Annotated in this window: 39 protein-coding genes (1 of these 39 running past the window's edge); 19 read left to right on the top strand and 20 right to left on the bottom strand. The window is 71.8% G+C overall.

Annotated features, from left to right (window positions below):
* The 4 genes from ACZ4IF_RS06085 to ACZ4IF_RS06070 form a co-directional block, all read left to right on the top strand.
* Positions 1-1,217 carry the 3' portion of an LpqB family beta-propeller domain-containing protein gene (locus ACZ4IF_RS06085; RefSeq protein WP_467559883.1) on the top strand. 637 nt of this gene lie to the left of the window's left edge, so the window shows 1,217 of its 1,854 coding nt (coding positions 638-1,854); its start codon lies off the left edge, out of view; the stop codon is at positions 1,215-1,217.
* Positions 1,218-1,573: 356 nt separating this feature from the next.
* Positions 1,574-2,452, top strand: coding sequence for a ComF family protein (locus ACZ4IF_RS06080; protein WP_467559881.1), 879 nt, complete (start codon positions 1,574-1,576; stop codon positions 2,450-2,452).
* 315 nt (positions 2,453-2,767) lie between these two features.
* A complete protein-coding gene (gene hpf, locus ACZ4IF_RS06075; RefSeq protein WP_373557551.1) occupies positions 2,768-3,460 on the top strand; it encodes a ribosome hibernation-promoting factor, HPF/YfiA family in 693 nt (230 codons plus the stop codon).
* A gap of 204 nt (positions 3,461-3,664) precedes the next feature.
* Positions 3,665-4,411, top strand: a complete 747-nt coding sequence (locus tag ACZ4IF_RS06070; protein ID WP_359491470.1) for a response regulator transcription factor — start codon at positions 3,665-3,667, stop codon at positions 4,409-4,411.
* A gap of 117 nt (positions 4,412-4,528) precedes the next feature.
* Here ACZ4IF_RS06070 and ACZ4IF_RS06065 read toward each other — a convergent pair whose 3' ends face one another.
* Positions 4,529-5,752, bottom strand: a complete 1,224-nt coding sequence (locus ACZ4IF_RS06065; protein ID WP_467559879.1) for a winged helix-turn-helix domain-containing protein — start codon at positions 5,750-5,752, stop codon at positions 4,529-4,531.
* 100 nt (positions 5,753-5,852) lie between these two features.
* The gene (locus tag ACZ4IF_RS06060) at positions 5,853-6,437 is read right to left on the bottom strand and encodes a GNAT family N-acetyltransferase (RefSeq protein WP_467559877.1); all 585 of its coding nucleotides are present in this window, start codon (positions 6,435-6,437) and stop codon (positions 5,853-5,855) included.
* A 245-nt stretch (positions 6,438-6,682) separates the two neighbouring features.
* Between ACZ4IF_RS06060 and secA the strand changes: the two genes are divergently transcribed.
* The gene (secA, locus tag ACZ4IF_RS06055) at positions 6,683-9,490 is read left to right on the top strand and encodes a preprotein translocase subunit SecA (protein ID WP_467559875.1); all 2,808 of its coding nucleotides are present in this window, start codon (positions 6,683-6,685) and stop codon (positions 9,488-9,490) included.
* A 285-nt stretch (positions 9,491-9,775) separates the two neighbouring features.
* Here the strand turns inward: secA and ACZ4IF_RS06050 are convergent, their stop codons facing one another.
* The gene (locus ACZ4IF_RS06050) at positions 9,776-10,174 is read right to left on the bottom strand and encodes an Rv3235 family protein (RefSeq protein ID WP_467559873.1); all 399 of its coding nucleotides are present in this window, start codon (positions 10,172-10,174) and stop codon (positions 9,776-9,778) included.
* Between the two features lie 688 nt (positions 10,175-10,862).
* Between ACZ4IF_RS06050 and ACZ4IF_RS06045 the strand changes: the two genes are divergently transcribed.
* A complete protein-coding gene (locus ACZ4IF_RS06045; protein WP_467559871.1) occupies positions 10,863-11,378 on the top strand; it encodes a DUF6912 family protein in 516 nt (171 codons plus the stop codon).
* Positions 11,379-11,448: 70 nt separating this feature from the next.
* Entirely contained in the window at positions 11,449-12,114 is a 666-nt protein-coding gene (locus ACZ4IF_RS06040) for an HAD family hydrolase (protein WP_467559869.1), read from the top strand.
* 88 nt (positions 12,115-12,202) lie between these two features.
* Here ACZ4IF_RS06040 and ACZ4IF_RS06035 read toward each other — a convergent pair whose 3' ends face one another.
* On the bottom strand, positions 12,203-12,769 hold the full coding sequence (locus tag ACZ4IF_RS06035; RefSeq protein WP_345640675.1) for a DJ-1/PfpI family protein: 567 nt from the start codon (positions 12,767-12,769) through the stop codon (positions 12,203-12,205).
* A gap of 676 nt (positions 12,770-13,445) precedes the next feature.
* Between ACZ4IF_RS06035 and ACZ4IF_RS06030 the strand changes: the two genes are divergently transcribed.
* From ACZ4IF_RS06030 to ACZ4IF_RS06015, 4 genes are all read left to right on the top strand, one after another.
* Positions 13,446-18,386 (top strand): NAD-glutamate dehydrogenase, encoded by a 4,941-nt coding sequence (locus ACZ4IF_RS06030; protein ID WP_467559867.1) that lies wholly within the window; start codon positions 13,446-13,448, stop codon positions 18,384-18,386.
* A gap of 226 nt (positions 18,387-18,612) precedes the next feature.
* Positions 18,613-19,098, top strand: a complete 486-nt coding sequence (locus ACZ4IF_RS06025; protein ID WP_467559865.1) for a GtrA family protein — start codon at positions 18,613-18,615, stop codon at positions 19,096-19,098.
* Positions 19,099-19,135: 37 nt separating this feature from the next.
* A complete protein-coding gene (locus tag ACZ4IF_RS06020) occupies positions 19,136-22,027 on the top strand; it encodes a bifunctional glycosyltransferase/CDP-glycerol:glycerophosphate glycerophosphotransferase (RefSeq protein WP_467559863.1) in 2,892 nt (963 codons plus the stop codon).
* The gene (locus tag ACZ4IF_RS06015; RefSeq protein WP_467559861.1) at positions 22,024-23,226 is read left to right on the top strand and encodes a glycosyltransferase; all 1,203 of its coding nucleotides are present in this window, start codon (positions 22,024-22,026) and stop codon (positions 23,224-23,226) included. Before ACZ4IF_RS06020 ends, ACZ4IF_RS06015 begins: the two co-directional genes overlap by 4 nt.
* Before the next feature lie 60 nt (positions 23,227-23,286).
* Here the strand turns inward: ACZ4IF_RS06015 and ACZ4IF_RS06010 are convergent, their stop codons facing one another.
* Both ACZ4IF_RS06010 and ACZ4IF_RS06005 read right to left on the bottom strand, forming a co-directional pair.
* Entirely contained in the window at positions 23,287-24,099 is an 813-nt protein-coding gene (locus tag ACZ4IF_RS06010; RefSeq protein WP_467559996.1) for an ABC transporter ATP-binding protein, read from the bottom strand.
* Positions 24,100-24,109: 10 nt separating this feature from the next.
* Positions 24,110-25,030 carry an ABC transporter permease gene (locus ACZ4IF_RS06005; protein ID WP_467559859.1) on the bottom strand — a complete coding sequence of 307 codons (921 nt, stop codon included), beginning with the start codon at positions 25,028-25,030 and terminating at the stop codon, positions 24,110-24,112.
* Positions 25,031-25,191: 161 nt separating this feature from the next.
* Here ACZ4IF_RS06005 and ACZ4IF_RS06000 point away from each other — a divergent pair, with 161 nt between their 5' ends.
* Positions 25,192-25,839, top strand: a complete 648-nt coding sequence (locus tag ACZ4IF_RS06000) for a TetR/AcrR family transcriptional regulator (protein WP_359491493.1) — start codon at positions 25,192-25,194, stop codon at positions 25,837-25,839.
* Positions 25,840-25,900: 61 nt separating this feature from the next.
* On the opposite strand, the gene galE is transcribed toward ACZ4IF_RS06000, so the two are convergent.
* Genes galE through ACZ4IF_RS05985 form a run of 3 tightly spaced genes read right to left on the bottom strand, consistent with a single transcriptional unit; the run spans position 25,901 to position 29,789 of the window.
* Positions 25,901-26,881 (bottom strand): UDP-glucose 4-epimerase GalE, encoded by a 981-nt coding sequence (galE, locus tag ACZ4IF_RS05995; RefSeq protein WP_467559857.1) that lies wholly within the window; start codon positions 26,879-26,881, stop codon positions 25,901-25,903.
* Positions 26,882-26,936: 55 nt separating this feature from the next.
* Positions 26,937-28,532: a glycosyltransferase gene (locus ACZ4IF_RS05990; protein ID WP_467559855.1), complete on the bottom strand. Its 1,596-nt coding sequence runs from the start codon at positions 28,530-28,532 to the stop codon at positions 26,937-26,939.
* Positions 28,533-28,586: 54 nt separating this feature from the next.
* Complete coding sequence (locus tag ACZ4IF_RS05985; RefSeq protein ID WP_467559994.1) at positions 28,587-29,789, bottom strand: glycosyltransferase 87 family protein; 1,203 nt, start codon at positions 29,787-29,789, stop codon at positions 28,587-28,589.
* A gap of 237 nt (positions 29,790-30,026) precedes the next feature.
* Here ACZ4IF_RS05985 and ACZ4IF_RS05980 point away from each other — a divergent pair, with 237 nt between their 5' ends.
* A complete protein-coding gene (locus ACZ4IF_RS05980) occupies positions 30,027-31,649 on the top strand; it encodes a glycosyltransferase family 39 protein (protein WP_467559853.1) in 1,623 nt (540 codons plus the stop codon).
* A 4-nt stretch (positions 31,650-31,653) separates the two neighbouring features.
* On the opposite strand, the gene ACZ4IF_RS05975 is transcribed toward ACZ4IF_RS05980, so the two are convergent.
* Entirely contained in the window at positions 31,654-32,151 is a 498-nt protein-coding gene (locus ACZ4IF_RS05975) for a MarR family winged helix-turn-helix transcriptional regulator (RefSeq protein WP_467559851.1), read from the bottom strand.
* Positions 32,152-32,273: 122 nt separating this feature from the next.
* On the opposite strand from ACZ4IF_RS05975, the gene ACZ4IF_RS05970 reads away from it, so the two are divergent.
* Positions 32,274-32,687 carry an organic hydroperoxide resistance protein gene (locus tag ACZ4IF_RS05970; protein ID WP_467559849.1) on the top strand — a complete coding sequence of 138 codons (414 nt, stop codon included), beginning with the start codon at positions 32,274-32,276 and terminating at the stop codon, positions 32,685-32,687.
* 22 nt (positions 32,688-32,709) lie between these two features.
* Here the strand turns inward: ACZ4IF_RS05970 and ACZ4IF_RS05965 are convergent, their stop codons facing one another.
* The 9 genes from ACZ4IF_RS05965 to ACZ4IF_RS05925 form a co-directional block, all read right to left on the bottom strand.
* Entirely contained in the window at positions 32,710-34,320 is a 1,611-nt protein-coding gene (locus tag ACZ4IF_RS05965; protein WP_467559847.1) for a hypothetical protein, read from the bottom strand.
* 159 nt (positions 34,321-34,479) lie between these two features.
* Positions 34,480-35,763 (bottom strand): hypothetical protein, encoded by a 1,284-nt coding sequence (locus ACZ4IF_RS05960; RefSeq protein ID WP_467559845.1) that lies wholly within the window; start codon positions 35,761-35,763, stop codon positions 34,480-34,482.
* Complete coding sequence (locus ACZ4IF_RS05955; RefSeq protein ID WP_467559843.1) at positions 35,760-37,973, bottom strand: bifunctional glycosyltransferase/CDP-glycerol:glycerophosphate glycerophosphotransferase; 2,214 nt, start codon at positions 37,971-37,973, stop codon at positions 35,760-35,762. Before ACZ4IF_RS05955 ends, ACZ4IF_RS05960 begins: the two co-directional genes overlap by 4 nt.
* Before the next feature lies 1 nt (position 37,974).
* The gene (locus tag ACZ4IF_RS05950; protein ID WP_467559841.1) at positions 37,975-40,143 is read right to left on the bottom strand and encodes a bifunctional glycosyltransferase/CDP-glycerol:glycerophosphate glycerophosphotransferase; all 2,169 of its coding nucleotides are present in this window, start codon (positions 40,141-40,143) and stop codon (positions 37,975-37,977) included.
* A 122-nt stretch (positions 40,144-40,265) separates the two neighbouring features.
* A complete protein-coding gene (locus ACZ4IF_RS05945; RefSeq protein ID WP_467559839.1) occupies positions 40,266-42,533 on the bottom strand; it encodes a bifunctional glycosyltransferase/CDP-glycerol:glycerophosphate glycerophosphotransferase in 2,268 nt (755 codons plus the stop codon).
* Positions 42,534-42,684: 151 nt separating this feature from the next.
* Complete coding sequence (locus tag ACZ4IF_RS05940; protein WP_467559837.1) at positions 42,685-43,593, bottom strand: carbohydrate ABC transporter permease; 909 nt, start codon at positions 43,591-43,593, stop codon at positions 42,685-42,687.
* Entirely contained in the window at positions 43,590-44,870 is a 1,281-nt protein-coding gene (locus ACZ4IF_RS05935) for a carbohydrate ABC transporter permease (RefSeq protein ID WP_467559835.1), read from the bottom strand. Before ACZ4IF_RS05935 ends, ACZ4IF_RS05940 begins: the two co-directional genes overlap by 4 nt.
* A 70-nt stretch (positions 44,871-44,940) precedes the next feature.
* Positions 44,941-46,305, bottom strand: coding sequence for an ABC transporter substrate-binding protein (locus ACZ4IF_RS05930; protein WP_467559833.1), 1,365 nt, complete (start codon positions 46,303-46,305; stop codon positions 44,941-44,943).
* Between the two features lie 264 nt (positions 46,306-46,569).
* A complete protein-coding gene (locus ACZ4IF_RS05925; RefSeq protein WP_467559831.1) occupies positions 46,570-50,352 on the bottom strand; it encodes an FHA domain-containing protein in 3,783 nt (1,260 codons plus the stop codon).
* 465 nt (positions 50,353-50,817) lie between these two features.
* Here ACZ4IF_RS05925 and ACZ4IF_RS05920 point away from each other — a divergent pair, with 465 nt between their 5' ends.
* From ACZ4IF_RS05920 to ACZ4IF_RS05905, 4 genes are all read left to right on the top strand, one after another.
* Entirely contained in the window at positions 50,818-52,491 is a 1,674-nt protein-coding gene (locus ACZ4IF_RS05920) for a serine/threonine-protein kinase (RefSeq protein ID WP_467559829.1), read from the top strand.
* A gap of 179 nt (positions 52,492-52,670) precedes the next feature.
* Positions 52,671-53,912: a serine/threonine-protein kinase gene (locus ACZ4IF_RS05915; protein ID WP_467559827.1), complete on the top strand. Its 1,242-nt coding sequence runs from the start codon at positions 52,671-52,673 to the stop codon at positions 53,910-53,912.
* 324 nt (positions 53,913-54,236) lie between these two features.
* Complete coding sequence (prfB, locus tag ACZ4IF_RS05910) at positions 54,237-55,343, top strand: peptide chain release factor 2 (RefSeq protein ID WP_359491525.1); 1,107 nt, start codon at positions 54,237-54,239, stop codon at positions 55,341-55,343.
* A 316-nt stretch (positions 55,344-55,659) separates the two neighbouring features.
* A complete protein-coding gene (locus ACZ4IF_RS05905; protein ID WP_467559825.1) occupies positions 55,660-56,265 on the top strand; it encodes a hypothetical protein in 606 nt (201 codons plus the stop codon).
* 149 nt (positions 56,266-56,414) lie between these two features.
* On the opposite strand, the gene ACZ4IF_RS05900 is transcribed toward ACZ4IF_RS05905, so the two are convergent.
* Positions 56,415-56,606 carry a hypothetical protein gene (locus ACZ4IF_RS05900; RefSeq protein ID WP_028805018.1) on the bottom strand — a complete coding sequence of 64 codons (192 nt, stop codon included), beginning with the start codon at positions 56,604-56,606 and terminating at the stop codon, positions 56,415-56,417.
* Positions 56,607-56,975: 369 nt separating this feature from the next.
* Here ACZ4IF_RS05900 and ftsE point away from each other — a divergent pair, with 369 nt between their 5' ends.
* On the top strand, positions 56,976-57,665 hold the full coding sequence (gene ftsE, locus ACZ4IF_RS05895) for a cell division ATP-binding protein FtsE (protein ID WP_345640750.1): 690 nt from the start codon (positions 56,976-56,978) through the stop codon (positions 57,663-57,665).
* Positions 57,666-57,671: the final 6 nt, after the last annotated feature.

The following is a 57,671-nucleotide window of genomic DNA, read 5'->3' as shown; positions in this document are numbered from 1 at the left end:
CGCTCGGGACCGTCGCCGACCCGGTCTACGTGCGCGAGCAGGTGGACCCGATGACCCAGATGGTCCGGGCGCTCCTGAAGGGCCCCACGCGCTGGCTGGACCCGGTCGTCAGGTCGAGCTTCCCCTCGGGCACGGAGCTGAAGAAGGGCGTCAAGTCGCTGTCGCCCGACGACCGCAACAGGGTCACCGTGCCGCTGAACCACAAGGCGGATCATGTCGGACGGTCCCAGTGCACCAGGATGGCCGCCCAACTCCTTTTCACCTTCCAGGACCTGACGCCCACCGGTGTGGACGAGGTGGAACTGCAGAAGTCGGACGGATCGCAGCTGTGCGTGCTCACGGAGAACCAGGCCGGGACCGTCGCCTCGCACGGCACGGCTCACCGCCCCGAGTACCAGTACTTCATCGACGACAAGCAGCGGCTCGTGCGGATGCCCAACGGCGACAAGAAGCCCGAACCGGTGCCGGGCGCGCTCGGCGAGGGCGACAAGAAGCTGCGGGCGGCGGCCGTGTCGCGGGACGAGAGCAGCGCGGCAGGGGTGTCGACCGACGGGAGTTCCCTGTACGTCGGGTCGCTCGTGTCGGGCGGTTCGCTCGGTGAGGCGGTGCTGCACAGCGCGGGCCGCACGGAGGACGACCGGCTGACGACGCCCAGCTGGGACGGACGGGGCGACCTGTGGGTGGCCGACCGCGACCCGAAGAAGCCCCGGCTGCTTCTGCTGCGCAAGGGCGAGGGCGAGCCGCTGACGGTCGAGACACCGAGCCTCGACGGGCGCGTCGAGGCGGTGCGCGTGGCAGCCGACGGGGTGCGGATCGCGTTGATCGTCGAGAAGGACGGGAAGAGCTCGCTGCAGATCGGGCGCATCGTCCGGGACACCAGCGGTGACCAGCCGACCGTGTCCATCCTCGAACCCCGCTCGGTGGCGCCTCAGCTGGAGGAGGTCACAGCGATGTCGTGGGCCGGGGACAGCCGGCTCGTGGTGATCGGACGCGAGCAGGACGGCGTCCAGCAGATGCGGTACGTCCAGGTGGACGGGTCCGCCCCGGTGGGCACGGCGCCCTCGACGCTGACGGGCGTCAAGGAGATCGCCGCGTCCGAGGACGAGCGGCTGCCGCTGGTGGCGCACTCGGAGGAGGACGGCATCGTGCGGCTCTCGTCCGGGGAGCAGTGGCAGAAGGTCGTGAAGGACGGGACGGCGCCGGTCTATCCCGGATAGGGGTACCTCTCGCCGGACCGCGCGCCAAGCCGCCGGGCGTCCGCCCGGCGGTGTGCCACGCCGACGGACCTCCCTCCGACCGCGTGCCACGCCGACGGGCCTTTGTCCGACCACGGGCCAAGCCGCCGGGCCTCCGCCCGGCGGCGTGCGTCGGCATGTCTGCGCCAAGACGCGCACCGGCCGGCAGGCCACGCTCCTCAGCCGCACACCGGCAGGCCCGGTGCCGTACGGGTGCTCGGGCTCGTACGGCGTGCACCGAGCTCCCGGGTGGCCGCCGCCGACGCCCGCGTGCGTTGTCCACAGGGAGTTGTCCACAGGGGTGGCCGGTAAGTCCCCGTATTGGCACAGTGGTGGTCATGCGGGGGTGGTGGCAGGACCTCACCGACCTGGTGCTGCCGGCCGAGTGCGGAGGCTGCGGACGGCCTCGTACGGTGCTCTGCCCGGAGTGCCGTGCCGTCCTGACCGGGGCCGCACCGCGCCGGGTGCGACCGGTGCCGGAGCCGTGCGGGCTGCCCGTGGTGCACGCGGCGGCTCCCTACGAGGACGAAGTGCGGGCGGCGTTGCTCGCCCACAAGGAAAGGGGCGCTCTGGCGCTCGCGGCTCCGCTCGGAGCGGCCCTGGCGGGGGCCGTACGGGTAGGGCAGGGCTGCGCGCGACGTGCTGGTCCGGGCGCGCGCCGCACGGCTGCGGAGGGGCGGCTCAGGGGCAGGAAGGGGCAAACGTGCGACGCGGGAGCCGGGCCGCTGCTCCTCGTCCCCGTGCCGTCGTCACGGCGGGCCGTGCGGGCCCGGGGACACGATCCGGTGCGCCGGATCGCGCTCGCGGCGGCGGGCGAACTGCGGCGCACGGGGACACCGGCCAGGGTGGCGGCCGTGCTGCGGCAGCGGCGCGCCGTGGCCGACCAGGCGGGACTCAATTCCCGCCAGCGGCTGGACAATCTCGCGGGCGCCCTGGAGGTGGCCGCCGGAGGCGCGCGGCTGCTGGTGGACGGCGGGCCGGTGGTGCTCGTGGACGACCTGATGACGACGGGCGCCTCGTTGACGGAGGCGGCACGCGCCGTCCGGATGGCTCGATCGGCCGTACGGCAAGTGGGTGAAGAGGAGGACGGGGCGGATCTGACGGAAGTGATTCGGGCAAGGGCGGGTACTGGCGAAGTCATGGACGGGAGGACCGACACGACCTGCGCGGCCGTGATCGCGGCGTCACCGGACGCCTTCGAAATAAACCGGAACTGACAGAGAACTTGCATCGTTGCAGGTAATGAGACGGTCAATTCACCTGAACGGAGGTACGCCGCAGTAGAGGGTGACGACATCCGTCCGGGCGAGATATGTTCGGTTGTGAGGCAATGGCGCAGGCCGGACCTCGCTAATCCGAACGCCGTGCTGCGGGTTTCCGGCAATCACCCGCATCGGTGGGGTGGAGATCTTGCCCATGGGGGAGGAGGAGGTGAAAGTCACCGAGTCCGAGGTTCCGGGAGACACCGGAGCCGGGTGCAAAAGGGAGATGCTCCGCCAGTGGAGCGGAGCTATCCGGGAACGGAGTTCTGCGTGGACATCGTCGTCAAGGGCCGCAAGACCGAGGTGCCCGAGCGGTTCCGCAAGCACGTGGCCGAGAAGCTGAAGCTGGAGAAGATCCAGAAGCTCGACGGCAAGGTGATCAGCCTCGACGTCGAGGTGTCCAAGGAGCCCAACCCCCGACAGGCCGACCGTTGCGACCGAGTGGAGATCACCCTCCGCTCTCGCGGTCCGGTGATCCGGGCGGAGGCAGCGGCGAGCGACCCGTATGCAGCACTCGATCTGGCGGCGGACAAACTCGAGGCACGGTTGCGCAAGCAGCACGACAAGCGCTACACCCGCCGTGGCAACGGCAGGATCTCGGCAGCGGAGGTCGCCGACCACGTCCCCGGTGCCGCGACGCTGAACGGGAACGGGAGCGTCGTCCGCGAGGAGGAACCGGACAGTGTGCCGACCAAGAAGATCGGCTCGCTCGAGGTCATGGGCGAAGGCCCCCTCGTCGTCCGCGAGAAGACCCACGTGGCCGCCCCGATGACGCTCGACCAGGCGCTCTACGAGATGGAGCTGGTCGGGCACGACTTCTACCTCTTCGTCGACTCCGAGACGAAGGAGCCCAGTGTCGTCTACCGACGGCACGCGTACGACTACGGCGTCATCCACCTCAGCACGGACCCCATGGTCACGCAGGCCGGAGCGGACGCGCCGGGCGGTGCGCTCGGCGGCTGACCCTCCCGGTGACAGCTGAGCCGGTGCCCCTGGAGCGTGTGTGCGCCCCCAGGGGCACCGGTGTGCGACCACTTGGAGCACCGCTCCGTCACCGCACTGTCGTCCGGGCATGGAATCATGGCCGCACCGGCCCAACCGGTGGGCCGTTGCCTTGGGTTGGCGATGGCACAGGAACACAGGCCACGGCCTTCAGGGGGAGGAACGATGGCGGACAGCTTCGGACCGATGCGTGACGACGACGCCGACGACGGCGTGGTCGGCATGGGCCCGGACACGGGCTCTTCGCGCAAGGAGCCCATCCGGGTCCTCGTCGTGGACGATCACGCCCTCTTCCGCCGCGGTCTGGAGATCGTGCTCGCGGCCGAGGAGGACATCCAGGTCGTCGGCGAGGCGGGCGACGGGGCGGAGGCGGTCGACAAGGCGGCCGACCTGCTGCCCGACATCGTGCTCATGGACGTGCGGATGCCGAAGCGCGGCGGCATCGAGGCGTGCACCTCCATCAAGGAGGTCGCCCCCAGCGCGAAAATCATCATGCTGACGATCAGTGACGAAGAGGCCGACCTCTACGACGCCATCAAGGCGGGCGCCACGGGCTATCTCCTCAAGGAGATCTCCACGGACGAAGTGGCCACGGCCATTCGTGCGGTGGCCGACGGCCAGTCGCAGATCAGTCCCTCGATGGCGTCGAAACTCCTCACCGAGTTCAAGTCGATGATCCAGCGCACCGACGAGCGCCGCCTGGTGCCCGCACCACGGCTCACCGACCGTGAGCTGGAGGTGCTCAAGCTCGTCGCCACGGGAATGAACAACCGGGACATCGCCAAGGAGTTGTTCATCTCCGAGAACACGGTCAAGAACCACGTGCGCAACATCCTGGAGAAGCTCCAGCTGCACTCCCGGATGGAGGCCGTGGTGTACGCGATGCGGGAGAAGATCCTCGAAATCCGCTGACCGCGTGACCGATGAGGGCGTGACCGCGTGACCGCGTGACCGCCTGACCGGCCCCGGTCCCGGCGGAGCCACCGGGACCCGCCACGGCCCGCCGTGATCACACGGGGCGGCTCCCTGTCATCCCAGGGCGCGCGCCAGCTCCCGGGTGAGCGGCTCGCGCAGCTCCGGAGAGTCCACCCGCTCCACCCGTACGTCCGTGCAGTCGACCCAGCTTGCCGCCTCCACCAGGGCCTGCGCCACCGCGGGGACGGCCTTGGGGCCGTCGAGGCCGACCTGCTTGGCGACCAGGGTGCGGCCCTCCCGGGCGGGGTCCACACGGCCGACCAGACGGCCACCGGCGAGCACCGGCATCGCGAAATAGCCGTACACCCGCTTCGGTTTGGGCGTGTACGCCTCCAGGCGGTGGGTGAAGCCGAAGATCCGCTCGGTGCGCGCCCGTTCCCAGATGAGCGAGTCGAACGGCGACAGCAGCGTGGTGCGGTGGCGGCCGCGCGGGGCCGTCTCCAGGGCCGCCGGGTCCGCCCACGCGTCCGCCGCCGTCCGGCCGGCCTGGCTCGCGCCGCTCCTGCCCTGCACCGGCTTGCCCCAGCCCTCCACCTTCACCGGGACCAGGCCCGAGTCCGCGATCACCGCGTCGACCTGCTCGCCCTTGAGGCGGTGGTAGTCGGCGATGTCCGCGCGCGTGCCGACGCCGAGGGACTGGCCCGCGAGACGGACGAGACGGCGCAGGCACTCCGCGTCGTCCAGCTCGTCGTGCAGCAGCTCGTCCGGGATGGCGCGCTCCGCGAGGTCGTACACCCGCTTCCAGCCGCGCCGCTCCGTGCACACCACCTCGCCGTACATCAGCGCGCGTTCGACGGCGACCTTGGTGCCCGACCAGTCCCACCACTCGCTGGTCTTCTTCGCGCCGCCCAGATCCGTGGCGGTGAGCGGGCCTTCCGCCCGGAGCTGCTTGATCACCTGGTCGTAGGTGCCGTCCGGCAGGGCGTGGTTCCAGTGCGGGCGCGAGCGGTAGGCGCGGCGGCGGAAGGCGAAGTGGGGCCACTCCTCGACGGGGAGGATGCAGGCGGCGTGCGACCAGTACTCGAAAGCGTGCGTGCCCGTCCAGTAGGCCGAGTCGACCGTCTTGCGGCCCACGGCGCCGAGACGGGCGTACGGCACGAGCTCGTGGGAGCGGGCGAGCACGGAGATGGTGTCGAGCTGGACCGCGCCCAGGTGCCGCAGGACTCCGCGGACGCCGGACCTGCGGTCCGGCGCTCCCAGGAAGCCCTGGGCCCGCAGGGCGATGCGGCGGGCTTCGTCGGCGGAGAGTTCTGCGGTGGGACGCGGGAGGCTCGTCATGCCCACACGGTAGGCGGTGCCACTGACAGTGGGCCCCGAGCCCGCTCACCTGGGGCCGAGCAGGCCGAGCAGGCCGAGGGGCGCCGGGCCGCGCCGGCTCTCAGGCCTCCGACGGACGGTCGGGGGCCGGCAGGTACGGGGCCGTCGAGGGCAGGCCCAGGTCCGAGGGGAGCAACGAGCCGACCCAGCAGTTGCGCCGTACGCCCTTGTTGTTGATGGCGGAGCGGAGGGTGCCCTCGATGACGAAGCCGGCGCGCTCGGCGACGGCGCGGGAGCCGGTGTTGCCGACCTCGGCGCGCCATTCGACACGGTCGACGGACAGATCCGTGAAGGCCCAGCGGGAGGCGGCGACGGTGGCCTCGGTGATGTAGCCGTGGCCGCGGTGCTCCTTGGTCGCCCAGAAACCGACCTCGCCGACGCCGAGGGAACGCATCGTGATGCCGAGCATGCCCACCAGCTCGCCGGAGCGGAGGAAGATCCCGAAGGTGAACATGGAGCCGTCCGCCCAGCCGTCCGGCACCATCTGGTCGGTGAAGCCCGCCGCGTGCTCGCGCAGATACGGCGACGGAAGGGTGGTCCAGCGCTGGATGTCCGGATCCTGGGCGGCCTCGTACACGGCGTCGGTGTCGTGCGGGCCCACGGCGCGCAGCACGAGACGGTCGGTGGTCAGGGTGACGGGGTCCATCGGGCGATTCTGCTCGGGAAGGCCGGAGGGGCGCCATCCCTTTGCCGTGAGTGAGCGGCCGGTTACTTTTCGACGCGTGGACACGGCACCTTCGGCAACCCTCGTCCGTTGTCCTAGTGGCTGTCGCGGGCAGACCTCCCGGCGCGGTGTGGTCCTCGCTTACGATGGCCGTTGCTCAAGCTGTGATTTGTAAGTGTCAGTGAAACCGACCGTCCCAGGCCCGACCGGCAAGGAGACAAACCCCCGTGTCCGTCCTCTCGAAGATCATGCGTGCAGGCGAAGGCAAGATCCTGCGCAAGCTGCACCGCATCGCGGACCAGGTCAACTCCATCGAAGAGGACTTCGTCGACCTCTCCGACGCCGAGCTGCGGGCCCTCACCGATGAGTACAAGCAGCGGTACGCCGACGGCGAAAGCCTCGACGACCTGCTGCCCGAGGCGTTCGCGACCGTCCGCGAGGCGGCCAAGCGCGTCCTGGGCCAGCGTCACTACGACGTGCAGCTGATGGGCGGCGCCGCGCTCCACCTCGGCTACGTCGCCGAGATGAAGACCGGTGAGGGCAAGACGCTCGTCGGCACGCTGCCCACGTATCTGAACGCCCTCTCCGGAGAAGGCGTCCACCTGATCACGGTCAACGACTACCTGGCCGAGCGCGACTCCGAGATGATGGGCCGCGTCCACAAGTTCCTGGGCCTGACCGTCGGTTGCATCCTCGCCAACATGACGCCGGCCCAGCGCCGTGAGCAGTACGCGTGCGACATCACCTACGGCACGAACAACGAGTTCGGCTTCGACTACCTCCGCGACAACATGGCGTGGTCGCAGGACGAACTGGTGCAGCGCGGCCACAACTTCGCGGTGGTCGACGAGGTCGACTCGATCCTCGTCGACGAGGCCCGTACGCCGCTGATCATCTCCGGCCCGGCCGACCAGGCCACCAAGTGGTACGGCGACTTCGCCAAGCTGGTCATCCGCCTCAAGAAGGGCGAGGCCGGCAACCCCCTCAAGGGCATCGAGGAGACCGGCGACTACGAGGTCGACGAGAAGAAGCGCACCGTCGCCATCCACGAGTCCGGCGTCTCCAAGGTCGAGGACTGGCTGGGCATCGACAACCTCTACGAGTCGGTGAACACACCGCTCGTCGGTTACCTGAACAACGCCATCAAGGCCAAGGAACTCTTCAAGAAGGACAAGGACTACGTCGTCATCGACGGCGAAGTCATGATCGTCGACGAGCACACCGGCCGTATCCTCGCCGGCCGCCGCTACAACGAGGGCATGCACCAGGCGATCGAGGCGAAGGAAGGGGTGGACATCAAGGACGAGAACCAGACGCTCGCCACGATCACCCTGCAGAACTTCTTCCGCCTCTACAACAAGCTCTCCGGCATGACCGGTACGGCGATGACCGAGGCCGCCGAGTTCCACCAGATCTACAAGCTCGGCGTCGTCCCGATCCCGACCAACAAGCCGATGGTCCGCAAGGACCAGTCCGACCTGATCTACCGCACCGAGGTCGCCAAGTTCGACGCGGTGGTCGACGACATCGCCGAGAAGCACGAGAAGGGTCAGCCGATCCTCGTCGGCACGACGTCCGTCGAGAAGTCCGAGTACCTCTCGCAGCAGCTCAGCAAGCGCGGCATCCAGCACGAAGTGCTGAACGCCAAGCAGCACGACCGGGAGGCGACGATCGTCGCCCAGGCCGGCCGCAAGGGCGCCGTGACCGTGGCCACGAACATGGCCGGTCGCGGTACCGACATCAAGCTCGGCGGCAACCCCGACGACCTCGCCGAGGCGGAGCTGCGCCAGCGCGGCCTCGACCCGGAGGAGCACATCGAGGAGTGGGCCGCCGCGCTTCCGGACGCCCTGGAGCGGGCCGAGAAGGCCGTGCGGGCCGAGTTCCAGGAGGTCAAGGACCTCGGCGGGCTCTACGTCCTCGGCACCGAGCGGCACGAGTCGCGCCGTATCGACAACCAGCTGCGCGGTCGTAGCGGCCGTCAGGGCGACCCGGGCGAGTCCCGCTTCTACCTGTCGCTCGGCGACGACCTGATGCGGCTCTTCAAGGCGCAGATGGTCGAGCGCGTCATGTCGATGGCCAATGTCCCCGACGACGTGCCGATCGAGAACAAGATGGTCACGCGCGCGATCGCGTCGGCCCAGTCGCAGGTCGAGCAGCAGAACTTCGAGACCCGCAAGAACGTCCTGAAGTACGACGAGGTCCTCAACCGCCAGCGCGAGGTCATCTACGGCGAGCGTCGCCGCGTCCTGGAGGGCGAGGACCTGCACGAGCAGATCCAGCACTTCATGGACGACACGATCGACGCGTACATCGCGGCCGAGACCGCCGAGGGCTTCGCCGAGGAGTGGGACCTGGACCGGCTGTGGGGCGCCTTCAAGCAGCTCTACCCGGTGAAGGTCACCATCGACGAGCTGGAGGAGGCGGCCGGTGACCGCGCCGGTCTGACCGCCGAGTTCATCTCCGAGTCCATCAAGGACGACATCCACGAGCAGTACGAGTCCCGCGAGGGTCAGCTCGGCTCCGAGATCATGCGTGAGCTGGAGCGCCGGGTCGTGCTGTCGGTGCTGGACCGCAAGTGGCGTGAGCACCTCTACGAGATGGACTACCTCCAGGAGGGCATCGGCCTGCGCGCCATGGCGCAGAAGGACCCGCTGGTCGAGTACCAGCGCGAGGGCTTCGACATGTTCAGCGCCATGATGGACGGCATCAAGGAGGAGTCCGTCGGCTATCTGTTCAACCTGGAGGTCCAGGTCGAGCAGCAGGTCGAGGAGGTCCCGGTCGAGGACACCGCGCCGTCCCTCGACAAGGAGGACGTCGTCCCCGCCGGTGCGCGTCCGGAGATCCGTGCCAAGGGCCTCGACGTCCCGCAGCGACGGGACCGCCTGCACTTCTCCGCGCCGACGGTGGACGGCGAGGGCGGCATCGTCGAGGGCGACTTCACCCACGACGACGAGCCCGTGCGCTCCGAGGTCGACGGCCTCACGCGCGCGGAGCGCCGCAAGCAGCAGAAGGGTGCGCGTCGCCGCAGGAAGTGATGTTCGCCGCGCGCGCCGCCAGTGCGTGAAAGGGCCGGGCACCTCGGGGTGCCCGGCCCTTCGCGTGGCGCGGAGCCGCCGGTTCTCGCGTTGCCGTGGGGCACCGGGCTTGCGCGTCGTCCAGGGCCACTGGTTCTTCGCGTAGTCCAGGGCCACTGGTTCTTCGTGCCGCCTTGGGCCGCCGGCTCTTCGCGTCGCATGAGCTGTCGGCCCTTCGCGTCGGCCTTGGGCGCCGTCCTTCGCCGTGCCAGGGAGCCCTTCGCGGCGACCGGGTGTGCGGCGGGCTCAGTCGTGGGGCATGCGGGGGCCGCCCAGTTCGACCGCGGTGCAGCGCCAGCGGAGGTCGGGCCCTTGTTCCAGGCGGAAGGCCATGGCGCGCAGCTGGTCACCGGCACCGATCCGGGCGAACGCCTCGATGGCGCCGCGACGCGGCACGTAGTAGCCGATGTCGCGGACGACGGGCTGGGTGCCGCGGGTACGCAGGGGGCTGCGTTCGGCGAGCCAGGCCAGCTCGTCGTAGGCGCGGCCCACGGTGTGGCGCAGCATGCAGTGCACGGGGCGCCGGCCGCTCAGCACGGCCACGAGGCGCTCCGCGAAGAGGTCCGTGGGCCGGGGCTGCGGAGCGGTCCGTCCAGCGCCGCGGACGGGCGCGCCGAGAGGCACGTCGCCGCCCGGTGCCGTCACCGCGGCGTCCTTATCCGTCGCCGTCGCCGTACGGCCGTGAGCGGGCGCCGTACGCGGCCCTGGGCGGACCGCCGGGACGGAACGGGAGTACGTGCCCGTCTCCGACGTACGTGGGGACGTACCCGGCGCCGACGTGTCGGAGGCCGTGCCCGGCGCCGTCGGACGGGGGCTTCCGGTGCCCGGCGGTGCCGGGAGGGTGGCCGTGCCCGGCGACGGTGGCGGCGGGCTGCCGCCCGGTGTCCTGCGGGGCGCACCCGGCGCCCGGGGCGGCGCGCTCCCCGGCCCGCGGGTGTCCTGGCGGCCCGGCGGGCGGGTGCCCGGGTGGCGCTTCGTCCTGGTCATCACCTTGTTCATGCGTCGTCCCCGGTCGCTGGGGCCCGGTCGATACCGAGCGGTAACTTGCGTGCTGGGGATCTTGTACGGGGCGGGGGAAGGCCTTCGCAACGAAGCGGCGCGCGTGTCGCGGCGGCCCGGGAGGTTCACCTATCAGGGGCGTCCGGTGGGCGTCGGCCCTGTCGGCACGGGGGAGTGCCGGGTGAATCGGGGGCCCGGGGTGGACGTCGTGGAGGGTGCCTCCGGGGACTCGAAAGGGGACGCCCGCACGTATCCTGAAGGCCCTCTCGGGAGGCGTTCACGTCCTTCTCCGGAGGACCGCCCTCCTCGCAGTCCGACGACGAAAGTGGCAGCCATGCGCGTCTACGTCCCCCTGACCCTCTCCGGTCTCGCCGAGGCGTACAAGACGGGGGAGCTGGCGGCGGGACCGTTCGTCGCGTACGCCGTGACGCCCGCGCTGCGCGAGTGGTATCTCTCCGAGGACATCGAGGAACTGGAGTACGCGGCGCTGAGCCGTGCCGCGCTGGCCTCGCTGCGGCTGCTCGCCGTCGACCCGGGTGCCGTACGGCGGCGGGTCGTCGTCGCTGTGGACGTTCCGGACCGGGCCGCCGTCGCCGACCCCGACCGGGGGCTCGATCCCGCGGCGCTCGGCGAGGTGCGGGTCTCCCAGGCCGTGACCCTGGCCAAGGCGGCGGCCGTGCACGTCGACGCGGACGACGCGGAGGCGGACGTCGCCGCGGCGGCCCGGGCGCTCGGCGCGGCGGACATGGGGGACGACGACGCCCAGTTCGTCGTGGACGGAGCCGAGGACCACGAGCTGCTGTGGTTCGCCACGCAGGAGATCCCCAACCTGGTGGGGCAGGGCGACTGACGCCCGCCCGCGGTACGGCCCTCGGGTAGGTCGGGGGCGCGATGTCAGTGGCGGCAGGTACGTTCTTGGTATGGGGATGCACGGAGCTGCGCACATCGTCTGGGACTGGAACGGCACGCTGTTCCACGACAATGAGGCGATCATCGGCGCGACGAACGCGGCCTTCGCCGAGCTGGGGCTGGAGCCGATCACGCTGGAGCGGTATCGAGCGCTGTACTGCGTACCGGTGCCGAAGTTCTACGAACGGCTGATGGGCCGGCTGCCCACGGACGTCGAGTGGCAGATCATGGACGAGACCTTCCACCGGTACTACGCGGAGCACCGCGTCGCGTGCGGGCTCACCGAGGGCGCGACCGAGCTGCTCCAGGGGTGGCGGTCGGCGGGGCGCAGCCAGTCGATCCTCAGCATGTACGTGCACGACGAACTGGTCCCGCTGGTCCGGGGATTCGGGATCGAGTCGCACTTCATACGGGTCGACGGGCGGACCGGACCGTCCGGTGGCAGCAAGGCCGAGCACATGGTGCGGCACGTGGGTGCGCTCTCGGGTGTGGAGCCGTCCCGCGTCGTGGTGATCGGCGACGCGGCAGACGACGCGCTGGCCGCCCGGAGCGTGGGTGCGGGGGCCGTGCTCTACACCGGCGGCTCGCACAGTCGCGCCAGCCTGGAGGAGGTCGGCGTGCCCGTGGTGGACAGCCTGGCCGAGGCCGTCGAGGAAGCGCAGCGGCTGGCGGCCTGACCGGCGCCGGGAGCAGGCCTCGCCGGAGCCCGCAGGGGCGGCGTCAGGGTGTCGGGACCCCGCAGGACTCCGCCTCGTCGGTCTCCGTTCAGCTCGCCGGTGCCTTCGCGCGCAGCACCTTCAGGAACTCCCGCATCCAGCTGGAGTGGTCCGGCCAGGCGCGGGAGGAGACCAGGGTGCCGTCGACCACGGCCTCCGCGTCCTGGAAGGTCGCCCCGGCCGCCTGCATGTCGAGCTCCAGCGCGGGATACGCCGTGACCCGCCGCCCGCGCAGGCCGTCCACGGCAGCCGTCAGCAGGGGCCCGTGGCAGATCTGGGCCACCGGCTTGTCGGTGTCGAAGAAGGACTTGAGGATCTTGCGGAGTTCCGGGTCGTTGCGGAGGTACTCCGGTGCCCTCCCGCCGGGAATGACGAGAGCGGCGTACCGGCTGGGCTCGACCTCGGCGAAGGCGAGGTCGGCGGGCCAGGTGTAGCCGGGCTTCTCCGTGTACGTGTCGAAGCCGGGTTCGAAGTCGTGGACCACGAACCGGAGCTGCTTGCGGGTGGGGGCGGCGATGTCGACCTCGTAGCCCTCCTCGCGCAGGCGCTGGTAGGGGTACAGGACCTCCAGCGACTCCGCCGCGTCGCCCGTGACGATCAGGATCTTCGTAGTCATGTCGGCCGCTCCCCTCGCCGTGTCCGAGTCGTGCGTCAGCCATGTCCCACGTCCATTGTGCTGCCGTCCCCGGCGGCCGTCCTGACAGCGTGGGGCCGAAGGGGGGCCGTGCCGAGAGGGCGCCGGCGCGTCTCCGGCCGCATGCCGGGGGTGCGTTTCCGGCCGCGGGGAGGCGTCCCGGAGCCCGGCCGGTCACCCCCGTCTCCGCCCTCACTGCATGCCCTCGCCCCTTTCGTCCCTGTGCATACTGTCAAAGTTCCACCCCCGGTTTTGTACACATACGGCTCATGACGGGTGCGGGGTAGGGGGCGATAGCCTTGTGGCGTGATCAGCGCGATATCTCGCGGGGGCATCGTCGCCCCTGCCCCGCGCCCGGAGAGCACGGACCACATCCGTGACCGGGCGGCAATCGCTGATCTTCGCGGGCGGGACAGGACGACGGCGAGCGGGCCGCGTGCCCTCCGTGCGTCGAGGACGCCCCGGGAGCGGACGCCGACGAGAGCGGTGTCACAGTCCCCGGCGGTGTCGAGAATGACCGATAACCCCCCGCCCATCTCATCTTGCGGCATAGCGTCGGACCAGACCGGACACCCCGCGTCACGGCGTCATGCCGGAAGCACCGAGACCGTACTTCCATCAACGTCACGCAACGGCGCGCGACAGGAGCCAGAGGACAATGCAGACCAAGCTGGACGAAGCCAAGGCCGAGCTGCTCGAACGGGCTGCCCGGGTAGCTGAGAACAGCCCGGTCGGGGGGCACCTACCGACTGGGACGACGGGCGAGGGCACCCCCGACCGGGACACCGTGCTCGCGTTCCTCCAGCGCTACTACCTGCACACAGCCCCGGAGGACCTCACCGACCGTGACCCGGTCGATGTCTTCGGAGCCGCCTTCTCGCACTACCGGCTGGCCGAGAACCGCCCACAGGGCACGGCCAACGTGCGGGTCCACACGCCGACCGTCGAGGAGAACGGCTGGACCTGCAGCCACTCCGTCGTCGAGGTCGTCACCGACGACATGCCCTTCCTCGTCGACTCGGTCACCAACGAGCTGTCCCGTCAGGGGCGCGGCATCCACGTCGTCATCCACCCGCAGTTCGTGGTGCGGCGCGATCTGACCGGCAGGCTCATCGAGGTGCTGCCCGCCCGTCCGGCCGCCGAGGAGCTGCCGCACGACGCGCACGTCGAGTCGTGGATCCATGTCGAGATCGACCGTGAGACCGACCGTGCCGACCTGAAGCAGATCACTTCCGACCTGCTGCGCGTCCTGTCCGACGTCCGCGAGGCGGTCGAGGACTGGGAGAAGATGCGCGACTCCGCGCTGCGCATCGCGGAGGAGCTGCCCGCCGAGCCGACCGCGGGCGACCTGCGCGACCAGGAGGTCGAGGAGGCCCGTGAGCTGCTGCGCTGGCTCTCGGACGACCACTTCACCTTCCTGGGGTACCGGGAGTACGAGCTTCGCGACGACGACTCGCTGGCCGCCGTGCCGGGCACCGGCCTCGGCATCCTGCGCTCCGACCCGCACCACGCGGGCGAGGACAGCCACCCGGTCAGCCCGTCCTTCGAGCGGCTGCCCGCCGACGCGCGCGCCAAGGCCCGGGAGCACAAGCTGCTGGTCCTGACCAAGGCGAACAGCCGGGCGACCGTGCACCGTCCGTCGTACCTGGACTACGTCGGCGTCAAGAAGTTCGACGAGCAGGGGAACGTGGTCGGGGAGCGGCGCTTCCTGGGCCTGTTCTCGTCCGCCGCCTACACCGAGTCCGTGCGCCGGGTGCCGGTCATCCGCCGCAAGGTCGAGGAGGTCCTCAGGGGCGCGGGCTTCTCGCCCAACAGCCACGACGGCCGCGACCTGCTCCAGATCCTGGAGACGTACCCGCGCGACGAGCTGTTCCAGACGCCCGTGGACGAGCTCCGCTCGATCGTCACGTCCGTCCTGTACCTCCAGGAGCGGCGCCGGCTGCGGCTCTACCTGCGCCAGGACGAGTACGGCCGCTACTACTCGGCCCTCGTCTACCTGCCGCGCGACCGCTACACCACCGGTGTGCGCCTGCGGATCATCGACATCCTGAAGGAGGAGCTGCACGGCACCAGCGTCGACTTCACGGCCTGGAACACCGAGTCGATCCTGTCCCGGCTGCACTTCGTGGTCCGGGTCGAGCCGGGCACCGAGCTCCCGCAGCTGTCCGACAACGACAAGGACCGCATCGAGGCGCGGCTCGTCGAGGCCGCCCGCTCCTGGGCCGACGGCTTCGCGGAGGCCCTGACCGCCGAGTGCGGTGAGGAGCGCGCCGCGGAACTGCTGCGCCGCTACGGCAACGCGTTCCCCGAGGGCTACAAGGCCGACCACACCCCGCGTGCCGCGGTCGCCGACCTGGTCCACCTCCAGGCGCTCACGCAGGACGCGAGCAAGGACTTCGCGCTCAGCCTGTACGAGCCGGTGGGCGCCGCGCCCGGCGAGCGCCGTTTCAAGATCTACCGCACCGGCGAGCAGGTCTCGCTCTCCGCGGTCCTCCCGGCCCTCAACCGCATGGGCGTCGAGGTCACCGACGAGCGCCCGTACGAGCTGCGCTGCTCGGACCGTACGACGGCCTGGATCTACGACTTCGGGCTGCGCCTGCCCAAGTCCGCGAACGGCAACGGCGACGCCCTCGGCGACGACGGCCGCGAGCGGTTCCAGGAGGCCTTCTCCGCCACCTGGACCGGCGAGGCCGAGAACGACGGCTTCAACGCCCTCGTGCTCAGCGCCGGGCTGAACTGGCGGCAGGCGATGGTGCTGCGCGCGTACGCGAAGTACCTGCGCCAGGCCGGATCCACCTTCAGCCAGGACTACATGGAGAACACCCTCCGCAACAACGTCCACACCACCCGGCTGCTGGTCTCGCTGTTCGAGGCGCGGATGTCGCCGGACCGCCAGCGCGCCGGCGTCGAGCTGACGGACGCCCTGCTGGAGGAGCTGGACGCCGCGCTCGACCAGGTCGCCTCGCTCGACGAGGACCGGATCCTGCGGTCCTTCCTGCACCTCATCAAGGCGACCCTGCGGACGAACTTCTTCCAGGAGGCGCTCGGCGGCAAGCCGCACGAGTACGTCTCGATGAAGTTCGACCCGACCGCCATCCCGGACCTGCCGGCGCCGCGGCCGGCGTACGAGATCTGGGTGTACTCGCCGCGCGTCGAAGGCGTGCACCTGCGCTTCGGCAAGGTCGCGCGAGGCGGTCTGCGCTGGTCCGACCGCCGTGAGGACTTCCGTACGGAGATCCTCGGCCTGGTCAAGGCACAGATGGTGAAGAACACCGTCATCGTGCCGGTCGGCGCCAAGGGCGGCTTCGTCGCCAAGCAGCTGCCGGACCCGTCGGTGGACCGCGACGCCTGGCTGGCCGAGGGCATCCGGAGCTACCGCACCTTCATCTCCGCGCTGCTCGACATCACCGACAACATGGTCGGCGGGGAGGTCGTGCCGCCGGTCGACGTGGTGCGTCACGACGGGGAGGACACGTACCTCGTCGTCGCCGCCGACAAGGGCACCGCGACGTTCTCGGACATCGCCAACGAGGTCGCCGAGAGCTACAACTTCTGGCTCGGCGACGCCTTCGCCTCCGGTGGATCGGCCGGCTACGACCACAAGGGCATGGGCATCACGGCCCGTGGCGCCTGGGAGTCCGTCAAGCGGCACTTCCGGGAGCTGGGCGTGAACACCCAGACGCAGGACTTCACGGTCGTCGGCGTCGGCGACATGTCCGGTGACGTGTTCGGCAACGGCATGCTGCTCTCCGAGCACATCCGTCTGGTCGCCGCGTTCGACCACCGGCACATCTTCATCGACCCGACCCCGGACGCGGAGACCTCGTACGCCGAGCGCCGCCGCCTGTTCGAGCTGCCGCGCTCCTCGTGGGCCGACTACGACACCGAGCTGATCTCCGCCGGCGGTGGCGTCTTCCCGCGCACCGCCAAGGCCATTCCGGTCAACGCGCACATCCGTGAGGCCCTCGGCATCGAGCCGGGCGTCGCCAAGATGACCCCGGCCGACCTGATGAAGGCGATCCTCCAGGCGCCGGTCGACCTGCTGTGGAACGGCGGCATCGGCACGTACGTGAAGTCGTCCGCGGAGTCGCACGCCGACGTGGGTGACAAGGCCAACGACGCCATCCGCGTGGACGGCGCCGACCTGCGCGTCAAGGTCGTCGGCGAGGGCGGCAACCTGGGTCTGACCCAGCTCGGCCGGATCGAGTTCGCCCAGCAGGGCGGCAAGATCAACAACGACGCCATCGACAACAGCGCGGGCGTGGACACCTCCGACCACGAGGTGAACATCAAGATCCTGCTCAACGCGGTGGTGGCCAACGGCGATCTGACGGTCAAGCAGCGCAACAAGCTGCTCGCCGAGATGACCGACGAGGTCGGCGCGCTGGTCCTGCGCAACAACTACGCGCAGAACGTGGCGATCGCCAACGCGCTGGCCCAGTCGCCGAGCATGCTCCACGCCCAGCAGCGGTTCATCCGCCACCTGGTGCGCGAGGGTCACCTCGACCGGGCGCTGGAGTTCCTGCCCAGCGACCGGCAGATCCGGGAACGGATGGTCGCCGGGCTGGGCCTGACCGGCCCGGAGACGGCCGTCCTTCTCGCCTACACGAAGATCACGGTCGCCGAGGAACTGCTCGCCACGTCGCTGCCGGACGATCCGCACCTGGAGAGGCTGCTGCTGGCGTACTTCCCGAGCGCGCTGCGCGAGAAGCTCCGCGAGCAGATCGACGGGCACGCGCTGCGCCGCGAGATCGTCACGACCGTCCTGGTCAACGACACGGTCAACACGGGCGGTACGAGCTTCCTGCACCGGCTGCGCGAGGAGACCGGCGCGTCGCTGGAGGAGATCGTCCGGGCGCAGACCGCGGCCCGCGCGATCTTCGAGTCGAGCAAGGTGTGGGACGCGGTGGAGGCGCTCGACAACATCGTCGCCGCCGACATCCAGACCCGTATCCGGCTGCACTCGCGCCGTCTGGTGGAGCGCGGCACGCGCTGGCTGCTCAACAACCGGCCGCAGCCGCTCCAGCTCGCCGAGACGATCGGTTTCTTCAGCGAGGGCGTCGAGCAGGTCTGGTCCGAGCTGCCGAAGCTGCTGCGCGGTGCCGACCTCGAGTGGTACCAGCAGATCTACGACGAGCTGACGGGCGCGGGTGTCCCGGACGAACTGGCCACCCGGGTGGCCGGGTTCTCCTCGGCCTTCCCGACGCTGGACATCGTCGCGGTGGCCGACCGGACGGGCAAGGACCCGATGTCCGTCGCCGAGGTGTACTACGACCTCGCCGACCGCCTCGGCATCACCCAGCTCATGGACCGCATCATCGAGCTGCCCCGCGCGGACCGCTGGCAGTCCATGGCCCGTGCGTCGATCCGTGAGGACCTGTACGCGGCGCACGCGGCCCTGACGGCGGACGTCCTGGCCGCGGGCAGCGACTCCGCGACTCCCGAGCAGCGCTTCAAGGCCTGGGAGGAGAAGAACGCGGCGATCCTCGGCCGGGCACGCACGACGCTGGAGGAGATCCAGGGTTCGGACGCGTTCGACCTGGCGAACCTGTCGGTGGCGATGCGGACGATGCGCACGCTGATGCGGACGCATTCGTAGGCCGTCCCTCAGGGCGCAGGGCGACACGGCGATACGCCGAGGGGGCGCCCCGGATCTCGTACGAGGTCCGGGGCGCCCCCGTTCGTGTTTTCCGGCGCGGCCTGATCGGGCTTTTCTTTCCGACGTCCGAAGGGAATCGAGCCCTGAATTTGGCTATTCATGCTAAATACGACATTTGGGTTAGGTTTGGCCCGATCGTCGACGGCTGGCTGGAGGACTCGGACCCGTGACAGTGCATCTCACCGAGCGGCGGGCCCCGGTCGCGGCCGTGCCCGCTCCCCGCTCCAGGCCGTTCGTGCGCACCCGCCGGCTCGCCCTCGAGGTGGTCCGGTTCTCGGTGGTCGGCGGCAGCGGTGTCGCGGTCAACATCCTCTTCTTCAATCTGCTGCTGCACGGCCTGGTGTGGCCCCCGATGGTCGCCACGGTGATCGCCAGCTGTGTCGCCATGGGCAGCAATTACCTCGGATTCCGGTTCTTCGCCTATCGGGACCGCGCCTCGCGCACCACGCGGCAGATCGTCCTCTTCTTCGCGTTCAGCGGTCTCGGTGTGGCCATGGAGAGTGCCCTGTTCTACCGCGGTTACCACGGTTTCGGGATGAGCGGTCCGCTCGCCTCGAACGTCGCGAAGGCGCTGTCGATCGTGCTGGCGTCGGCCTTCCGCTTCGTGGTGTACCGGACCTGGGTCTTCCAACACGCGAAGCACGGGCGATAACGGCGCACAGCGGGACATTGTGTCTACGATTAATAGGATGAATGTGGATCAATGTCGCGCGCCGGCCGGCCCCGCCGTCTCCGTGGTCGTCATCGTCTACAACGACGCCGACCGACTGCCCACGGCCGTGCGCTCAGTCCTGGACCAGACACTGCACGGCGTCGAGGTCGTCATCGTCGACGACCGCAGCACGGACGGCTCGTACGAGACGGCGCGGCTGCTCGCCGCCCAGCACCCCGACCGCGTCCGCGTGTTCCGCCTGCCCGAGAACAGCGGCGGCTGCGGCGCCCCCCGCAATCGCGGCATCGCCGAGGCCCGTGGCGACTACGTCCTCTTCCTCGACAGCGACGACGTGCTGGAACGCAACGCCTGCCGCAACATGCTGGAGGCCGCCGAGACCACCGGCGCCGACCTCGTCTCCGGCCTGTGCGTGCGGGTGCACGTCGACTCGCGCACGCGCAAGCAGGTCAAGTGGTATCCCTGGCTGTACGAGCGCACCCGCACCCTGGAGTCGATCACCGAGCTGCCCGACCTGATGGTCTTCGACACCCTGTCGACGAACAAGTGCTACCGCAGGCGGTTCCTGCTCGACGAACGGCTGGAGTTCCCGGTCGGCATCCACTACGAGGACCTGCTCTTCTCCGCCCAGGCCTATGCCGCAGCCCGCCGCATCACGCTCATCCCCAACCGGGTCTACGAATGGCGGGTCGTGGAGACGCCGGCCGGGACGGCGGCGCGGTCCATCAGCAACCGGCGCGACGAGATCGCCAACTTCGCGCACCGCATGGAGATCCACCGCCGGGTGGACCGGCTCCTCGCGGAACGCGGCATGCTGGAGCTGAAGTTCGCCAAGGACGTGAAGTTCCTCAAGCACGACCTGGTGCTGCACCTGCGGGAGCTGCCCTCCCGCGACGCGCCGTACCGGCGGGAGTTCGCCGCGATCGCGCGGCAGTACCTGGAGTCGATCGACCGGGCCGCCTTCGACGAGGCCGAGCCCATCCACGCCATCTGCGCCTATCTCCTCCAGATGGGCGACTGGGACAATCTGCTGCCCGCCGTGGACACGCTCACCAACCGCGACAAGATCTCCTCCTCGCTCGTGGAGCGCGACGGGCGGGTGTACTGGTGCGCCGAGCATCTGGGCGACCCGTTCGGCCGGCACGTCCTGGACGTCACCGAATTCGGCTATCACACCAGGCCGGTCGAGAGGATGTTCCTGCGCAACGCGCTCACCCACTACGAGGGACCCCGGGGGGCGGGCGGCACCGTGCGCCTCGCCGGGCGCATCGTCAACCCGCTCGGTGTCGTTCCGCCCGGGGCGCGGCTCACCGCGGAGCTGGAGTTCTACGCCCGCCGTGCCGGTGTGCGCTTCCAGACCTTCCGCTTCCCCGTGGCGAGCGTGCGGAACGAGGGCGAGTCCCTTCTCTGGGAGGCCGCGCCGGACCTGACGGCCCTGCGGCCGCTGGGCCTCGTCGACGCGGTGTGGGACGTGCGTCTGCGCCTGGACGTCGACGGCGCACGCACCTCGACCCGGCTCACGGCCGCGGGCCCCGGCCCGTTCGCCGGCCGGGTGCCGGTGCGCCCCCGCCTCACCCGGCTGGTGGCCGACCGCATCGAGCCGGTGATCTCCTCGCGCGGCCACCTCGCCTTCCGGCTGGTCCCGGACAAGAAGGCCAACCAACTCCTCCAGAGACAGGTGCACGGCAAGGTCGCCCGACTCGCCAAGTCCCGCTACCGCAAGGCCAAGTCCCTGCGCAAACGGCTCACCTCCGGCGACACCAAGATCCGGCTGTACCACGAGGTGTTCACCAGACTGCCGGTCCGCAAGGGTCTCGTCGTCTTCGAGAGCCACCTGGGCCGGCAGTACAGCGACAGCCCCAAGGCCGTGTACGAGGAGATGCGCCGCCAGGACCTCCGGTTCGAGGCCGTCTGGTCGTACGCGGGCAGTCCCGACGGATTCCCCGCCGACGCCACGCTCGTACGCCGCTGGTCCCTGCCGTACCTCAAGGCGCTCGCCCAGGCCGAGTTCTGGGTCGACAACCAGAGCTATCCGCTGAAGCTCACCAAACGCCCGGAGACGACGTACATCCAGACCTGGCACGGCTCGGCGCTCAAGCGGATGGGCTTCGACGAACCGGGCTGGAAACTCAAGTCCCGTGCGCAGCAGGAGGTCCAGCAGCGGGTCCTCGACCGCTTCGACCGGTTCCTGATCCGCTCCGAGCACGATGTGCGCACGCTCGCACGGGCGTTCCGGCTCCAGGAACGGACCCTGCTGCGGGTCGGCTACCCGCGCAACGACGAACTGGTGCGGACCAGGGAACTGGAGGTGTCGTCGGGGCGGCGCGTACGCGGGCCGCTCGCCGCCGAGCTGGGCATCCCCGACGACCGGCAGGTCCTGCTGTACGCCCCGACCTTCCGGCAGCACGGCGGCGCACCCCGGCGGTTCGAACTGCCCTTCGACGTCGAGTGCTTCGCCGACACCTTCGGCGACCGCTACGTCCTCCTCGTGCGCTCCCACTACCTGAACCACGTCGTGCTTCCACCCTCCGTGCGCGGCCGGGTCGTCGACGTGACCGCGCACCACGACATGACCCCGCTGCTGGCCCTCGCCGACGGGCTGATCACCGACTACTCGTCCGTGATGTTCGACTACGCCCTGCTGGACCGGCCGATGTTCTTCTTCGCCTACGACTACGACGAGTACGTGAACGAGGGCCGCGGCACCTACTTCGACCTGATGGAGCGCGCGCCCGGTCCGGTGGTGCGCACCGAGGACGAACTGCACGCCGTCCTCGGCTCGCTGGAGGAGCAGACGGTCAAGTACGCGGCGGCGCGTGAGCAGTTCACCGCCGAGTTCGGGGAGTACGACAAGGGGACCTCGGCCCGAAGCGTGGTCGACCAGTTCTTCGCGCAATGGAGGCGTGCATGACCGACCAGGCGTGGCTGACCGAGCGGCCGGCGGCGAGCGTCGCGACCGGCACGAGCGACCGTCCGCGGGACGTCTTCATCGTCTCCAACAGCGTCGACGAGCTGGGCGGGGTGACCAGCTGGTCGCACCAGATGGCCCGCCTGTTCACCGGGCGCGGCCACCGCGTGCACGTCGTCGGCATCACCGAGCCCGAAGTCCCGCAGGAGCTGGGCGAGACGGCGTACCCCACCACCACGCTGTACGACGTCCATCCGCCCCAGATCGGACCCATGCGCGGGCTGAAGGGGCGGCTCGACGTGGCCGAGCGCAGACGGCGCACCGCGCGCGCGGAGGGCATGCGCGAGCAGGCAGCCAAGCTGACCGCGCTCTTCCGGGCCGCGCGTCCCGGCGCCGTCGTGATCGTCACCCAGGTGTGGGCCATGGAATGGGTGGCGCTCGCCGACACGACCGGTCTCCTCGTCGTCGGCATGAGCCACGAGTCGTTCGCGTACTGCCGGAAGACCTCCCGCTTCGGGCGGGTGCAGCGGCACTACCGGAACGTCGACCGGATGCTGGCGCTCACCCGGGAGGACGCCGATCTGTGGATCCGGCAGGGCATGAACAACGCCTCCTTCATGCCGAACCCGATCCCGTTCATGCCCGAGACGCCGTCCCCGCGCACCGAAAAGGCCGTGGTCAGCATCGGCCGGCTGCACGACCAGAAGGGCATCGACATGCTGCTCGACGCCTGGGCCGAGGTCGCGCCCAACCACCCCGAGTGGCGGCTGCGGATCTACGGCACGGGGGAGGACGAGGAGATCCTTCAGGAGCGGTGCACCACGCTGGGTCTCGACGGCAGCGTCGACTGGATGGGCCCGACGGGCGATGTGCCGGGCGCGCTGCGCGACAGCTCCGTCTTCGTGCTGCCCTCGCGCGGCGAGGGCTTCCCGCTGGCCGTCATGGAGGCCATGGCGGCGGGGGTGCCGTGCGCCGCGTTCGACTGTGCGCCGGGCGTGCACGAGATCATCCGCGACGGCGAGGACGGTCTGCTCGCCACCCTCGGCAACACCGGCGAACTCGCGCGCCGGATGGACACGCTGATGTCCGACAAGGGGATGCGGGACGCGATGGGCGAGGCGGCCCGGGTGAACATCCAGCGCTACGCGGCGGAGGAGATCGTGCGCCGCTGGGAGGACCTGTTCGCCTTCCTGGAGAGGTGAGCCGCCGGGGTGAGAGGCGGGCCCGCGCGGGTGCTCAGGGCCGCGCGGGCGCCGCCCGCCCTACTTGCCCGTGAACTTCTCGTACTCCTTGAGGACGTCCTCCGTCGGCCCGTCCATGCGCAGTTCGCCGCGCTCCAGCCAGAGCACCCGGTCGCAGGTGTCCCGGATCGACTTGTTGTTGTGGCTGACCAGGAAGACGGTGCCCGCGTGCTTGCGCAGCTCGCGGATGCGGGCCTCGGAGCGCTTCTGGAAGGAACGGTCGCCGGTCGCCAGGGCCTCGTCGATCATCAGGACGTCGTGGTCCTTGGCCGCGGCGATGGAGAAGCGGAGCCGGGCGGCCATGCCGGAGGAGTACGTGCGCATGGGGAGCGTGATGAAGTCGCCCTTCTCGTTGATGCCGGAGAAGTCGACGATCTCCTGGTAGCGGTCGCGGACCTGCTCCTTGGACATGCCCATCGCGAGACCGCCGAGGTGGACGTTGCGCTCGCCGGTGAGGTCGTTCATCAGGGCCGCGTTGACGCCGAGCAGCGAGGGCTGGCCGTCGGTGTAGATCCTGCCGTTCTCCACCGGCAGCAGGCCGGCGACGGCCTTCAGGAGCGTCGACTTGCCGGAGCCGTTGGTGCCGATCAGGCCGATGGCCTCGCCCTTGTACGCGGTGAAGGAGACGCTCTTGACGGCGTGCACCTTACGGACGCCCGCCGCCTTCTCGGCCTGTTTGCGGCGCAGGATGCGGTTCAGGGCGGCGGTCGCGCTGCCGCGGCCCGCGCCGGTGCCGTTGACGCGGTAGACGATGTCGACGCGGTCGGCGATGACGGTGGGCACGCGGGCCTCGGCCGCGGCGGCCGGGTCCTGGGGCCGGATGTCCTCGGTCAGGGTGATGGTGTCAGCCACGGCCGTAAGTCTCCTCAGCCTTCCAGAAGTAGATGAAGCCGCCGGCGCCCGCGACGAGTGCCCAGCCGATGGCCAGCGCCCATACGTGGTGCGGCAGTTGGTGCGCGTGGAAGCTGTCGATCAGGGCGAAGCGCATCAGGTCGATGTAGACGGCCGCCGGGTTGCTCTCCAGGAGGACCATCGCCCAGTGCGGCAGGTCGCTGCGGCTGAGCACCTTGTCGATGCTCCACATGACTCCGGAGACGTACATCCAGGTGCGCAGCAGGAACGGCATGAGCTGCGCGATGTCGGGCGTCCTGGCACCCATCCGCGCCATGATCATCGCGATGCCCGCGTTGAACGTGAACTGCAGGACCAGGACGGGCACCGCGAGCAGCCAGGAGAAGCTCAGCGGGACGCCGAAGCAGAGCAGGATGACGAGCAGCGCGGCCATCGAGAAGAGCAGCTGCTGCAGCTGCTGGAGGGCGTACGAGACGGGCAGCGCCGCCCGGGGGAAGTGCAGGGCGCGGACCAGGCCGAGGCTGCCGGAGATCGCCCGGGTGCCCGCCATGATCGAGCTCTGCGTGAAGGTCCAGATGAACACGCCGGTGACGAGGAAGGGGATGTAGTCCGGCACGCCGTGCTTGGTGCCGAGCAGCACACCGAAGATGAAGTAGTAGACCGCCGCGTTCAGCAGCGGGGTCATCACCTGCCACACCTGGCCGAGCTTCGCCTGGCTGTACTGCGCGGTCAGCTTGGCGGTGGCGAAGGCGGTGATGAAGTGGCGTCGCGCCCACAGCTGGCGGACGTACTCGGGCAGGGACGGGCGGGCGCCGCTGACGGTGAGTCCGTACCGGGCGGCGAGCGCCGCGGCGTCGTCGGAGGGGTGGCCCGGTGTCGCTGTCGGGGGCGGCGTGTCGAGGACCTGGCTCACATCCGCTGCTTTCGCTCGGGGGGTGGGGTGCGAGCGGGGTCCGCCTCGACGTGTCTTACGTCGTTCTTGCCGTCTTCTTACGTCGGGACGGGACCGTATCGTCGCAACGCGAGCGTAGGGCTTCTCGACGTCGGAACGCAACCGTTTCGTCGTAACGGCCTATGCTGGTCGGCATGACGAACGCCGATGCCACCGCGAGTGCCTCCGCCAAGGCCCCGCGCCGCCGGGCCCCGGCCGGCGCGGCCGTCCTCCGTGAGGACGTGACGGAAGCCATCCGCGCCGCCGTCTTCGAGGAGCTGGCCGCCGTCGGGTACGCCCGGATGTCGATCGAGGGCATCGCGCGCCGCGCGGGCGTCGGAAAGACCGCCGTGTACCGGCGCTGGCGCTCCAAGCTCCATCTGGTCCTGGACCTGGTGTCGGCCGTCGCCGTCCAGGGGCTGCCCGCGCCCGACACGGGCTCGCTGGAGGGCGATCTGCGGCTGCTGTACGAGGTCACCTCGCGCGCCCTGCGCCACCCCGTGGCCGGCCAGATCATCCCCGACCTCCAGGCGGAGGCCGCGCGGAACCCGGATATGGCGGACGCCATGCAGAAGGCGCTGCGCGAGGGGCAGCAGAGCGTCGCCAGCGGGATCGTCGCGGCGGCGGCCGAGCGGGGCGAGGTGCGCGCGGACCTCGACCAGGAACTCGCGCTCGACCTGATGTCCGGCCCGCTGTACTGGCGGGCGGTGGTGGTCCGCGGACCCAAGCTGCCCAAGGGCTACCTGGCCAGCCTGGCCCGCGCCACGGCCGCGGCGCTCAAGGCGCTGTGATCACGCCGTACCCCGACCCCCGCGGCCGGACCCCCGAGGCGGCCGGACCCGGCGCGGGCGGTCAGGACCGGCTGGCCTCCGGGTGCAGGCGTACCCAGCCCGCCCACGCCGAGGTGATCATGTCCTGGACGTCGTACTTCGCCTTCCAGCCGAGCTCGGTGGCGATGCGGTCGGCGGAGGCGACGACGCGGGCCGGGTCGCCGGGACGGCGGGGAGTGGTCACCGGCGGGCGGTCGTAGCCCGTGAGGGCGTTGATGCGGTCGATCATCTCGCGGACCGAAACCCCTTCGCCGCGGCCGATGTTGAGGGTCATGTCGTGGCCGGGGGACGCCTGCAGTGCGCGGGCCGCGGCCACGTGGGCCTCCGCGAGGTCCACCACATGGATGTAGTCGCGCACGCACGTCCCGTCGGGGGTCGGGTAGTCGTCGCCGAAGATGCGCGGCGGCGCGTTCTCCGTGAGCTTCTCGAAGACCATGGGGATCAGGTTGAACACGCCGGTGTCCGCCAGCTCCGGTGTCGCCGCGCCCGCCACGTTGAAGTACCGCAGGGAGGCCGTGGACAGGCCGGTGGCACGGCCCGTCGCACGCACCAGCCACTCGCCCGCGAGTTTGGTCTCGCCGTACGGGCTCATCGGCACGCACGGCGTCTCCTCGCGCACCAGGTCCACGTCCGGCATGCCGTACACGGCGGCGGAGGACGAGAAGACGAAGGAGGGGACCTGTGCGTCGGTCACGGCGGACAGCAGGACGCGCAGCCCCTCGACGTTCTCCCGGTAGTAGTGCAGGGGGAGGTCCACCGACTCGCCGACCTGCTTCTTCGCGGCCAGGTGGACGACGCCGGTGACGGAGTGCTCCCTGAGCGTCCTCGCCAGCGTCTCGGCGTCCAGGGTCGAGCCGATCACCACCGGCACGTCGGACGGCACGCGCTCCGGGATGCCGGTCGACAGGTCGTCGTAGACCACCGCCCGCTCGTCCGCCTCCAGCATGGCGCGGACGACGTGCGCCCCGATGTAGCCGGCGCCGCCGGTGATCAGCCAGGTCATGTGGGCCGTCCCCTCGTCAGTGAGCCCGGTGCTGCACGGGTCGTTCGGTCGCGTATCAGTGAAGCAGGCGGCGGAGGCGGCGACGCACCACTTCGGTCATTCCTCTCCATCCGGGCGCGGTGCGCAACGCCAGCGCGCCTGAGTGCGTGCGGTACGGCTGCACCAGCAGTACGCCGTGACGGGCGTCCGGGACGGCGCGGCGGCGCAGCAGACCGCGCCCGGCGACCGCGTGCGCCGTGACGTCCCGGGTGGAGCCGTCGCGGAAGCGGAGCCTCAGCCGCAGGTCCCAGGTGCCCGCGCCGAGCGCGGACAGCTCCACCGGCGCCTCGGCCGACCACAGGTCGCCGTACCGGTCGGGCCGCAGAAGGACCTGGCGCCGCAGACCCACCCGCCCGTCGTCCCGGTGCACGAACTCCACGTCCATCGAGGCCGGACCGGCCTCGGCCAGCCGGCCGTACAGCTCGTGCAGACGCAGCCGCAGTCGGGTGCCACGCGCGCGTGGCCGCAGTTCCGCGTCCACGGCGGCGGGCAGCAGATGGGCGGGGCGCACCAGGAAGTGGTCCAGCGTGATCCGGGGCAGGTCGTCCGACCAGACGGGCGTGGCGTCGCCGGCGCGGGCGTACGGCGGGAGCAGCCGGGCCGGGCGGGCCGCGAGCTCCGTGAGACGGGGCAGGTCGCGGGGGACGGGGGAGGCCAGCACGACCCGGGCGACCAGGCGGCCGGGGGCGGTCGGGTTCACCGTGAGGTCGGCCGCGTCGAAGGTCGCCAGGTACGCGCGCGCGTGGTCCCACCACGCGCGGCGGTACTCGGGCGCGCGCAGCTCCAGCTCGCGCGTGTACATCCGCAGTTCGTGGTCGAGGAACTTGGCGTGCACGGCCCGCGCCAGCCCCTTCTCGCCCGCGCCGAGGAGGATCTCGTGGGCGGCCCGGTTCGCCTCGGTCCGCGCCAGCCAGTTGCCGATGTCCGCGCGGTCGAGGGAGAGGGACAGGCGGTCGGCGTCGCGCCGTACGTGCCAGACGTAGACCGTGTCGGGGACGAGGGCGATGCGCGGTCCCGCGGCCAGGACGCGCGCGCCGAACACGAAGTCCTCGTAGCGGAAGCGGCCCTCGGGGAAGCGGATGCCGTGCTCGCGCAGGAAGTCGGTGCGATAGAGCTTGTTGACGCAGAGCGTGTCGTGCACCAGGCGGTCGCGCCGCGCGGGGTGGGGGACGAGGGCGGGCCTCGCGTAGAGGGCGCGCTCCCAGGGGGTCTCGCGGCCCGAGGGCAGTTCGCGCCGTACGCACAGGCCGGCCGTGACCTCGGTGTGCTGCCCGTCCGCCGCCGAGAGCAGCGCGTCCACCGCGCCGGGCGGCAGCACGTCGTCGCTGTCCAGGAACATCACGTACGGGGCGGTCGCGGCGTCGATCCCGTCGTTGCGCGGGGTGCCGCAACCGCCGCTGTTGACCGTACGGCGGATCACCCTCAGGCGTGGCTCGTCGGCGGCGAGGCCGTCGAGCAGGGCCGCGCTGCCGTCCGTCGAGCAGTCGTCCACGGCGAGCACCTCGTGGACGGCCGGGCCCTGCGCGAGCGCCGAGCGCACCGCGTCCGCGACGTGGACGGCGTCGTTGTACCCGATCACGACCACGCTGACCTGCGGCTGCTGAGGTTTCATGGATCCCGAGGCCCGAATCGTAGGGGTTTCGGGCAATTATCCGTTAAAGGGTGCTCAGTGTCCTGCCCGGAAGGGCACGGGAGTTCCGCCGGCCGCACGGGCAGGCCGGTCGGGGGCCGCCGGGTCGGGAAGGGTCGCGACGGGGCCCGGCCGCCACAGCCGCACCAGTGAGAGGCCCGTCGCCGTCGCCAGCAGGCCGTTGCGCACGACCATCAGCGCGCAGCCCGTCCAGCTGCTGTGGACCACCTCGCCGTACAGGGCCGGATAGATCACCGAGCTGACCGCCGTGGCGGCCACCAGCAGGGCCGCCACCGGCCGTTGTGTGGTGTGCCGCGAGGTCAGGCACACGGCCGACAGGCCCAGCAGCCACACCATGTACTGGGGGCTGATCACCCGGCTCGTCACCGTGAACAGCAGCACCGCGGCGAGCGCCGCGTCGTACGGTGTCGCCGTCGTCCAGTGCCGCGCTCGCACCCGCCACAGCAGCAGGAGCCCGAACGCGGCGACGGTGAGGGCCAGCGAGACCGCGGCGACCGCGGCGACGTGGGGGCCCACGAACTCCATCGCGCCGTACCGGTAGCGCGCCCTGCCCGGCCATCCGGCGCGGCGCGCCAGGCCCAGCACCGTTCCGCCGAGCGACTCGATCTGCACACCCCGGCCGCCCTGCTGGCGCAGGAAGTCGAAGGAGTTGCGGAAGAGGGCGGCGAGAAGGGCGAGCAGCGCGACCGCGGTGACCGCCGCCGACGTCCACACCTCCCGGGTGGTGCGGCCGCGCGGCGTGCCGATCAGCGCCAGCACGGGCCAGACCTTCACCAGGGCACCCAGCGCGGCGAACGCGCCGCACGCGCGCGTGGAGCGGGTCAGCGTGAGCAGGGAGAGGACGGCGAAGGCGGTGACCTGGACGTCGTACCGGGCCAGCGGCAGATGCAGGAGGAGCGGGAGGGCCAGCACCCACAGGGCGGCGCCGCGCAGGCTGCGGCCGGGCCGGCGCCCCGCGCGCGTGAGGGCCCATGTGATCACCGCGTCCGTCGCGAGCGTGAGCGTCACGAAGGCCGTGAAGTACGTCAGCGCCGGCAGCAGGGCGGGTGCGAGCAGTACCGGACCGGCGCCCGGCGGGTACTGCCACAGGTGGTCGCCGGCCGGGAACGCGCCCTGTTCCAGGACGCCGTACCAGCCGAAGTACAGGTGGCGCACCTCGCGCGAGACTCCGCTCCGGCCGAGCAGCGCGAGGTGGTCGTGCGCGAGCAGCCACACCATCAGGGCCCGGGTCGCCAGCCAGGCGGCGGCGACGGCCCACGGGCGGCGCCCGCGCGGGCCGTTCCCCCGGTCCGGCGGGCTCTGCCCGTCCGGTGCGCTCTTCAGGTGGCCGGGACTCTTCCTGGGGCTCTTCAAGGTGCTCATCAAGCCCGGATCGTAAGCCGCATGAATGCCTCAGCAGAGTTGATACGCCGTCAATGCCCCGCATAGGTTGGTTAATAGTAAAAAATTGGGCGCATGGTCTGTGCGTGGCTGAGGCGTGTCGGGGGCGGACGTCCGGAAGCGGTGGCCGTCCTGCTGCCCGTGCTCGTCATGACCGCGGTCGGACTCTGGGGGCTCGACCGCGGCGGGATGTGGCGGGACGAGGCGGTGACCTTCCAGGTCGCGCAGCGCTCGGTGCCGCAGATCTGGCACCTGCTGCACACCGTCGACGCGGTGCACGGTCTGTACTACCTCCTCATGCACCCCGTCCTCGCCGCACACCCCGGCGAGTTCGCCCTGCGCCTCCCCTCCGTCTGCGGTGCGGCGGCGGCCGCGGGTGGCGTCGCCGCGCTCGGCGTCCGGCTGTGCCGCCCGCGCGTCGGACTGTGGGCCGGACTGCTGTACGCCGTCACGCCGATGGCCGGGCACTACGCCCAGGAGGGCCGGTCGTACGCGCTCGTCGCGGCCGGGGCGGTGGGGGCGACCCTGCTGCTGGTCCGGGCGGCACGGACCCGGCGGACGGGCGGCTGGTGGGCGGCGTACGGCGGGACGGTGGCCGGCACCTGCCTGCTGCACGAACTGGCGGCGCTCGTGCTGCTGGCGCACGCGGGCACGCTGGCGCTGGCCCGGGTGCGGGCGCGGGTGTGGTCGCGGTGGGCGTGCGCGGCCGGGGCCGCGGTCGTGGCGCTGGTGCCGCTCGTCCTCGTCTCGCGGGGACAGTCCGCCCAGGTCGCCTGGCTGACGCCACCCGGTCCGGGCAGCGTGGGGCGTCTGCTCGGGGCGTTCACGGGCCCGGCGCTGCCGGTGACCGTCCCGTACCTGCTCCTCGTCGCCCTCGCCGTGCGGCCGTCACGGCTCCGGTACGGCGGGCTCTCGCTCCCCGCGGTGGCCCTGCCCCTGACGGTGGTCCCGCCGGCCGTACTGATGACGGTCTCGCACGCCTGGCCGCTCTACGACGAGCGGTACGTGCTGTACGCCCTCGCCGGAGCGCCGCTGCTGGCCGGGGCCGGGGCGGAACGCGCGGCGACGCTGATCGCCGGGGCGGGGGTGCGCGCCCGCGCGAGGGGGCGTGTCGACGCCGGGCTCAGGTCCTCGTCCGCGGCGAGGGGCGCGCGGCTCCTGGCCGGGGTCCGGCGGCGTGTGCGTCCCCGCCCCGCCGGTGCCACCGCCGTCACGCTGACCGGGGTGCTGACCGTCGCCCTCGCCTTCGCCGCCCAACTGCCCCTGATGCGCCGGGACCGCACGCCCGAGCATCACGGCGCCGACAATCTCGCCGCCGTCTCCGCCGCCGCCCGGCGCGCGCTGCGCCCGGGGGACCCGGTGCTGTATCTGCCGTCGATCGTGCGACGCTCGGCGCTGGCGTACCCGCGGGGGTTCCGCGGGGTGCGGGACGTCGCCCTGAGGGTGCCCGGCCCGGCGTCCGGGACGCTGTACGGACAGGAGGCGGGACCGGACGAGCTGCGTCGCCGGCTGAACCGGCTCGACCGGGTGTGGATGGTCGCCGAGCCCTTCGCGCTGAGCCCGTCCTGGTACCCGCACAGCGCGACCGAGCGGGTCAAACTCGCCGTGGTCGGCGAGCAGTTCGTACCCCGGGAGCAGGTGGTGCGGGAGGGCGTGACACTGCGGCTGTACGTGCGCAGGACCTCGCCGGCCGACTGACGGCTCAGTCGCAGCCCGGGGTCTCCTCCAGCGCCGCGCTGTCCAGGGCCTCGGTCAGCCGGTCCAGGCGGGCCCGCAGTTCGCGGATCTCCTCCAGGCCGGCGCCCGTCGCCGCGGCGATCCGGCGCGGCACCACCCGGGCGCGCTCGCGCAGCGCGGCGCCCTCGTCGGTGAGATGGACATGCACGGAGCGCTCGTCGCGGGCGCTGCGCTCGCGCCGTACGAGACCGGCCGTCTCCAGGCGCTTGAGGAGCGGCGACAGTGTTCCGGAGTCCAGCCGCAGGTGCTCGCCGAGCTTCTTCACGGGCTGCTCGCCGTGCTCCCACAGCACCAGCATCACCAGGTACTGGGGGTAGGTGAGTCCGAGGTCCTTCAGGAGAACGCGGTAGACGCCCCCGAAGGCGCGCGAGGCGGCGTTCAAGGAGAAGCAGATCTGCTCGTCGAGGCGGAGGAAGGCGTCGTCGGACGTGTTCTCGGGGCTCGGGGCGGGCGTGGCGGTCATGGGTCAAGGATAGCCCTGGCGAACCCTTGAGTTGTGTGCAATTGAATTGCGTGCTCTAATAGTGCTCGCAAGGCGGCCGGACCGGCCGCCCCGGCATCCCCCGACTGAGAGAGATGGTCTTCATGGACGCGCTCTACACCGCTGTCGCCACCGCCACCCACGGCCGTGAGGGCCGCGCCGTCAGCTCCGACGGCAAGCTGGACGTCCAGCTGGCCCCGCCGGTGGAGCTGGGCGGCAACGGGCAGGGCACCAACCCCGAGCAGCTGTTCGCCGCCGGCTACGCCGCCTGCTTCGCCAGCGCCCTCGGCCTCGTCGGCCGCGCGGCGAAGGTCGACGTCAGCGAGGCCGCGGTGACCGGCGAGGTCGGCATCGGCAAGCAGGGCGAGGGCTTCGGTCTGAAGGTGACGCTCCGCGTCGAGCTGCCCGACACCGTGGACGAGGCCGCCGGCCGCAAGCTGGTCGAGCAGGCCCACCAGGTCTGCCCCTACTCCAACGCCACCCGCGGCAACATCGAGGTCGACCTCGTCGTCGAGTAGTCGCCCGGCCGTGGGAGACGGCTCAGGGCCCCACCCGGGCCAGCACCTCGCCCGTCTCCCGGCTCCACGCCACCACCGTCGCCTCCTCGGGAACCTTCCGCCAGCGCGTCAGCAGCAGCCAGCGGACGTGGTACCGGCGGGCGACGGCGGTGCGTTCGGCCCGGGTCGACGCCGGGTCGAGATAGGAACGGACCGCCGCGAGCCGCCGCAGCCGCTCACCCTCGTCCAGGGCGGGGTCGGGCCAGGCGGGCGCGGCGAGGTCCGGTCCGTAGCCCGAGATCAGGTGCACGGCGTAGTACCCGTCGGTGATGACCGCCTCGCCGGGCTCGATGTGCTGCGCCGCCCAGGCGTACGTCGGCCACCGCGGCGGCTGGTCGAAGCCGACCGGGTCGAGCGCGGGCGGCACGACCGCGCCGGCCTGCACGGTGAGGAAACCGGCGCACGCCCCCGCCGCCGCCACCAGACCGAGGCCGCGCCGCCACCGGGGCCACGGCCGCGGCGCCGCCAGCTCCACTCCGAGCGCGAACTGGAGCGGCACCAGCGTCAGCCCGAGGATCCTGCCGTACGTGTAGTGCCCGCCGACCCAGCCGTACGCCACCGCCAGGCACTCCAGCGCGAACATCAGCACCAACGGGTCACGCCACCGGTGCCCCGCCTCCCGCCCGGCCCGTCGCGCCCGCAGCCACAGCGCGGGAACCCCGGTCAGCGCGAGCCAGAAGTGTCCGGGCATCCCTTCGTAGAGCCGCTCGTGCATCGCGTCCACGCTGCGGTCACCGGCCAGTGCGAACACGTCGAAGTACGGCCAGCAGGCGGCGACGAGCAGGGCCGCCGCACCGGCCAGCAGCCAGCGGCCCGCGACCGCCGCCGCGCTCCGCGCCACCGGTCCGGTGCCGGTCCCCGTCCCGCGCCACCATCCCGCCACGAACGCGACCGCGCCGAGCACGGCCGCGATCGACGTGATCGGGTGCACGAGCACGATCAGCCCGTACAGGGCGCCGACCCCGGCGTACCCGTAGGCGCTGCCGAGTCCGCTCGGCCCGACGTAGCGGACGGGGCCGCCCGTCCCCCCGGCGCGCGCGCCCGTCAGCGCCCAGGCCCAGAAGGCCAGTCCGATGGCGAACGTCGACGGGTAGCCCAGGTTGCCCGTCATCGACATCAGTCCGAGATAGCCGCTCCACCAGGCCCGTTCGGTGCCCCACAGCAGCACCATCGCGCCCAGCCCCAGCACCGGCGCCCACGGGCGGGGGGTCAGGACACGGACGAACCGGCCGATGCCCGTCAGCAGCACGAGCAGGTTGAAGGGCCCCGACAGCCGTACCACCGCCCAGCCGCCCAGCCCGGTCAGCCGGGCGAAGGCCCCCTGCGCCACGGCGTACGGCGAGTAGTACGGACTGCCCGCGCCGGGCAGGTCCGCCATCGGGTGCCGAGGGCTGAGCAGGTGCGCCTTGAGACGTTCGACGACGGCCGCGTGCTGGCCGGCGTCGCAGCACAGCGGGACGCGCCAGTACGCCAGCGTCATCACCAGGAAGAACAGACCGCCGAACAGCTGGTACGGGGTGGGCCGCCAGAGGGATGTGCCGCGCAGCGCGGTCGCGCCGTGCGCGACCCGCCGGACGAGGACGTCGGCGCTCACCGGAGCCGCCCCGCCGGTGCCGGGACCCGCCATGGGAGCGGGCGGGGCCGGGTACGGGCCCGCGGGCGGACGCGGGCGCGGCAGGGCGGGCGGACCAGGGCGGGATGCGGCATTTGCCGTATATTCCCGCGAAGGTCGACGCGCTAGCCGGGTGTCACCTCATCGAGCGACCTCGGTGTCCCTGCGCAACGGTCCCGGCACGATGGCTCCCGCCGCCCGCAGTCGCGGCAGTACGGCCTCCTCCAGGAGCAGCGGCAGTCCGACCACCGGCAGCAGCCACACCAGCACGATCAGCCGGTCGCCCCAGATGTTGATGTCGGGGTGCCCGGCCTGGTTCAGGACCCCGGTGAACGCCGCCGCCAGCAGGAGGACACCGAAGGCAGGACGCCGGCGCAGCACGCCCCAGGCGGCTGCCGCCAGCGCCGCCGGCAGCAGCGGCTCCCACAACTGGCGGCGCAGCCACTCCAGCCAGAAGTTGAGCTGCAGATGGAAGAACTCCGGCCACACCTGGACGCGGTCGGGACGCGCGAAGTGGTTCGTCAGCAGATCCTGGAGGCTCTCGGTCTCGGACGGGTAGTGCAGCACCCTCGCCAGCAGGACCGTGGCCGCCGCCCCGCACCCGCCGACCACCGCGAGCGTCCGCGGCGGGCCCGACCACCGCCGCCGTCGCAGGCAGAGCAGCGCGCACCCGCCCGCAAGGCACAGGCCGAGGAACAGCGCCTGCGAGTGCTTCACCGTGAACAGCAGCGCCAGAGTCGCCCCGACGAGCCAGGTCCCGGCCCGCGCCCGGCCCTCCAGCACCAGCGCGCAGCCCCACAGGGCGGCGAGGGTCAGCGTCAGCAGCAGCCCCTCCGTCATCGGGCGCATGGCCGTCGTGCCGCACGGAAGGACGTAGAACAGGGCCTGTCCGGTCAGCGCCGTCACGGTGGAGGCGCGCAGGCGGCGCAGCACGAGGAAGGCGAGGACGCCCCCGGCCACCGTGATGACGACAGCCGACGCCCACAGGCCCCATGTCACCCCCAGCACCGTGATGAACGGCACCAGCAGCACTGGATAGCCCGGCCGCACCTCGAAGATCCGCATGAACCGCGGCGGCATGAACGGCACGGTGTGCCCGGCCGTCTCCCCGGCCGCCAGCCGCTTCGACACCCCCCGCCACTGGTCGCGCCGGCACTCCTCCAGCACCCGCGCGTCGGGGCTCGCGGCGTGGAAGCGGATCACGTCCACGTCGTGGTTGCGGTGCGCGATCGCCACCTTGCCCGCACAGGCGTAGTCGATCGTGGCGGCCGCGGCGTCGTGCTTGCTCTCGCCGCGCAGACTCAGCGCGTACGAGAGGTAGTTCTTGGTGTCGGGGGTGTCCCGGCCGGTGACGTTGGCGAGCTGGAGCAGCGCGAACACGGCGGCCAGGACGAGCACCCAGAACCGGGGCGAGCGCGGCTTCACGACGCGGTGACGGCGTCGTGCGCCGCCTGCGCGGGCACCGTGACGACCGAGGCCGGCTCCCCGGGCCGCTCGCCGAGCATCAGCGTCCGCACCACCCGCTCGGCGGCCCGCCCGTCGTCGAACTCGCAGAACCGCGCCCGGAATCCGGCGCGCAGCCGTGCCGACTCGTCGTCCCGCCACGCCTGGGAGGCGAACAGGCACGCCAGTTCCCGGTAGGAGCCCGCCACATGGCCGGGCGCGTCGGCGGTGATGTCGAAGTACGCGCCCCGGCTCGCCGCGTAGGCGCCCCAGTCGTCCGCGTACACGACGATCGGCCGGTCCAGGTTGGCGTAGTCGAACATGAGGGCCGAGTAGTCCGTGATCAGGACGTCGGAGGCGAGCATCAGGTCCTCGACGTGCGGCTCGTCCGTCGCGTCGACGACTACGCCGCGCCGGTGCAGCTCCGACAGCCCCATCCCGCGCGCCGGGCCGTCCGCGAGCGACGGATGCAGCCGTACGACGAGCGTGCGGTCCTCGCCGAGGTCGTCGGCGAAGCGGGCCAGGTCGAGCCGGTCCGCGTGGCCGCCCCGGACGTAGTCGCGGCGCGTCGGCGCGTACAGCACCACCTGCCGGCCGTCCGGGATGCCGAGGCGGGCGCGGACCGCGGCAGCCGCCGTGCCGTCCCCGGACCGGGCACGCACCAGGACGTCGTTGCGCGGACTGCCGGTGCGCAGCGAGGCGAAGTGGCAGGGGTAGGCGCGGTCCCAGACCAGTTCGGAGTGGCGGTTGGCGACCAGGCTGTAGTCCCAGCGGTCGGCGCGGCGCAGTATCTGCGGCACGTCGATGCCGTGCCGGGCGCCCGGTTTGTCGAGCAGATCGGCCGCCATGTGCTTGAGCGGGGTGCCCTGGTGGGTGTGGATGTGGACGCTGCCGCGGCGCTTGACCAGCGTGCCGGGCCAGTTGACGTTGTTGACGAAGTACGTGGCCCGCGCGGTGATCCGGCGGTAGCGCAGCGAGTCGAGCAGCACATGCTCGACGTCCGGGGGCAGCAGTGCCGCCTGCTGTTCGTCGCGCACCACCCACACCCCCCGGATGTGCGGGGCGAGTTCGCGCGCCGCGCGGTACACGGCCGCCGGGTCGCCGAGTACACCCCGGTGCGAGAACGCCGAGTACACCGCCAGATTCGGGTCCAGCGGCCGGTGCTCGTGGACGGCCGACCAGCTCCGCCCGGCCCGCGTCGCGGCGGCGCTGCGTGCCTGTGCGCCGCGACGGCCCAGCTCACGGACCGCCCGGCCCGCCTGCAGCCGGGCCCGGTAGCGCGTGAAGCCGCCCTCCAGGACGCGTAGTTCGGCAGGTACGGGGCCGCTCCGGAAGGTGCGGTACAGGGCCGCCGTCAGCCGGAAGAACTCCCGTTTGTCGGACTCCGGGAGCCGGTCCGGCTTGGAGAGGATGTCGAGACAGTGCTCGCCCATCTTCCGGTGCAGGTAGGGGCGCCAGCCGGCGAGCTCGGGACGGGCGTCGACGAACGCGAAGACCCGCCGGTACTGGTCGTGGATGTCGAAGTGCTTGCGGCTGGTGGTGGACAGGATGTTGCCCTGGCGGCGCTGGCGGTAGGCCAGACAGATCCGGTCCAGCGTGGCGATCCGCCCCGCACTGAGCATCACCGGGAACGTCCACGGCGTGTCCTCGTAGTAGCCGGGCGGGAAGGCGAAGCCCTCGCGCTCGACGAACTCCCGCCGGTAGACCTTGTTCCACACCACCATCAGCAGGTCGAGGATCTCGGGCTGCTCGGCGGCGGTGAAGGTGCCGTCCGCCGTGAGCAGCCGGGCGAGCACGTTCCTGCGGGTGCCTCCCCACCAGTAGGTGCGGGCGTAGTCGAAGACCAGCACGTCCGGGTCGGCGGTCTCGTCGAGACGGTCGGCGATGGCGCGCAGCGCGCCCGGCGTGAGCGTGTCGTCGCTGTCCAGGAAGAACAGGAAGTCGCCGGTGGCGTGCGGCATCCCGGCGTTCCTGGCCCGGCCGAGTCCCACGTTCTCGGGAAGGTGCAGCACCCGGACGCGCGGGTCGAGGGCCGCATACTCGTCGAGGATGGCGCCGCAGCCGTCCGGCGAGCAGTCGTCCACCGCGACGACCTCCAGGTCGGTGTACGACTGCTCCAGGACCGAGTCGAGGCACTCGCGCAGAAAGCCCTGCACCTTGAAGACGGGGACGATGATGCTGAAGCGGGGCACGTCAGCTCCTAACCAGGGACGCGGCGGGGGCCGGGATGCGCTCGGAGAGCGGCACGACGGGCGGGATCGCCTCCGGCGACTCGCCCAGCAGCACTCTGCGGACGACCCGTTCGGCGGCCCTTCCGTCGTCGAACTGGCAGAAGCGCTCACGGAACCGGGCCCGCAGGGCTGTCGAGACCGCGTCCGACCAGATGCCGTCGCCGAAGAGCCGGGCCAGCTCCCCGGGGGTGCGCGCCACCGGCCCCGGGGGCGCCTGGAGCAGGTCGAAGTAGACGCCCCGCGTCTCCCGGTAGACCTCCCAGTCGTCCGCGTACACGACGATCGGCCGGTCGAGGTTGGCGTAGTCGAACATGATCGACGAGTAGTCCGTGATCAGCGCGTCGGCGGCCAGACAGACGTCCTCCGAGGACCGGTGTCCGGTCACGTCGATGATCCGGCCGTTGCCGCGCGCGGTGCCCGCGTCGTAGAAGTAGTGGGCGCGCAGCAGGACGACGAACTCGTCGCCGAGCTGCTCGCAGAAGGCCTCCAGGTCGAGGCGGGACTCGAAGCCGGTGCTGTAGTCGCGGTGCGTGGGCGCGTACAGCAGCGCCGTCGCGCCCTCGGGGACGCCGAGGGACCGGCGCACCCGGGCCACGTCCTCGGCGGTCGCCGTGTAGTAGACGTCGTTGCGCGGATACCCGTACTCCAGCGCCTCGTACGTGCCGGGGAAGGCCCGCTCCCACATCTGCGTGGAGTGACGGTTGGAGGAGAGGTTGTAGTCCCAGCGGTCCACCCGGTTCAGCAGTTTGGTGAAGCTGCCGGTCGCCGCGGCCACCACCGGGTACGTCGACTGGTCGACCCCCATCTTCTTCAGTGGCGTCCCGTGCTGGGTCTGCACGTGCACACTGCCGGGGCGCTTGACGACGGCGTCCGCGAAGTTGGCGTTGTTCACCAGGTACTTGGCGCGGGCCAGCACCTCCCAGGACCGGTGGCTGCCGATCACCGCGTGGTCGACGCCCGGCGGCACCGCGTCCACCGCGTCGGGCTCGACGAGGAACACCGAGCGGATGTGCGGGGCGAGTTCACGGGCCTTGGCGTGGATCGCGGCCGGGTTGCAGGCGTAGCCGCGGCCCCAGTACGCGCAGTACACGGCGAGGTTCTCGTCGAGCGGGCGGCGCAGCTGCACCGCGTAGCGGGCGCGGGTGCGCAGGCCGCGCGGTCGCGGCAACCGCTGCATCGCCCTTGCCGCCCCCTGGTTGGCACCCCGCAGCGCCCGGAACGCGCCGTACGCGCCGGCCGCGAGGAGCCGGTGCTGCACCCCGAGACTGCCCTCGGGCGGCCGGAAGCCGTCCGGACGGTGGCGCCGGTAGAGCCGGCCGGCGCGGCGGAAGAAGGCCCGGCGGCGGCGCGCAGGCACCCGTGCCGGATGCGCCGCCGACTTCAGCACCAGGGCGAACAGCCCGCCGAACAGTGCCTGCGACACGGCCGCGGGCACCGCCGCGGTCCGGCCGGAAGCACGGGTGAGCACCAGCTCCACTTGGTCGAGGAGATCGAACTGGTGCTCACCCGGCGCGTTGACGCGGCTGCCCTGGCGCCGCAGGTGATGCCGCACGCACACCGAGCGCAGGACCGCCGTCCGCCCGCCCGCCAGGGCCACCAGGCCGCCCCAGCCGGCGTCCGTGAAGTGCCCGTCGGGAAAGCTGAGGTCCTGCTCCTGGAGGAAGGCCCGCCGATAGGCCGCGCTCCACGCCGGGACGTGCACACCGATGACGTGCGGGCCCTTGCCGAGCGGCGGGACGCTCGACTCGCCCTCCCACCAGTGCACCCGCTCGTGCGCGAAGCAGAGGACGTCCGCGTCGCCGTCGTCGCGCAGCCCGGCGTCCAGGACCGCCAGCGCGCCCGGCACCAGGACGTCGTCGCCGTCCAGGAAGAGCAGATACGTGCCGGTCGCGACCGCCATCCCGGTGTTGCGTGCCGCGCCCAGCCCGCCCGACGGCGGCGAGTGGACCGGTGAGACCCGGCCGTCCCGCGCGGCGTAGGAGGCGGCGACCTCGCCCGCCGGGGACCGGGGCGCGTCGCAGACCGGGATCAGCTCGACGTCGCCGAAGGACTGGGTGAGGACCGAGTCCAGGGCCTGGGACAGGCGTCCGGCGACTCCATGGGTGGGCACGATGACGCTGAAGCGGGGCATTCTGCTCTTTCTCTCAGGGGCGCCGGGATCGGATCTCAACGCCCGGGGCGTCCGGTGGGCCGCCACGTGGTGGGTCGCGTCGGGGTGGGTCGCGACGAGCTGGAGGGCACGTGGCCTCCGATTCAGAGGTTCTCGGTGACGGGGACGGGACCACCCGGTGCCGGGACGGTCGTGAGGGCGGCCGTCGGGCGGGCGGCCATCGCCGAGGGGACCGGGTGGCGGTCGGCGACCGGGACGAACGGCGGCAGACCGGCGCTCTCGCCGAGCACCACCCGGCGCACCACGCGTTCGGCGGCCTGTCCGTCGTCGTAGGGACAGAACCGGTCACGGAACGCGGCCCGCAGCTGTGCCGAGCGTGAGCCGCGCCAGTGACCGGAGGCGAAGATGTCGATCAGTTCGTCCTCGGTGCGCGCGACCGCGCCCGGCGGGAAGACCCGCAGGTCGAAGTAGGTACCGCGGGAGGCCTCGTACGTCTCCCAGTCGTCGGCGTGCACGACGATCGGCCGGTCGAGGCCCGCGTAGTCGAACATCAGGGACGAGTAGTCGGTGACCAGCGCGTCCGAGGCGAGGCACAGCGACTCGACGCTCGGATGGTCCGACACGTCGATGAGCCGCCCGCCGGCCGCCTGGGCGAGCGGCGCCTCGTACGAGTGGTGGGCGCGGGTCAGCACCACGAAGCGCGGGCCGAGCCGGCGCAGGACGCGTTCCAGGTCCAGGGTGCGCCGCTGGGTGCGCCGGTAGTCCCGGTACGTCGGCGCGTACAGCACGGCGACCGTGCCCTGCGGGATGCCGAGCGACTCGCGCAGCCTCGACACGTCCGCCGAAGTCGCCCGCTGGAACACGTCGTTGCGGGGCATGCCGTACTCCAGCGTCGTGAAGGAGGACGGGAAGACGCGTTCCCACACCAGTGTGGAGTGGCGGTTGGCGGACAGGCAGTAGTCCCACTTGTCGGCGCTGCGCAGCAGCTCGGCGAAGTCGGTGCCGCGCGCCGCCGCCGGACGGTCCTGGAGATCGAGTCCCATGTGCTTGAGCGGGGTGCCGTGCTGCGTCTGGATCATGATCTGCCCGCGCCGCTTGACCAGCCTCCTGTCGAAGTTGACGTTGTTCACCAGGTACTTGGAGCGGGCGAGCGCCGTCCAGTACGCGGCCGTGCCGGGGCGCAGTCGGCGGGTCGCGGCCGGGATCGTGTGGTGGTGCTCGGGGTGCGCGATCCACGCGGTGGTGATGTGCGGGGCGTGGCTGCGGAAGGCGGCCTCCAGGGCACCCGGGTTGCAGCCGTGGCCGCGGCCCCAGTAGCTGGAGAAGACGGCGCGGTCGGAGCGCAGCGGAAGGCGGAGCTGGACGCGGTAGTGCAGTTGGAGCGCGGCCGCCCGTACGGTGCGCAGCAGGGCGGCGCACCGGCGCAGGACCAGACGGCGCGAGCGTGACGCCAGGGACAGCAGGCGGTACGTGCGGTGGGCGCCCAGGCCGACCAGGGTGTGCCGCAGCCGGGTGCGTGGGCGGACGGGGGCGCCCGGGGCGCGGTAACGGCGGTAGTGGACACGGGCCTTGCGCAGGAACTCGGCCCGCGAGCCGCGCGGCAGCCGGCCCCGCTTGAGGAACACCGTGGAGAAGTGGTCGGTCATGCGACGGAACAGGACCGGGCGCCAGTGGGCCAGTTCGGGGCGGGCGTCGATGTGCGCGAAGACCCGGTCGTACTGGTCGAAGATGTCGAAGTGCTTGCGGCTGCTGGTGCCGAGGATGCTGCCGTGCCGCCGCTGCCGGTAGTGGACGCAGACGCGGTCGAGCGTGGCGATCGACTCGGCGGACATGAGCACCGGATACGTCCAGGGCGTGTCCTCGTAGTAGCCGGGAGGGAAGGTGAAGCCCTCCCGCTCGACGAACTCCCGGCGGTACGCCTTGTTCCACACCACCATCAGGACCCGCAGCAGCCCCGGCCGGTCGTCGAGCCGGAACGGCGCCGGGCCCTCCTCGGTCAGCTGCCCCGCGAACTGGTTGCGGACGGCCTCGCCGGACCAGTAGGTGCGCGCGTAGTCGTAGACCAGGACGTCCGGTTCGGCGGTCTCCTTCAGCCGGTCGGCGATGGCGCGCAGCGCGTCCGGGGTGAGGGTGTCGTCGCTGTCCAGGAAGATCAGGTAGTCGCCGGTGGCGTGCTCCAGGGCCGCGTTGCGGGCGCGTCCCAGGCCCACGTTCTCGGGCAGGTGCAGGGCCTGCACGCGGGGGTCGCGGGCCGCGAACTCGTCGATGATCGCGCCGCAGGCGTCCGGTGAGCAGTCGTCCACGGCGATGAGTTCGAGGTCCGGGTAGGACTGTCCGAGCACTGATTCCAGGCACTCGTGCAGGTACGCCTGAACCTTGTACGCGGGGACGATGACACTGAACCTGGGCACGGGACATCCATGGGTCGGCGCGGGCATACCTGCCCGGGAACGGCCGAAGGGGTGACTTGGTTACGCCAGATGTGGCATCCGGGGGATGCCGGGTGAACGCCGAGGGGCGGGCCGGTGTCCGGCCCGCCCCTCAACTGCGCGTTTCGGTGTCCTACTTGACGGCGCCCGCCATCACACCGGACACGAACTGACGCTGGAACGCGAAGAACACGGCCAGCGGGACGACCATCGAGATGAACGCGCCGGGGGCCAGGACGTCGATGTTGTTGCCGAACTGGCGTACCTGGGTCTGCAGCGCGACCGTGATCGGCTGACTGCCCGAGTCGGAGAACACCAGCGCGACCAGCATGTCGTTCCACACCCACAGGAACTGGAAGATCCCCAGCGAGGCGATCGCCGGACCGCCGAGGGGCATCACGACCCGCACGAACAGACGCAGTTCACCCGCGCCGTCCAGCCGGGCCGCCTCCAGGAGCTCCCGCGGGATCTCCGCGAAGAAGTTCCGCAGCAGGAACACCGCGAAGGGCAGACCGAAGCCCACATGGAACAGGACCACCCCGATCACGGACCCGAAGATGCCGATCTTGCCGAAGAGTTCGGCGATCGGGATCAGCGCCACCTGCACGGGCACCACCAGCAGGCCGACCACGCCGAGGAACCACCAGTCGCGGCCCGGGAACTCCATCCAGGCGAAGGCGTAGCCCGCGAGCGCGCCGATCACCACGACGAGAAGGGTCGCCGGCACCGTGATCAGCACCGTGTTCACCAGCGAGTCGGTGATGTCGCCGTTCTCCAGGAGCTTCTGGTAGCTGTCCACGGTGAGCTGCGACGGCTCGGTGAAGACCTTCCACCAGCCGCTCGCGCTCATGTCCTGCGGATCGCGCAGCGAGGAGAGCAGCAGCCCGATCGTCGGCACCAGCCAGAACAGGCCGACCACGATCAGGAACACCCGCAGCAGTCCGCCGCCGACCCCCTCGGCGAGCCGGGCGCCCAGCGACCTCTTCGCGCCGGTCTGCGTCGCGGTGGCCGTCTTCGTGAGACTTCCGGTGTGCGCCGTCATCGCCGCACCTCCCGCCTGAGCCGCCTGACGTTGAACAGCATCACCGGGATCACGAGCAGCAGCAGGAACACCGCGATGGCGCTCGCCACACCCGGCTGGTCCTCGGAGAAGCCCTTGCGGTACAGCTCCAGGGCCAGCACGTTCGCGTCGTCCTGCGACGAACCCGGCGCGATGATGAAGACCAGGTCGAAGACCTTCAGCACATTGATCATCAACGTCACGGTGACCACCGCGAGCACGGGTGCGAGGAGCGGCACGGTGACCCTGCGGAACACCTGCCACTCGTTCGCGCCGTCCACCCGCGCCGCCTCCAGGAGCTCACGCGGCACACCCGCGAGCCCCGCCGCGATCAGCACCATCGCGAAGCCCGCCCACATCCACACGTACGAGCCGATGATGGCCGGCGTGACGAGCGACGGGCCGAGCCAGTCCAGCCCGTTGTACGGTTCGCGGAAGTTGTCCGCCGGGAGGCGGAGCAGCGCTCCGTCGGCCTTGTCCGAGAGGGTGAAGGTGCCGTCGTCGCGGACCTTCGCCGAGTCCACGACCGTGCCGTCCTTGACGGCTTCGATCTTCATGCCCGGGTAGCCGAGTTCGCTCGTGTCGACCTGGCCGAGCCTGCCCACGCCCTTGCCGCGGGTGAAGTCCTGCCAGGCCGTGCCGGTGACCTTGCCGGGCTCGGTCCTCGCCTGCGCGGCCTTCTTCGCGTTGCCGGGCATCTGGTCGGGGGCGACACCGACGAGCGGGAGGGCGACCGGCTGCCCGGCCCGGACGGGCTGCCTGGTGATGAACCCGCCCCCCTCGGGCCGGAGCGGCGACTGCCGTCCCGGATGGGCCTTCGGGAAGGCCGACGACTCGGCGAAGGTGTCGTGCACACCCACCCACACCGCGTTCGCGACGCCCTTCTCCGGGTCCTGGTCGTAGACCAGCCGGAAGATGATGCCCGCGGCGAGCATCGAGATCGCCATCGGCATGAAGACGACCAGTTTGAACGCCGTGCCCCAGCGCACCCGTTCGGTGAGCACCGCGAAGATCAGCCCGAGCGTGGTCGCGACCGTCGGGGCGAACACCACCCAGATGATGTTGTTCTTCAGCGCGGCACGGATGCCGTCGTCGGTGAACAGGGACTTGTAGTTGTCGATCCCGGCGAAGCCGTCACCGGACTGGTCGTAGAAGCTGCGGACGACCGAGTACCCGATCGGGTAGACCACGAGCGCGCCGAGCAGCACCAGCGCGGGCAGCAGGAAGAGCGCCACCACCGTTCTGCGGGTGCCGGTCACGCTCTTGTGCCGCGGTGCCGCGGGAGGGGCCCCGGAGGCCCCTCCCGCCGTAGCCGACGTCATCGCCGGATCAGCCCTTGTACGCCGCGGTCGCGTCCGCCTCCAGTTTCGCCTGCGTCCCCGCCACGTTCTTCGGGTTCTTCAGGAAGTCCTGCAGGGCCTTCCACTCGCCCTTGCCGGGTGTGCCACCGAAGGCCTGCGGGGCCTGGTCGGACATGTCGAAGCGGAAGTCGTCCCCGGCGGCGATCAGGGCCTCGGCCATCTTCTGCTGGACCGCGTTCGGATAGGCGGACGGCGAGACGCCCTTGTTGGGGGAGAGGTAGCCGCCGAGCTTCGCCTGGACGGTCGCCGCGTCCGGGGAGGCCAGGAAGGTGGCGAGTGCCTGCGCCGCCTTGGAGTCCTTGAGGATGACGGCCGCGTCACCGCCACTGACGACGGGCGCCTTGTCGCCGACCGCCGGGAACGGGAACACCTTGGCGTCCGTGCCCACCTTCGCCTTGGTCTCCGCGATGTTGACCTGCGCGAAGTCGCCCTCGAAGACCATGCCCGCCTTCGGCTGGTCGCCGCCGGTGAACGTCTGTGTCACCGAGGCCGGGAACTCGGTCTGGAGCGCGCCGTCCGGGCCGCCCGCGATGTAGTCCTTGTTGCCCCACAGTTCGGCCAGTGTGGTCAGCGCGTCCTTCACGGACGGGTCCGTCCACTTGATCTTGTGCTGGGCGAGCTGGTCGTACTTCTCCGGGCCGGCCTGCGAGAGATAGACGTTCTCGAACCAGTCGGTGAGGGTCCAGCCGTCGGCGCCGCCGACGGAGACGGGGGTGACGCCGGAGTCGTACACGGTCCGGGCCGTGGCGAGGAAGTCCTTCCACGTCTTCGGCTCGCTGGCCCCCGCGTTCTCGAAGACCTTGTCGTTGTACCAGACCAGGGACTTGTTGGCCGCCTTGTAGTAGACGCCGTACTGCTTGCCGTCGACCTTGCCGAGGTCCTGCCAGCCCTGCGAATAGTTCTTCGCGAGCTGGGCCTGGGCCTCGCTGCCGACGGGCTTGGCCCACTTCTTGTCGACGGCCTGTTTGATGGCACCGACCTGGGGGAGCAGCGCGACGTCCGGCGGAGCACCACCCGCGATCTTCGAACCGAGGAAGTTGATGATCGGGTCCTGCGCGGGTACGAAGGTGACCTTGGCGCCCGTGCGCTTCTCGAACTCCGCCAGCACCTTCTTGAAGTTGGCCTGCTCGGAGCCGGTCCACACGGCGGCGACCTCCAGGCTGGCCCCGTCGAGCTTGGGAAGGGAGACGGAGCCGCTTCCGCCGCTCTCCTTCCCGCCGCTGTCGTTGTCGTTGTCCTTGTCGCCGCCGCACGCGGTGAGGATGAGGGTGCCCGCGACGACGGCGGCCGCGGCGGCCTGAGCGGCCCTGGGTGTACGAAGATTCCTGCGCATCACTGCCCCGTTCTTCGAGCCTCGTCGAACGTCTGAGCGCTGTCCCGTGTGATCTGGTCTACGCCCGGTGGCTTGAAAGCTGCAAGAGCGCCTGCGCTGTCAAGAGAGCGATCGTGATTGGGTCGTGACGTGCTCCCACCCGTACGGCGGGCGCGCGTGGACGCGCCCGCCGTACGGGCGGTGGTCCGCAAGCGGAATGCCCGGGCACCGGAGGGCGGGGCGAGAGATCCGCTCACCCCTTCCCGTGCCCGGACGGACCGGTGGCTAGAGCAGGGAGGGCACCTCGGCCGCGGAGACCGAGCGCGCCGCACGCTCCAGCGCGCTGGCGAGCAGGGCCAGGTCCGTCGGGCCGTTGCCGAGTTCGCGGACGGGGCGACGGGCCGGAGGGTCTCCCATGCGCTGCCACTCCAGGGGGACGACCGTGGGACGCAGGGTGGCCGTCCGGGGGATGCGCCCGGTGACCCGGCCGCCCTGGAAGGGTGTCTCCCTTCCGTCCGGGCGGTGCAGGCTGCCCCGGCCGGGTGCCGGCTCCTCGGGTCCCGGCGACACCGTGTCGAGGGTGATGCGCAACGCGGCGGAACGAGCCAACTCCGATGTCTCCGTGCGGCCGTTGGTGCCGGACGCCGCCACCAGGTGCACGCCGAGCCGCTCGCCCTCACGGGCGACCGCCTCCAGGGCCCGTATGACCGAACCGGCCGCGGGACGGCCCGGCGACCCCAGGGCGGGGGCCAGCAGGGCGTCCAGGTCGTCGACCACCACGACGAGCCGGGCCAGCGGCGGTCCCGGCTCGGGGCGCTCCCGCGCGCCGGCCGGCCGCAGCCGCAGCGTCGAGCTCGGCGGCGCGTCGAGATCGGCGGCCCCGGGCGCGGCGCCGCCCGTCGCGCCACCGGAGGTGACGGTGGGCGACGACGGGGCCGAGCGCTGGGCGACGATACGGCCCGGCACCCGGCGCCGGGTGTGCCACTCCGTGAAGTCGACCCGTCCGAGCAGCTCGGCCCGCCGCTTCAGCTCGGCACTGAGGGACTGGGCGAACTCCCGCATCCGCACCGGGTCGTTGGCGGTGAGGTGGGTCGTGACGTGCGGGAGGTCCGTACACGCCTGGAGACCTTCGCCGGCCTGGGCCGGATGTCCCGCGCCGTGGCCGCCCGTGGCGTCCCGGCCGTCCATCAGGACGATCCCGAGCCGGTCGGGCCGTTCCGCGGCGGCGAGCGACGCGACGAGGGAGCGCAGCAGCTCCGTACGGCCGCTGCCCGCGGGGCCCTCGATCAGCACGTGCGGTCCCTCGACGACGAGGTCCACGGCGACCGGCCCGCGCGGGCCGGCGCCGAGGACGGCGCGGGCCCGCCCGCCGAGCGCCCCGGTGTCGTCCGCAGCGTCCGCCCAACGCGTCATCAGCGATGCGGGGGTGGCCCGCGCCAGCCCCAACTCGTCGAGCAGCCGCGACGATTGCGGCAACGGGGCCGACACCCGCGCCTGCCGGTCGGACTGTGTGCCGTCCGTGCGCAGGGGCGCGAGCGCCCGCGCGAACCGCTCGGCCCAGGCGACCGACACGGCGTCGACCGCGGCGACCGTGCCGTGGCCCACGGGGCCGCGCGGCAGCTGTCCGGTGCCACCGGGGGAGACCCGGCCGCCCGGGAGCGGACCGGTGCCGTCCGCGGACCGGGACGAGTCCGCGGACGGGCCGCCGTACCCACCGGGCACGCCGTGATCGGATCCGCCGTGCGCGGTCCCTTCGAGCCCGGAGCCGCCGTACGCGGAGCCCGCGTGCGTGGCGTCGGCCGGGCGGCCGCTCCCGTGCGAGCGGTGCGCCGCGTCGTCCGCGCGTCCGCCCCGGCCGGTCTCGCGGCCCTCGCCGCGCGCCGCACCCGGGGTGCCGTCCGGCCGCTGCCCGGCCGGCCCGCCCGGCGCGACCCGCAGCAGGCGCAGCGCCGTGGCCACGTCACCGCTGAGCAGGGCGACCGCGCCGCACTCGCGGAACGCGGGCGACACCTGGCACGCCGCCTCGTACGTCGCCGTCACCGGCGACGCGGGCGATGCCGCGGCCGTCTCGGCGAGGCACACCACGTGGATCCCGGCCCGCGCACCCTCGTGCGCCAGCCGTGCCACGGCCTCCCGCACGTCCGCGCCGCCGGGGTCGCCGTCCACCACGAGCACGGTGTGCGGCCCGTCGAAGCGGTCGTCGTCCGCGTCGTCGTCCCGCGCCCAGGAGGGGCGCCGCGCCGCTCCGCGCACGCCGCCGTCCTCCGCGGCCGGGCGGCCCGCACGGTCGTCCGGTGCGGGCCGGGCGCCCGCGGTGCCGTCCGCACCGCTGCCGCCCTCGTACGGACGGCCTCGGGGTGCCCGGCCCGCCTCCGCGAGCTGCTCGTCCAGGCGGCGCAGGAGCTCGTCCGTGCGGGCCGTGGCCTGCTCGCGGTCGTAGGCGAGGAGGAGACGGCAGTCCTGGCCGTGTGCCGGGCGCAGGTGGGGGAGCCAGCCGAGCCAGGACCACTCGGCGGCGCGCTCCTGCGCCGTGCGGGAGCGGTCCGTGCTGATCAGGACGATCTCCAGGGTGTCCGGCGAGTGCAGCGCGGCGAGCTGTGCGAGGACCGCGCGGGCCAGACCCGCCAGACGCGCCCGCGGCCCGGCCAGGCCCAGCGAACCGACCTCGCGCAGACCGGTGGTCACCGGCACCGCGGGCAGCAGGCCCGAACCGTCCGGCGCCGTCCGGTCCGCCGTGCCCAGCCGCACCGTGAGCGCCTCCGGGTGCCCGGGGCCGCGCTCCCACAGCCGGGATCCCGGCCCCAGCGCGGTGAGCAGCAGCGTCGCGGGGTCGGGCCAGCTCTCCGGGGACCGGGGCGCGGCGGGCAGCGGTTCCCGCGCCGCGGTCTCGCCTTCCTCGTACACGTCCTGTCCTGCCACGGCCGGGCCGGGCCGACCGCCGGCCAGCCGCCGGGCCCACGCTCCGATGCCGCCCCGCCTGCGCACGCCCGAAGGGACCTCCGTGCCGCGCATTGGGGTGCCCTTGCGGGTGCCGGAGGTCTCGTCCGCTCCGGACGGGCCCGGTGACTCCGCCGGGTGCGGTGCGGACGCCGGAGCACCGTCCGGTCCGGTGCCGCGGGGCCTGCTCTCGATGCCGGGTGCCCCGCCCTGTTCCGGGACGCCCGCCGGTACGCCGCGGCGGTGCTCCTGGGCCCCGGGGACGCCGCCGCCCGCGGAGCCCCACTCGGCCGCTCCGTACGCGTGATGCGTGTGCGGGGTGTCGCCGCCGGGGGCGGGGGCGCCCTTGTCGCCGGTGCGCCCGTCCGGGGCGCCCTCCCCGCGCGTGTGCGGCACGGCGGCGGTCGGGTCCGGCCGCGGGGCGGTGACCCCGTCGGTGTCGGCCCCGGCCGCGGTCACCCGCACATGGCCCTCCCCGTCCGGAGCCGTCCGCAGGGCCCCGGGTCCCCCGGGCGGCGCAAGCCGCAGGGCGGACTCCCCGACGCGCAGCAGCGAGCCCGGCGCGAAGCGGACGGGGCGGGTGCCGACGGGGCCGCCGTCCAGTGAGGTGCCGTTCGTCGAGCCGAGGTCGGAGACCGAGACACGGCCCTCGGGGGTGACGGTGACCGCGCAGTGCAGCCGGGAGACGTCGGGGTCGTCCAGCGGGACGTCCGCGTCGGCGGAGCGGCCGATGTGGATCTGGCCGCCGTGCAGCAGGTGGACGCCGCCCGCGTCGGGGCCCGCGACCACATGGAGCTGGGGGGCGACGTCGTCCACCTCGGGGCCCGGTTCCGCGGGCGCGCCCAGGGACAGCACCGCGCCGTCCGTCAGCGGGGGCTCGCCGAGTGTGCAGCGCTGCGTGTCGAGCCGCTCCGCACCCGCGTACAGCACGACCGGGCCGCCCCCGAGGTCCCGTCCCCGCTCGGCCGGGGCGCCGCCCGCCTCCCCGCCGACCGCCGAGGCCAGCCCCGACGCGACCGCTGCCAGCGCCGTCCCGGCGGGCGCGGTCACCAGCACATCGCAGGCCGTTGCTCGCCCCCGTGGCTCCGAGGGCGGGCCCAGCGGGTCTACGACGGTCAGCCGGATCTGCATCGCCGTCCGGGGTCCCTTCCGCGCAGGTGTCCGCGACGAGGACGAGGCTGCGCTGCGGTCCCCCACCGCAGAATTCCCCCACCGCGCACGGGCACGTCGGCCAGTACTGAGGGCATCCTCGCACCTGACACCGACAACACGCCCGCCCCCCACCCGTAAGTGATCTTGATTGGTCGGCTCTGCCCGCAAAAGTGCCTGACCAGTGCCCGACCGGTGTCCGCTTGAGATCGGTCACGTCCGGGGTTCGGCAACCAAGTGACCGGACCGAGCGTCTTTCCATCGAACATGTACGGGAACGCGTACGTAAGCGCTTATGCGAGGCACAGGTGCGCGTGGAACCCATGAGAAGCACACGAAGACGACAGCCCGGTGCCGCGTACGGCGGCACTAGAGTGGGTCGGAACACCTCTACCACGGTGATCACGGTGGACGGACCAGGCAAGCAAGCAACAGGGAGCGCATGACGTGCGGCCGGTAGGGAGCAAGTACCTCCTTGAGGAGCCGCTTGGGCGCGGCGCCACAGGCACCGTCTGGCGGGCCCGCCAGAGGGAGACGGCGGGCGCCGAGGCGGCTGTCGCGGGCCAGCCCGGCGAGACCGTGGCGATCAAGGTCCTGAAGGAGGAACTCGCCAGCGACGCGGATGTCGTGATGCGGTTCCTGCGGGAGCGCTCCGTGCTGCTCCGGCTGACCCATCCGAACATCGTGCGGGTGCGGGACCTCGTCGTCGAGGGCGATCTGCTCGCGCTCGTCATGGACCTGGTCGACGGGCCCGACCTGCACCGCTACCTCCGCGAGAACGGGCCCTTCAGCCCGGTCGCCGCGGCCCTGCTCACCGCCCAGGTCGCCGACGCGCTCGCCGCCAGCCACGCCGACGGCGTCGTGCACCGCGACCTGAAGCCCGCGAACGTCCTGCTCAAGCAGGACGCCGGCCAGATGCACCCGATGCTGACCGACTTCGGCATCGCCCGGCTCGCCGACTCCCCGGGCCTCACGCGCACGCACGAGTTCGTCGGCACGCCCGCCTACGTCGCGCCGGAGTCCGCGGAAGGACGTCCGCAGACCTCCGCGGTCGACATCTACGGCGCGGGCATCCTGCTGTACGAGCTGGTCACGGGCCGCCCGCCGTTCTCCGGCGGCTCCGCGCTCGAAGTGCTGCACCAGCACCTGAGCGCCGAGCCGCGCCGCCCGTCGACCGTGCCGGACCCGCTGTGGACCGTCATAGAACGCTGCCTGCGCAAGAACCCGGACGAGCGGCCCAGCGCCGAGAACCTGGCACGCGGACTGCGCGCCGTCGCCGCGGGCGTCGGTGTGCACGCGAACGCCGCGCAGATCGCCGCCGCGGAGGGCGTGGGGGCGCTGCTCGCCCCCGACCCGGCACCGGCGACCGTCCCCGGCACGCCCGGTGCGGCCGACCCCACGCAGGTGCTGCCGCACGGCGCCCCGGCGGGCACGTACGACCCGAACGCCGCGACCAGCGTGATGCGGCACACCGGCGACGCCGACCCCACCTCCGTCCTGCCGCACCGCGGCGCGGCGGACCCGACGGCCGTGATGCCGCCCGTGCCGCAGCACCAGCCGGGCGGGCAGGGCGGACAGCCCGAGGACCCGCACCCCTGGCAGAACCAGCTGCGCGCGGCCCGCGACCGCAACGAACAGACCCAGGTGCAGTACCTGGACCCGAACGAGGACCCGCTGCGCCGTCGTCCGCAGCGCCAGGTCGCGCGGCCGCAGCAGCAGCAGCGGCCCCAGCGCGGCCAGCAGCCGCCGCCCGGGTACGGCTACCCCCAGCAGCAGCCGCAGCAGTACGCGCCGCAGCAGCAGCCGCAGCGCTACGCCCCCGCTCCCCAGCAGCAGCCCCAGCCGCAGCGCTACGCGCCGCCGCAGCAGCCGGCGCCGCGCCAGCCGCGCGAGCCCCGTCAGCGCAGCTCCAACCCGATGAAGATCCCGGGACTCGGCTGCCTGAAGGGCTGTCTGTTCACGCTCGTCATCCTGTTCGTCGCCGGATGGCTGGTCTGGGAGCTGAGCCCGCTCCAGGAGTGGATCGGGACCACGAAGGGCTACTGGGCCCAGCTGAGCGACTGGTTCAGCACGGTCACCGGATGGATCGGTGACCTCGGCGGCGGCTCGTCCGGCAACTGACCCTGCGACAGAAACCTCCGCCGGCGGACTTCCGTCGGCGGAGTCTGCCGTATCCGGCCCTCCGGGAAGCCGACTCTGGTGATTTGTCGACACCTGGCGGGTGATTTCCGTCTCCGCGGTGAAGGTTGGGGCCACGGACGCGTACTTTTAGCGGCAACCACGCGTCTGTAGGAGCAGTCTTGGCACGGAAGATCGGCAGCCGGTACACCGCGAACCAGATCCTGGGACGGGGCAGCGCCGGCACGGTGTGGCTGGGCGAGGGCCCCGAGGGGCCCGTCGCCATCAAGCTGCTGCGCGAGGACCTCGCGTCCGACCAGGAGCTCGTGGGGCGCTTCGTGCAGGAGCGCACGGCGCTGCTCGGACTCGACCACCCGCACGTCGTCTCGGTGCGCGACCTGGTGGTGGACGGCAACGACCTCGCGCTCGTCATGGACCTCGTCCGCGGCACCGATCTGCGGACCCGCCTGGACCGGGAGCGGCGCCTCGCCCCCGAGGCCGCCGTCGCGATCGTCGCCGACGTCGCGGACGGCCTCGCCGCCGCGCACGCCGCGGGCGTCGTCCACCGGGACGTGAAGCCGGAGAACGTCCTGCTCGACATGCAGGGCCCGCTCGGCCCCGGCGGCTCGCACCCCGCCCTGCTCACCGACTTCGGGGTGGCCAAGCTCATCGACTCGCCCCGGCGGACCCGTGCCACGAAGATCATCGGGACGCCGGACTACCTCGCCCCCGAGATCATCGAGGGACTGCCCCCGCGGGCGGCCGTCGACATCTACGCCCTCGCGACCGTGCTGTACGAGCTGCTCGCCGGCTTCACGCCCTTCGGCGGCGGCCACCCGGGGGCGGTCCTGCGTCGTCACGTCACCGAGACCGTGGTGCCGCTGCCCGGCATCCCGGAGGAGCTGTGGCAGCTGATCGTGCAGTGCCTGGCGAAGGCGCCGGCCTCGCGCCTGCGGGCGTCGGAGCTCGGCGCGCGGCTGCGGGAGCAGTTGCCGCTGCTCGCCGGGATGCCGCCGCTGGACGTCGACTCCCCGGACTCCGAGGCGGCGGAACCGGACGAGGCGTACGAGGAGACGACGGAGCCGTCCGCCCCCGTGGCGCGGCAGCGGCGCGGCGCGGTGCCGTTGGTGCCGGGGGCCGTGCCCGACTCGAACCGGGACACCCACACGTCGATGCGGGTGCCGGCTCCCGACGAACTGGCGGGGGGTGCGCGCGGGACCGCTCGCGCGCCGCGCGCCACCGGGGCGCCCCGGCCGGGCTCCGCACGCCATCGGGCCTCCGCCCGGCGCCGGCGGATCACGCTCGGGGTGGCGGGGGCGGTGCTCGTCGCCGCGATCGGGGTGGGGACCTGGATCGCCGTGTCCGGCGACGACGCGGACGCCACGCCCCAGGACACGAAGAACTCGGCGCCCGCCTCGCCGTGACGCACGCCTCCGCGTGAGTCCTGCCTCGCCTCGGCCCGGGGTGCCGTGGGCCCGGGGCACCCCCGGGAATCTGCCTGGAGGCGCCGCCCCCGGGGCCGCCCGGCGGGGCGGGACGACGGGCCTTTCCCGCCCCCTCCGCCCCTGCCCGACCCGTCCCGGGGCTCCGCCCCGGACCCCGCTCCTCGAACGCCGGAGGGGCTGATCCCGGAGGGGCTGATCTTCGGGGCTGCGCCCGGGACCCCGCTCCTCGAGCGCCCCAGGGGCTGATCCTGCCCGCGGGGGCGAGCGGCGAGCCCCGCTTGCCGTAGCCGTTACGCTGGAGGCGTGGCAGTCGTCGATGTATCCGAAGAGCTCAAGTCCCTCTCCTCGACCATGGAGTCGATCGAGGCCGTCCTGGACCTCGACAAGCTGAGGGCAGACATCGCCGTGCTCGAGGAGCAGGCGGCGGCGCCGTCCCTGTGGGACGACCCGGACGAGGCGCAGAAGATCACCAGCAAGCTGAGCCACCTCCAGGCGGAGGTCAGGAAGGCCGAGGCGCTGCGCGGGCGCATCGACGATCTCGCTGTGCTCTTCGAGATGGCCGAGGAGGAGGACGACCCGGACACCCGTGCCGAGGCCGAGACCGAGCTCACGTCCGTCCGCAAGGCGCTGGACGAGATGGAGGTCCGCACCCTCCTGTCCGGGGAGTACGACTCGCGTGAGGCGGTCGTCACCATCCGTGCGGAGGCCGGCGGCGTCGACGCCTCCGACTTCGCCGAGAAGCTCCAGCGCATGTACCTGCGCTGGGCGGAGCGCCACGGCTACAAGACGGAGCTCTACGAGACCTCGTACGCGGAAGAGGCGGGCATCAAGTCCACCACCTTCGCCGTCCACTCCCCGTACGCGTACGGAACGCTGTCCGTGGAGCAGGGCACCCACCGGCTCGTCCGCATCTCGCCCTTCGACAACCAGGGGCGTCGCCAGACCTCCTTCGCCGGTGTCGAGATCCTGCCCGTCGTCGAGCAGACCGACCACATCGAGATCGACGAGTCGGAGCTCAGGGTCGACGTGTACCGGTCGTCCGGGCCGGGCGGTCAGGGCGTCAACACCACCGACTCCGCGGTGCGGCTGACCCACCTTCCCACCGGCATCGTCGTCTCCTGCCAGAACGAGCGGTCGCAGATCCAGAACAAGGCCTCGGCCATGAACGTTCTGCAGGCCAAGCTGCTGGAGCGGCGCCGGCAGGAGGAGCAGGCCAAGATGGACGCCCTCAAGGGCGACGGCGGCAATTCCTGGGGCAACCAGATGCGTTCGTACGTGCTGCACCCGTACCAGATGGTCAAGGACCTGCGTACGGAGTGCGAGGTCGGCAACCCCGAGGCCGTGTTCAACGGCGAGATCGACGGCTTCCTCGAGGCCGGAATTCGCTGGCGCAAGCAGCAGGAGAAGTAAGCGGGCACGAACAGGTCCTGTTCGGACCTCTTTGTCGACAAGGCAACTGCCGTCCAGCGGACGGCAGTTGCCTTTTGTGTGGGGGTTGTCTGGGTTTTACGTCACAGTCACATGTCCTCACGGCAGGCAAATGATGTTGATACGGACATCGCGTACGCAACGACCTTGACGATGCTTTGAAAACTGGGAAGGGTTACGCGTGGCATGCGTATCACTGGGGCGCATGTGCACCGGGGGGCTTGAGCCCAAGTCGCCTGTGACGCCGTGGCCCTGGACGCTGCTCCATTGACGATCAGCTACTGGGGGTAGCAGGCAGATGACCAAGAAGACGCGGATCCGCGTGGCGCGGATAGCCGCCGGTGCGGTGATTGCCGCGGGCGCTTCGCTGACGGCCGCGGGTGCGGCCTCGGCGCTCGACCTGAACGTCGGCATCGGTGTCAACGTCGGCGACGAGGACCCGACCCCGACCCCGACCGAGACGGGCATTCCGACCGAGCCCACCGGTGAGCCGACGGAGCCCACCGAGGAGCCGACCCAGCCCACGGAGGAGCCCACCGAGCCCACCGAGGAGCCCACGGAGCCGACGGAGGAGCCGACCGAGCCCACCGAGGAGCCGACCCAGCCCACGGAGGAGCCCACCTCCACCACCGAGCCCACCGACGGCAGCACCAGCGGCTCCGGCAGCGGCGGCAACAACGCCGACCCCGACGGTGGCTCCTCCGCCCAGGAGGAGGGCTCCTCGGCCCTCACCGACACGGGCTCGGACACCTCGGCCCAGGGCAAGAAGGACGGCGAGCTCGCCGAGACCGGTGCCGGTCAGACCACGTTCCTGCTGATCGGCGCCGCGACGATGATCGCCGGCGGCATCGGCTTCCGGATGATGCCGCGCGTCATGGGCGGCCGCGGCGGTGCCGCCGCCTGACGGGCGCACCACGCATGACAGAAGGCCCGGAGCGGCTCGCTCCGGGCCTTCTCGTGTTCTCGGTCACATGTGGTCTTGCTCACGCCCGCGTGCGGGCGGCGGGGACCAAGCATGCGGTACGGCCGACTCCGCCCGGGATCCCGGCGGTCTCACACCGTCTGGTGGGCCACCAGGGCCAGGGCCGCGATCAGCACGGCGAGCAGCGCGATCAGCGCCATCGGGTTCAGGCCCGCGAAGGGGCTCTCCTGCTGGAGCCGCTCACGGTTCGCGCGGCAGACCGGGCAGCGGCCCTCGCTGACGGGAGCCGCGCAGTTCGCGCACACCAATCGGTCGTACGTCATGCGCTCGCCCTCCTTGCGCCATCTCCGCGTACACAACGCTGTACATAACGCTGCGGGGTACGCAACCGTTCCCCCTCCACTGTGCCAGGTTCCGCGGATTTCGGCGCGGCTCGCCTTATCCTGCCCCGCGCCGGCGGGCCCCAGCCCCGGGAACGGCGACATCCGGACGCCCGCGTTCCCCGGGACCGGCGTCCCCGGCCCGCGTCACGGGCCGGGGACGCCGGTCCCTCGTGAATCGGGCGGCCCCCGCCCCTTCAGATCCCCGACAAAACGTGCGAGCCTCGCGCAAACCCCGTACGCCGACTGCGGACGCACACCCGGTTCGCGTATGGTCACGCACACCTACCCCCGGCGACCCGTGGTGCATCCGTGATCCGATTCGACAATGTCTCCAAGGTCTACCCCAAGCAGACCCGCCCCGCTCTCAGGGATGTCTCCCTGGAGGTCGAGCGTGGTGAGTTCGTGTTCCTCGTGGGGTCCTCCGGCTCCGGAAAGTCCACCTTCCTGCGGCTGATCCTCCGCGAGGAGCGGTGCAGCCACGGTCAGGTGCACGTCCTGGGCAAGGACCTCGCGCGCATCTCCAACTGGAAGGTGCCGCACATGCGCCGCCAGCTGGGGACCGTGTTCCAGGACTTCCGGCTCCTGCCGAACAAGACCGTCGCCGAGAACGTGGCCTTCGCGCAGGAGGTCATCGGCAAGTCGCGCGGCGAGATCCGCAAGTCCGTCCCCCAGGTGCTCGACCTCGTCGGCCTGGGCGGCAAGGAGGACCGGATGCCCGGCGAGCTGTCCGGTGGTGAGCAGCAGCGCGTGGCCATCGCGCGCGCGTTCGTCAACCGGCCGAAGCTGCTCATCGCCGACGAGCCGACCGGAAATCTCGACCCGCAGACCTCCGTCGGCATCATGAAGCTGCTCGACCGCATCAACCGCACGGGCACGACCGTGGTGATGGCGACCCACGACCAGAACATCGTGGACCAGATGCGCAAGCGCGTCATCGAGCTGGAGAAGGGCCGTCTCGTCCGCGACCAGGCACGCGGCGTCTACGGCTACCAGCACTGATCATCG

Source organism: Streptomyces sp. NPDC025784 (assembly GCF_055558435.1).
Note: the sequence above shows the minus strand (reverse complement) of the source record. Positions and strands in the feature narration are given on the sequence as shown.

Excerpts from the sequence above, each read along its gene's own strand:
- ACZ4IF_RS06080 (WP_467559881.1), top strand. The coding sequence starts at position 1,574 with ATGCGGGGGTGGTGGCAGGACCTCACCGACCTGGTGCTGCCGGCCGAG.
- ACZ4IF_RS06070 (WP_359491470.1), top strand. The coding sequence starts at position 3,665 with ATGGCGGACAGCTTCGGACCGATGCGTGACGACGACGCCGACGACGGC.
- ACZ4IF_RS06065 (WP_467559879.1), bottom strand. The coding sequence starts at position 5,752 with ATGACGAGCCTCCCGCGTCCCACCGCAGAACTCTCCGCCGACGAAGCC.
- ACZ4IF_RS06060 (WP_467559877.1), bottom strand. The coding sequence starts at position 6,437 with ATGGACCCCGTCACCCTGACCACCGACCGTCTCGTGCTGCGCGCCGTG.
- ACZ4IF_RS06045 (WP_467559871.1), top strand. The coding sequence starts at position 10,863 with ATGCGCGTCTACGTCCCCCTGACCCTCTCCGGTCTCGCCGAGGCGTAC.
- ACZ4IF_RS06040 (WP_467559869.1), top strand. The coding sequence starts at position 11,449 with ATGGGGATGCACGGAGCTGCGCACATCGTCTGGGACTGGAACGGCACG.
- ACZ4IF_RS06035 (WP_345640675.1), bottom strand. The coding sequence starts at position 12,769 with ATGACTACGAAGATCCTGATCGTCACGGGCGACGCGGCGGAGTCGCTG.
- ACZ4IF_RS06030 (WP_467559867.1), top strand. The coding sequence starts at position 13,446 with ATGCAGACCAAGCTGGACGAAGCCAAGGCCGAGCTGCTCGAACGGGCT.
- ACZ4IF_RS06020 (WP_467559863.1), top strand. The coding sequence starts at position 19,136 with ATGAATGTGGATCAATGTCGCGCGCCGGCCGGCCCCGCCGTCTCCGTG.
- ACZ4IF_RS06015 (WP_467559861.1), top strand. The coding sequence starts at position 22,024 with ATGACCGACCAGGCGTGGCTGACCGAGCGGCCGGCGGCGAGCGTCGCG.
- ACZ4IF_RS06000 (WP_359491493.1), top strand. The coding sequence starts at position 25,192 with ATGCTGGTCGGCATGACGAACGCCGATGCCACCGCGAGTGCCTCCGCC.
- galE (WP_467559857.1), bottom strand. The coding sequence starts at position 26,881 with ATGACCTGGCTGATCACCGGCGGCGCCGGCTACATCGGGGCGCACGTC.
- ACZ4IF_RS05990 (WP_467559855.1), bottom strand. The coding sequence starts at position 28,532 with ATGAAACCTCAGCAGCCGCAGGTCAGCGTGGTCGTGATCGGGTACAAC.
- ACZ4IF_RS05985 (WP_467559994.1), bottom strand. The coding sequence starts at position 29,789 with ATGGTGTGGCTGCTCGCGCACGACCACCTCGCGCTGCTCGGCCGGAGC.
- ACZ4IF_RS05980 (WP_467559853.1), top strand. The coding sequence starts at position 30,027 with ATGGTCTGTGCGTGGCTGAGGCGTGTCGGGGGCGGACGTCCGGAAGCG.
- ACZ4IF_RS05975 (WP_467559851.1), bottom strand. The coding sequence starts at position 32,151 with ATGACCGCCACGCCCGCCCCGAGCCCCGAGAACACGTCCGACGACGCC.
- ACZ4IF_RS05970 (WP_467559849.1), top strand. The coding sequence starts at position 32,274 with ATGGACGCGCTCTACACCGCTGTCGCCACCGCCACCCACGGCCGTGAG.
- ACZ4IF_RS05950 (WP_467559841.1), bottom strand. The coding sequence starts at position 40,143 with ATGCCCCGCTTCAGCGTCATCGTGCCCACCCATGGAGTCGCCGGACGC.
- ACZ4IF_RS05940 (WP_467559837.1), bottom strand. The coding sequence starts at position 43,593 with ATGACGGCGCACACCGGAAGTCTCACGAAGACGGCCACCGCGACGCAG.
- ACZ4IF_RS05930 (WP_467559833.1), bottom strand. The coding sequence starts at position 46,305 with ATGCGCAGGAATCTTCGTACACCCAGGGCCGCTCAGGCCGCCGCGGCC.
- ACZ4IF_RS05925 (WP_467559831.1), bottom strand. The coding sequence starts at position 50,352 with ATGCAGATCCGGCTGACCGTCGTAGACCCGCTGGGCCCGCCCTCGGAG.
- ACZ4IF_RS05905 (WP_467559825.1), top strand. The coding sequence starts at position 55,660 with ATGACCAAGAAGACGCGGATCCGCGTGGCGCGGATAGCCGCCGGTGCG.
- ACZ4IF_RS05900 (WP_028805018.1), bottom strand. The coding sequence starts at position 56,606 with ATGACGTACGACCGATTGGTGTGCGCGAACTGCGCGGCTCCCGTCAGC.